This window comes from Huaxiibacter chinensis (assembly GCF_022171985.1).
Taxonomy (GTDB): domain Bacteria; phylum Pseudomonadota; class Gammaproteobacteria; order Enterobacterales; family Enterobacteriaceae; genus Enterobacter; species Enterobacter chinensis_A.
This window is the reverse complement of sequence record NZ_JAJVHF010000002.1, coordinates 576,715-620,206: the sequence shown is the minus strand read 5'-3', so window position 1 is coordinate 620,206 and position 43,492 is coordinate 576,715. Positions and strand designations below refer to the sequence as shown.

The 43,492-nt window shown below is 53.1% G+C and carries 41 protein-coding genes (1 of these 41 cut by a window edge); 13 read left to right on the top strand and 28 right to left on the bottom strand.

Features of this window, described 5'->3' with window-relative positions:
• Nucleotides 1–294: 294 nt before the first annotated feature.
• On the bottom strand, nt 295–855 hold the full coding sequence (gmhB, locus tag LZP96_RS08695) for a D-glycero-beta-D-manno-heptose 1,7-bisphosphate 7-phosphatase (protein ID WP_064324930.1): 561 nt from the start codon (nt 853–855) through the stop codon (nt 295–297).
• Nucleotides 856–1,041: 186 nt separating this feature from the next.
• Between gmhB and metN the strand changes: the two genes are divergently transcribed.
• From metN to proS, 6 genes are all read left to right on the top strand, one after another.
• Nucleotides 1,042–2,073 carry a methionine ABC transporter ATP-binding protein MetN gene (metN, locus tag LZP96_RS08690; RefSeq protein ID WP_064324929.1) on the top strand — a complete coding sequence of 344 codons (1,032 nt, stop codon included), beginning with the start codon at nt 1,042–1,044 and terminating at the stop codon, nt 2,071–2,073.
• Entirely contained in the window at nt 2,066–2,719 is a 654-nt protein-coding gene (locus tag LZP96_RS08685; RefSeq protein WP_064324928.1) for a methionine ABC transporter permease MetI, read from the top strand. The genes metN and LZP96_RS08685 overlap by 8 nt, the downstream gene beginning before the upstream one ends.
• Before the next feature lie 40 nt (nt 2,720–2,759).
• Entirely contained in the window at nt 2,760–3,575 is an 816-nt protein-coding gene (gene metQ / locus LZP96_RS08680; RefSeq protein WP_064324927.1) for a methionine ABC transporter substrate-binding lipoprotein MetQ, read from the top strand.
• A gap of 107 nt (nt 3,576–3,682) precedes the next feature.
• Nucleotides 3,683–4,087 carry an envelope stress sensor lipoprotein RcsF gene (gene rcsF / locus LZP96_RS08675; protein ID WP_064324926.1) on the top strand — a complete coding sequence of 135 codons (405 nt, stop codon included), beginning with the start codon at nt 3,683–3,685 and terminating at the stop codon, nt 4,085–4,087.
• Nucleotides 4,084–4,791, top strand: coding sequence for a tRNA (N6-threonylcarbamoyladenosine(37)-N6)-methyltransferase TrmO (gene tsaA, locus LZP96_RS08670; protein WP_064324925.1), 708 nt, complete (start codon nt 4,084–4,086; stop codon nt 4,789–4,791). Before rcsF ends, tsaA begins: the two co-directional genes overlap by 4 nt.
• Before the next feature lie 112 nt (nt 4,792–4,903).
• The gene (gene proS / locus LZP96_RS08665) at nt 4,904–6,622 is read left to right on the top strand and encodes a proline--tRNA ligase (protein ID WP_064324924.1); all 1,719 of its coding nucleotides are present in this window, start codon (nt 4,904–4,906) and stop codon (nt 6,620–6,622) included.
• A gap of 109 nt (nt 6,623–6,731) precedes the next feature.
• On the opposite strand, the gene LZP96_RS08660 is transcribed toward proS, so the two are convergent.
• The 4 genes from LZP96_RS08660 to LZP96_RS08645 form a co-directional block, all read right to left on the bottom strand.
• Nucleotides 6,732–7,634, bottom strand: coding sequence for a hypothetical protein (locus LZP96_RS08660; protein ID WP_064324923.1), 903 nt, complete (start codon nt 7,632–7,634; stop codon nt 6,732–6,734).
• A gap of 215 nt (nt 7,635–7,849) precedes the next feature.
• Nucleotides 7,850–8,548 carry an envelope stress response activation lipoprotein NlpE gene (gene nlpE / locus LZP96_RS08655; RefSeq protein ID WP_064324922.1) on the bottom strand — a complete coding sequence of 233 codons (699 nt, stop codon included), beginning with the start codon at nt 8,546–8,548 and terminating at the stop codon, nt 7,850–7,852.
• Nucleotides 8,549–8,581: 33 nt separating this feature from the next.
• Complete coding sequence (gene arfB, locus LZP96_RS08650; RefSeq protein WP_064324921.1) at nt 8,582–9,004, bottom strand: alternative ribosome rescue aminoacyl-tRNA hydrolase ArfB; 423 nt, start codon at nt 9,002–9,004, stop codon at nt 8,582–8,584.
• Nucleotides 9,001–9,546 (bottom strand): YaeQ family protein, encoded by a 546-nt coding sequence (locus LZP96_RS08645; protein WP_064324920.1) that lies wholly within the window; start codon nt 9,544–9,546, stop codon nt 9,001–9,003. The genes arfB and LZP96_RS08645 overlap by 4 nt, the downstream gene beginning before the upstream one ends.
• A gap of 199 nt (nt 9,547–9,745) precedes the next feature.
• Between LZP96_RS08645 and LZP96_RS08640 the strand changes: the two genes are divergently transcribed.
• Nucleotides 9,746–9,946 carry a YaeP family protein gene (locus LZP96_RS08640; RefSeq protein WP_087892564.1) on the top strand — a complete coding sequence of 67 codons (201 nt, stop codon included), beginning with the start codon at nt 9,746–9,748 and terminating at the stop codon, nt 9,944–9,946.
• Complete coding sequence (rof, locus tag LZP96_RS08635; protein WP_064324918.1) at nt 9,933–10,193, top strand: Rho-binding antiterminator; 261 nt, start codon at nt 9,933–9,935, stop codon at nt 10,191–10,193. The genes LZP96_RS08640 and rof overlap by 14 nt, the downstream gene beginning before the upstream one ends.
• A 28-nt stretch (nt 10,194–10,221) precedes the next feature.
• On the opposite strand, the gene tilS is transcribed toward rof, so the two are convergent.
• The 20 genes from tilS to rpsB all read right to left on the bottom strand — a co-directional run bounded on the left by tilS (nt 10,222) and on the right by rpsB (nt 33,700).
• A complete protein-coding gene (gene tilS / locus LZP96_RS08630) occupies nt 10,222–11,508 on the bottom strand; it encodes a tRNA lysidine(34) synthetase TilS (RefSeq protein WP_064328070.1) in 1,287 nt (428 codons plus the stop codon).
• Nucleotides 11,509–11,562: 54 nt separating this feature from the next.
• Nucleotides 11,563–11,952, bottom strand: coding sequence for a VOC family protein (locus LZP96_RS08625; RefSeq protein ID WP_064324917.1), 390 nt, complete (start codon nt 11,950–11,952; stop codon nt 11,563–11,565).
• Nucleotides 11,953–12,011: 59 nt separating this feature from the next.
• On the bottom strand, nt 12,012–14,150 hold the full coding sequence (locus tag LZP96_RS08620; protein WP_064324916.1) for a lysine decarboxylase LdcC: 2,139 nt from the start codon (nt 14,148–14,150) through the stop codon (nt 12,012–12,014).
• A gap of 99 nt (nt 14,151–14,249) precedes the next feature.
• The gene (accA, locus tag LZP96_RS08615; RefSeq protein WP_064324915.1) at nt 14,250–15,209 is read right to left on the bottom strand and encodes an acetyl-CoA carboxylase carboxyl transferase subunit alpha; all 960 of its coding nucleotides are present in this window, start codon (nt 15,207–15,209) and stop codon (nt 14,250–14,252) included.
• A gap of 12 nt (nt 15,210–15,221) precedes the next feature.
• Nucleotides 15,222–18,704: a DNA polymerase III subunit alpha gene (gene dnaE, locus LZP96_RS08610; RefSeq protein ID WP_064324914.1), complete on the bottom strand. Its 3,483-nt coding sequence runs from the start codon at nt 18,702–18,704 to the stop codon at nt 15,222–15,224.
• 38 nt (nt 18,705–18,742) lie between these two features.
• On the bottom strand, nt 18,743–19,339 hold the full coding sequence (gene rnhB / locus LZP96_RS08605) for a ribonuclease HII (RefSeq protein WP_064324913.1): 597 nt from the start codon (nt 19,337–19,339) through the stop codon (nt 18,743–18,745).
• Nucleotides 19,336–20,484 (bottom strand): lipid-A-disaccharide synthase, encoded by a 1,149-nt coding sequence (gene lpxB / locus LZP96_RS08600; RefSeq protein WP_064324912.1) that lies wholly within the window; start codon nt 20,482–20,484, stop codon nt 19,336–19,338. Before lpxB ends, rnhB begins: the two co-directional genes overlap by 4 nt.
• Nucleotides 20,484–21,272 carry an acyl-ACP--UDP-N-acetylglucosamine O-acyltransferase gene (lpxA, locus tag LZP96_RS08595; protein ID WP_064324911.1) on the bottom strand — a complete coding sequence of 263 codons (789 nt, stop codon included), beginning with the start codon at nt 21,270–21,272 and terminating at the stop codon, nt 20,484–20,486. Before lpxA ends, lpxB begins: the two co-directional genes overlap by 1 nt.
• 3 nt (nt 21,273–21,275) lie before the next feature.
• On the bottom strand, nt 21,276–21,731 hold the full coding sequence (fabZ, locus tag LZP96_RS08590) for a 3-hydroxyacyl-ACP dehydratase FabZ (protein WP_064324910.1): 456 nt from the start codon (nt 21,729–21,731) through the stop codon (nt 21,276–21,278).
• Nucleotides 21,732–21,833: 102 nt separating this feature from the next.
• A complete protein-coding gene (gene lpxD, locus LZP96_RS08585) occupies nt 21,834–22,859 on the bottom strand; it encodes a UDP-3-O-(3-hydroxymyristoyl)glucosamine N-acyltransferase (RefSeq protein WP_064324909.1) in 1,026 nt (341 codons plus the stop codon).
• A 3-nt stretch (nt 22,860–22,862) separates the two neighbouring features.
• Entirely contained in the window at nt 22,863–23,357 is a 495-nt protein-coding gene (gene skp, locus LZP96_RS08580) for a molecular chaperone Skp (RefSeq protein WP_064324908.1), read from the bottom strand.
• Between the two features lie 122 nt (nt 23,358–23,479).
• A complete protein-coding gene (bamA, locus tag LZP96_RS08575; protein WP_064324907.1) occupies nt 23,480–25,897 on the bottom strand; it encodes an outer membrane protein assembly factor BamA in 2,418 nt (805 codons plus the stop codon).
• 31 nt (nt 25,898–25,928) lie between these two features.
• Nucleotides 25,929–27,284: a sigma E protease regulator RseP gene (rseP, locus tag LZP96_RS08570; protein WP_258925822.1), complete on the bottom strand. Its 1,356-nt coding sequence runs from the start codon at nt 27,282–27,284 to the stop codon at nt 25,929–25,931.
• 11 nt (nt 27,285–27,295) lie between these two features.
• Entirely contained in the window at nt 27,296–28,153 is an 858-nt protein-coding gene (cdsA, locus tag LZP96_RS08565; protein ID WP_064324905.1) for a phosphatidate cytidylyltransferase, read from the bottom strand.
• An 18-nt stretch (nt 28,154–28,171) separates the two neighbouring features.
• Nucleotides 28,172–28,924 carry a (2E,6E)-farnesyl-diphosphate-specific ditrans,polycis-undecaprenyl-diphosphate synthase gene (gene ispU, locus LZP96_RS08560; RefSeq protein WP_064324904.1) on the bottom strand — a complete coding sequence of 251 codons (753 nt, stop codon included), beginning with the start codon at nt 28,922–28,924 and terminating at the stop codon, nt 28,172–28,174.
• Between the two features lie 186 nt (nt 28,925–29,110).
• On the bottom strand, nt 29,111–30,310 hold the full coding sequence (gene ispC / locus LZP96_RS08555; protein ID WP_064324903.1) for a 1-deoxy-D-xylulose-5-phosphate reductoisomerase: 1,200 nt from the start codon (nt 30,308–30,310) through the stop codon (nt 29,111–29,113).
• A 96-nt stretch (nt 30,311–30,406) separates the two neighbouring features.
• A complete protein-coding gene (gene frr / locus LZP96_RS08550) occupies nt 30,407–30,964 on the bottom strand; it encodes a ribosome recycling factor (RefSeq protein WP_064324902.1) in 558 nt (185 codons plus the stop codon).
• A gap of 167 nt (nt 30,965–31,131) precedes the next feature.
• The gene (gene pyrH, locus LZP96_RS08545; protein ID WP_064324901.1) at nt 31,132–31,857 is read right to left on the bottom strand and encodes a UMP kinase; all 726 of its coding nucleotides are present in this window, start codon (nt 31,855–31,857) and stop codon (nt 31,132–31,134) included.
• 148 nt (nt 31,858–32,005) lie between these two features.
• Nucleotides 32,006–32,857 carry a translation elongation factor Ts gene (gene tsf, locus LZP96_RS08540; protein ID WP_064324900.1) on the bottom strand — a complete coding sequence of 284 codons (852 nt, stop codon included), beginning with the start codon at nt 32,855–32,857 and terminating at the stop codon, nt 32,006–32,008.
• Nucleotides 32,858–32,974: 117 nt separating this feature from the next.
• Nucleotides 32,975–33,700: a 30S ribosomal protein S2 gene (gene rpsB / locus LZP96_RS08535; protein WP_064324899.1), complete on the bottom strand. Its 726-nt coding sequence runs from the start codon at nt 33,698–33,700 to the stop codon at nt 32,975–32,977.
• A gap of 322 nt (nt 33,701–34,022) precedes the next feature.
• Here rpsB and map point away from each other — a divergent pair, with 322 nt between their 5' ends.
• From map to LZP96_RS08515, 4 genes are all read left to right on the top strand, one after another.
• Nucleotides 34,023–34,817, top strand: a complete 795-nt coding sequence (map, locus tag LZP96_RS08530) for a type I methionyl aminopeptidase (RefSeq protein ID WP_064324898.1) — start codon at nt 34,023–34,025, stop codon at nt 34,815–34,817.
• A 62-nt stretch (nt 34,818–34,879) separates the two neighbouring features.
• Complete coding sequence (gene glnD / locus LZP96_RS08525) at nt 34,880–37,555, top strand: bifunctional uridylyltransferase/uridylyl-removing protein GlnD (RefSeq protein WP_064328069.1); 2,676 nt, start codon at nt 34,880–34,882, stop codon at nt 37,553–37,555.
• Between the two features lie 34 nt (nt 37,556–37,589).
• Nucleotides 37,590–38,414 (top strand): 2,3,4,5-tetrahydropyridine-2,6-dicarboxylate N-succinyltransferase, encoded by an 825-nt coding sequence (gene dapD, locus LZP96_RS08520; protein WP_064324897.1) that lies wholly within the window; start codon nt 37,590–37,592, stop codon nt 38,412–38,414.
• Between the two features lie 112 nt (nt 38,415–38,526).
• Nucleotides 38,527–38,913: a DUF3461 family protein gene (locus tag LZP96_RS08515; RefSeq protein ID WP_064324896.1), complete on the top strand. Its 387-nt coding sequence runs from the start codon at nt 38,527–38,529 to the stop codon at nt 38,911–38,913.
• Between the two features lie 71 nt (nt 38,914–38,984).
• Here the strand turns inward: LZP96_RS08515 and cdaR are convergent, their stop codons facing one another.
• The 3 genes from cdaR to dgt form a co-directional block, all read right to left on the bottom strand.
• A complete protein-coding gene (cdaR, locus tag LZP96_RS08510) occupies nt 38,985–40,142 on the bottom strand; it encodes a DNA-binding transcriptional regulator CdaR (protein ID WP_064324895.1) in 1,158 nt (385 codons plus the stop codon).
• 153 nt (nt 40,143–40,295) lie between these two features.
• Nucleotides 40,296–41,732, bottom strand: a complete 1,437-nt coding sequence (gene degP / locus LZP96_RS08505; protein ID WP_064324894.1) for a serine endoprotease DegP — start codon at nt 41,730–41,732, stop codon at nt 40,296–40,298.
• A gap of 130 nt (nt 41,733–41,862) precedes the next feature.
• Nucleotides 41,863–43,377: a dGTPase gene (dgt, locus tag LZP96_RS08500; protein ID WP_064324893.1), complete on the bottom strand. Its 1,515-nt coding sequence runs from the start codon at nt 43,375–43,377 to the stop codon at nt 41,863–41,865.
• Between the two features lie 82 nt (nt 43,378–43,459).
• Between dgt and mtnN the strand changes: the two genes are divergently transcribed.
• A protein-coding gene (mtnN, locus tag LZP96_RS08495) for a 5'-methylthioadenosine/S-adenosylhomocysteine nucleosidase (RefSeq protein ID WP_064324892.1) crosses the window boundary here: on the top strand, nt 43,460–43,492 show its 5' end (the start). The gene runs 666 nt beyond the window's last position; only the first 33 of its 699 coding nucleotides appear in the window; the start codon lies at nt 43,460–43,462; its stop codon lies off the right edge, out of view.

The following is a 43,492-nucleotide window of genomic DNA, read 5'->3' as shown; positions in this document are numbered from 1 at the left end:
ACGTTAGAATCCATGTCACTTTGAGTGCCCACACAGATTGTCTGATAAATTGTTAAAGAGCAGTGCAACGCGGCTTTCGCTCAGCGTTGCGAGGTGGCGTATATTACGCTTTCCTCTTTCAGAGTCAACCCTGAATTTCAGGATTTTTTCTCTTCAACCGAACCGGCTGTTTGTGTGAAGTGATTCACATCCGCCGTGTCGATGGAGGCGCATTATAGGGAGCTCTCCGGGAATGACAAGCGGAAAAATACATTTTTATTTCAACCGCTCATAATTTCGACATAACGCCTATTTTTACTGCTTTTTAAGTGCTTTTGGTAACTCAGCAAGGCTATTTATCACCCAATCCGCGGCATTCTCCGCTTCAGGCGTGACTGCTTTACCTGTACGCACCAGAACTTTAGTCCCCACACCTGCCGCTGCTGCGGCCTGCATATCTTCCAGTTTGTCGCCAACCATATAAGAAGAAGCCATATCAATGTCCAGGAACTCTTGCGCTGAGATAAACATTCCCGGGTGCGGTTTGCGGCAATCGCAGGTCTGGCGATACTCTTCTACGGTTCCTTGTGGATGGTGCGGACAATAATAGATACCATCCAGCTCAACACCACGGTCGGCCAACGACCAGTCCATCCATTCGGTGAGCGTCTCAAACTGCGCTTCGGTAAATTTACCCCGCGCGATGCCAGACTGATTCGTCACGACCACCAGGGCGTAGCCCATCTCTTTTAGTTCGCGCATGGCGTCAATAACACCCTCGATAAACTCGAACTCGTCTATCTCATGCACATAACCATGATCGACATTAATCGTGCCGTCACGATCGAGAAAAATTGCCGGTACTGACTTTGCCACTGGTTTACTCCTGAAAAAGGCTTGTCCTGTTAGTATCTCATGAAACGCAGTACAAGAAAGTGCTCATCGCGCAGAGTTGCATTGATTTAGACGTCTGGATGCCTTAACATCCATTTTGTTTACGGCAGACACCGTATCTGGCAGAACAAAATGCCACGGCTAACTAACATACGATAAAAATAATCAATGATTAAACTTTCGAATATCACCAAAGTGTTCCAGCAAGGGAACCGAACCATCCAGGCACTGAATAATGTCAGCCTGCATGTTCCGGCTGGACAAATTTATGGCGTGATTGGCGCGTCCGGTGCAGGGAAAAGTACCCTCATCCGCTGCGTTAATCTTCTTGAGCGCCCAACAGAAGGTACCGTTCAGGTTGGCGGCCAGGAACTGACTCAGCTTTCCGAATCTGCTCTGACCAAAGCGCGTCGTCAGATTGGCATGATTTTCCAGCATTTCAACCTGCTGGCTTCCCGCACCGTGTTTGGTAACGTCGCCCTTCCCTTAGAGCTGGATAACACGCCAAAAGAAGAGATAAAGCGTCGCGTGACCGAGCTGCTGGATCTGGTAGGCCTGGCCGATAAACATGACAGCTATCCGGCAAATCTGTCCGGGGGCCAGAAACAGCGCGTCGCCATCGCCCGCGCCCTGGCCAGCAATCCAAACGTTCTGCTTTGTGACGAAGCCACCAGCGCCCTCGACCCGGCCACGACACGCTCCATTCTGGAACTGTTGAAAGACATTAACCGCCGCCTGGGGTTAACCATTCTTCTTATTACCCATGAAATGGATGTCGTGAAACGCATCTGCGACTGTGTCGCCGTGATCAGCAACGGTGAGTTAATCGAGCAGGACACGGTAAGCGAAGTGTTCTCACACCCTAAGACACCGCTGGCACAACAGTTTATCCAGTCCACTTTGCATCTGGATATTCCCGAAGATTATCTGGCGCGCCTGAAAACAGCATCGACGCCGGAAAGCGTGCCGATGTTACGTATGGAGTTCACCGGGCAATCCGTGGATGCTCCGCTGCTTTCGGAAACGGCGCGTCGCTTCAACGTAAACAACAACATTATCAGCGCGCAGATGGATTACGCCGGTGGCGTGAAGTTCGGCATCATGCTGACTGAAATGCACGGCACTCAAGAAGAAACGCAGGCGGCTATTGCCTGGCTGCAGGAACACCACGTAAAAGTAGAGGTACTGGGTTATGTCTGAGCCAATGATGTGGCTACTGGTTCGCGGCGTATGGGAAACGCTGGCAATGACCTTCGTATCGGGCTTTTTTGGCTTTGTGATCGGTTTACCCGTTGGCGTTCTGCTTTATGTCACGCGCCCAGGGCAAATCATCGCCAATCCAAAGCTGTACCGCACGCTCTCAGCGCTGGTTAACATCTTCCGCTCGATTCCTTTCATTATACTGCTGGTATGGATGATTCCCTTTACGCGAGTGATTGTAGGAACATCTATTGGTCTGCAGGCAGCTATCGTGCCTTTGACCGTCGGTGCCGCCCCCTTTATCGCGCGTATGGTGGAGAACGCCTTACTGGAAATTCCAACCGGGCTGATTGAAGCCTCCCGAGCGATGGGCGCAACACCGATGCAGATCGTTCGCAAAGTGCTGTTGCCAGAAGCCTTACCGGGTCTGGTCAATGCGGCAACCATCACGCTTATCACACTGGTTGGCTATTCCGCTATGGGCGGTGCAGTCGGTGCAGGCGGTTTAGGTCAGATCGGCTACCAGTACGGCTATATTGGCTATAACGCTACCGTAATGAATACGGTTCTGGTATTGCTGGTTGTGCTGGTTTACCTCATTCAATTCTCAGGCGATCGTATCGTCCGGGCTGTGACTCACAAATAACGTTACACACAACACAAACTCGACGAGTTAAGGATAAAACATGGCGTTTAAATTAAAGACCTTTGCAGCGGTAGGCGCGCTGATCGGCTCTCTGGCTTTGGTGGGTTGCGGTCAGGACGAAAAAGATCCAAACCATATTAAAGTGGGCGTCATTGTGGGTGCAGAACAGCAAGTTGCTGAAGTGGCCCAGAAAGTGGCGAAAGAGAAGTATGGCCTGGACGTTGAGTTAGTCACTTTCAACGATTACGTGCTGCCAAACGAAGCGTTGAGCAAAGGCGATATTGACGCGAATGCCTTCCAGCATAAACCTTACCTGGATCAGCAGATCAAAGATCGCGGGTATAAGCTGGTTGCAGCCGGTAACACCTTCGTTTACCCAATCGCGGGCTACTCGAAAAAAATCAAATCACTCGAAGATTTGCAGCCAGGATCGCAGGTCGCTATCCCTAACGATCCAACCAACCTGGGTCGTTCCCTGCTGCTGCTGCAAAAAGTGGGTCTGATCAAACTGAAAGACGGTGTTGGCCTACTGCCGACCGTTCTTGATGTCACCGAAAACCCTAAAAACCTGAAACTGGTTGAGCTGGAAGCACCCCAGCTGCCACGTTCACTGGACGACGCGCAGATTGCCCTGGCGGTTATCAACACCACTTACGCCAGCCAGATCGGCCTGACCCCAGCGAAAGACGGTATCTTCGTTGAAGACAAAGACTCTCCTTACGTAAACCTGATCGTGACTCGCGAAGACAATAAAGACGCGGAAAACGTGAAGAAATTCGTGCAGGCTTATCAGTCTGACGAAGTTTTCCAGGAAGCCAATAAAGTGTTTAACGGCGGTGCGGTTAAAGGCTGGTAATCTAACCTTAACGCGATATCATTTAAGACGGGCAAACGCCCGTCTTGTCATTTGTGCGGGCAACTGATTCAATAGATGACAATTTGATTATTCATTGAGGAAATATTATGCGTGCTTTACCGATCTGTCTTGTAGCACTCATGCTGAGTGGCTGTTCAATGCTAAGCAGATCTCCTGTTGAACCTGTCAAAAGCACTGCAACGCCACCCAAGGTCGAGCCAGCAAAACCGAAAGCCCCGCGCCCTGCTCCGGTAAAAATTTATACCAATGCAGAGGATTTACTGGGTAAGACTTTCCGCGACTTGGGTGAAGTGTCTGGCGAATCGTGCCAGGCATCCAATCAGGACTCGCCACCGAATATTCCTACTGCACGTAAACGCCTGCAGATTAATGCCGCTAAAATGAAAGCGAATGCCGTCCTGCTGCACAGCTGTGAAGTCACCAGCGGTACGCCAGGCTGCTATCGTCAGGCCGTCTGTACAGGTAATGCCCTTAACGTCTCGGCAAAATGAGTGGCTTTCAGTTCGAGCAAATAGGTGTCATTCATTCGCCTTATAAAGAGAAGTTTGCCGTTCCGCGCCAGCCCGGGCTGGTGAAATGCGCAGGCGGTGAACTTCACTTAATTGCCCCTTACAATCAGGCCGATGCCGTTCGCGGTTTAGAGGCCTTTAGCCATCTTTGGGTAATTTTCGTGTTTCACCAAACGATGGAAGGCGGCTGGCGTCCCACCGTTCGCCCTCCCCGTCTTGGCGGAAATGCCAGAATGGGCGTCTTTGCCACCCGCTCCACCTTTCGTCCCAATCCGGTGGGAATGTCCCTTGTCGAACTCAAGGGAATACGTTGCCAGAAGGATCAGGTGATTCTGGAGCTGGGCGGCCTGGATCTGGTGCACGGCACGCCGGTGATTGATATCAAACCTTATTTACCCTTTGCCGAAGCGCTGCCGGATGCCCACGCCAGCTATGCCCAGCAGGCACCGCAGGCCGACATGCCCGTCTATTTTACTGACGGACTGTCTGGTGAGCTTCTTGAGCATGAAAAACGTTATCCTCATCTTCGGGCTTTTATCCGCGAGGTGCTGGCACAGGATCCGCGCCCGGCGTATCGGAAAGAGGAAGAAGCGGGTAAAACCTATGCCGTCTGGCTGCTGGATTTTAACGTTCGCTGGCGTGTCACCGAAGCGGGCTTTGAAGTGTTTGCGCTGGAAGTGCGCTAATTTTATTTTCCTCTCTTTTGGCATCTTTGCCACACTGGTAAACTAAACCACTTTTTTTGTGTCAGTCTGACGTTTCAGCCTGGTCCAATCGTCGAAATGGAACCGTAACAACATGCGTACTAGCCAATATCTGCTCTCCACTCTGAAGGAGACACCTGCCGACGCCGAAGTCATTAGCCACCAGCTAATGCTCCGCGCCGGGATGATCCGCAAGCTGGCCTCCGGGTTGTATACCTGGCTGCCGACCGGTTTGCGCGTCCTGAAAAAAGTCGAAAACATCGTGCGTGAAGAGATGAACAACGCCGGTGCCATCGAGGTGTCCATGCCTGTGGTTCAGCCTGCTGACCTGTGGATGGAAAGCGGTCGCTGGGAGCAGTACGGCCCGGAACTGCTGCGATTTGTCGATCGCGGCGAGCGTCCATTTGTTCTTGGCCCAACGCATGAAGAAGTCATCACCGACCTGATTCGTAACGAGCTGAACTCGTACAAGCAGTTACCGCTGAACTTCTTCCAGATCCAGACCAAGTTCCGTGATGAAGTGCGCCCGCGTTTCGGTGTCATGCGCTCGCGTGAATTCCTGATGAAAGATGCCTACTCCTTCCATACTTCTCAGGAGTCGCTGCAAGAGACGTACGACAAGATGTACGAGGCTTACAGCAAAATCTTCTCCCGCATGGGGCTGGATTTCCGCGCCGTGCAGGCTGACACCGGTTCTATCGGTGGTAGCGCGTCACATGAGTTCCAGGTACTGGCTCAGAGCGGTGAAGACGATGTGATCTTCTCCGATACCTCTGACTATGCTGCCAACATCGAGTTCGCTGAAGCCCTGGCGCCAAAAGCCCCTCGCGCCGCGGCGACCGAAGAGATGAAGCTGGTCGATACACCTAACGCGAAAACCATCGCCGAGCTGGTTGAGCAGTTCAACCTACCGGTTGAAAAAACGGTTAAAACCCTGCTGGTAAAATCCACCGAAGGCAGCGCATATCCCCTGGTTGCCCTGCTGGTGCGTGGCGATCATGAGCTAAACGAAGTGAAAGCAGAAAAGCTGCCGCAGGTGGCCAGCCCGCTGACATTTGCGACCGAGGCCGAAATTCGCGCCGTGGTGAATGCAGGTCCTGGCTCTCTGGGTCCAGTGAATCTGCCGGTGCCGGTAGTCGTTGACCGTACCGTTGCCGCAATGAGCGACTTCTCCGCGGGCGCGAATATCGAGGGTAAACACTACTTCGGCATTAACTGGGATCGCGATGTAGCGACCCCAGAAGTGGCTGACATTCGTAACGTGGTGGCAGGCGACCCAAGCCCGGATGGTCAGGGTACCCTGATGATCAAACGCGGTATCGAAGTGGGCCACATCTTCCAGTTGGGCGATAAGTACTCCCGCGCGCTGAACGCAGCCGTTCAGGGCGAAGATGGGCGCAACCAGACCCTGACCATGGGTTGCTACGGTATTGGTGTGACGCGTGTTGTTGCGGCGGCCATTGAGCAGAACCACGACGAGCGCGGCATCGTCTGGCCTGACAATATCGCACCGTTCCAGGTTGCGATCCTGCCGATGAACATGCACAAGTCTTACCGTGTGCAGGAATTAGCAGAGAAGCTTTACAGCGAACTGCGCGCGCAAGGTATTGAAGTGCTGATGGACGACCGTAAAGAACGTCCAGGCGTGATGTTTGCCGATATGGAATTGATCGGTATTCCACACACCGTGGTGATTGGCGATCGTAACCTCGACAGCGACGACATTGAGTATAAATACCGTCGCAGCGGCGAGAAGCAGATGATCAAGACCGGTGACATTCTCAATTACCTGGTTTCTGCTATCAAAGGTTAATAGTACAAAAGGCTCTGCTCCGGCAGAGCCTTTTTAATATGAAGAGTTACGAATAAATAAAACCAGCCTGCTACATCAACGTCCCGTCGTTAACCGCCCTTCACATCACTCACGAACCGCAGTTATTCAGAATCGCTTTCTGTTCGTCGTTAAAGTAATAAAACTTCACGCCGCTGTAAGTGTCACCCAAAGAGTCATTTGAAAAGGACACCCTGAAATCCATTGACTGAATAGCCGAACGGTCGAGGCGCGTCGGAAACTCAGTCATGGCGCTGTCGCTCCGGGGACGCGCTATTCTGCCATAACTGAGATAATACTGTGTTTTATCACTTGAATTTGAAGGAGTTGTGTATTCCATCACAACCGGTTGCGAACCCGTATTCTGCATCCAGTCGATACTGTCACCGGGCGAAAAGCCGTTCGTCACCGGCATAATCTCGACGCGTAATAATTTAAAGTTTCGGGTCGGCAAAAAAAGCGTGGTTCTAAGATCATCATTACTCAGGGTGGGGAACATGCCTGAATGGACGATAATATTATCGTTTGGATAAAATGATCGAATATCGTCATAGGCAGACATCCCATGGTTTACCGTAGGTTTCCAGCCGGAAGGGGCGTTTTGACACGGGTTTTTAGCTGTGCATACGGCTGGTGAAATATAGCTGGTCATGGCTCCGGAGGCGTCATTATCACGGAATGTGGGATCTTTGAATGTGCTGACATCCCGGCCAATTTCTTGCTTTTGCGTGGTGTAGTCGTAGCCATCGCTATTTTTATACAGTTTGGCGATATCTGCCCGCCCCGCCTGGTCTTCTGGAATATATATGACGTTATAGGCCATACCGGCAAAGTTAGACATTTCATCATCAATGGTGAATGAAATGGGGAAGAGAGCGTCAGTCTTTTTACATTTGCTCGCAAAGCTATATTTTGGCTCTGCATTCGCTGTATTGGTTAAAACCACGAGCGCGGATAAGAATATAACCGTGGTTTTTTTTAATGAAAACATCATTGTAAATGATTACATCCTTGCAATAGTCAATTTTACTCATGCAGGATAGCCAGGGTGTGGATTATTGAATATTGATATCTTCTTAAAAATGAATTCACTATTTTGCCAGGCTGCCGTTGCCAGCGGCGAGACAGGTCAGAGGGACAGTAAGACCGCGCCCAACCCTCAAGAATGGAGAGAGTTGGGCGCGACCCTTCAGGGAACTTGCACAAGAGCTATTTGCTGGTGCAATCTTTCCCGGCATGGAACGTCGGACTCTTATCCGCCACGAGGGTTTTTACGGCCTCCCCGCTGTCCGGATTGGGTTCAAGCGTGAAATGCCCGTCTACCGTCAGCAACACCGGTTTGCTGTCCGTGCCACGCGCAACCGCATAGTCACGCTCCAGCTGCGCATTGTTGGCTACACTCACCTTCTGGCCCGTGGCACAGTCGGTGAAGGTCGCGGCGTCCGCCATATAGAAATACATGCCCCGCATCGCCATTGGTGTGGCTGGCAACGCCGCGTTTACCGGGGCCAGGGTGTAGTTGAACTGCGACTCAATGGGGTTCCCTTCACGATCGAGCATTTCCATCCCCTCGCCTTTCGCGCGGAAATAGGTTTTCTCACCCTCGGTGTCGGTCAGCACCAGCTTCTCCGCCGTGCGCGCCCACTTTCCGTAGGTGGCAAAGGAAGAAGGCTCTTTTGCGCCCTGGTAACGCTGGTTCATGACCCAGGTGCCGTCTTTTTCAAGATACAGCGTTGTTTCAATACCTTCGCAATCGGCACAGGGCAAAACGCCGCGCCAGCTTTGCTGCATGGGTTTTAACGCTTCGGTTTGCGTGGGTTGCAGGATCTGCGTTTCGGTGCGGTTGTTACACCCAATCAGGACAAAAAGCGTACTCGCTGCCATGAGGGACAATATCGCTGTTTTCACTATAAATTCCTTATGAGATGGATTTCCTGCACGTCAGTCATGAGACTGACGCACTTTTCCGCGAAGTGCTTTCACTGACGATTTTTGCGACTTTGAAGACAACCGGCGCTCTTTCGAGGCACGCGTAGGCCGGGTTGCCCGTCGGCTTTTCTGCACGGCGGTTAATTCCTGAATCATCGCGACAAGCCTTGAAATTGCGGCCTCCCGGTTTAATTCCTGGCTGCGGTACTCCTGCGCCTTAATCACGATCGTGCCGTCGCTGGTGATCAGGTGATGGCTGGCGGCCAGCAGCGTTTCTTTATAATACTCTGGCAGGCTGGAGGCCCGGATGTCAAAGCGCAAATGGATCGCGGTTGAGGCCTTGTTGACATGCTGCCCACCCGCGCCCTGCGCCCGGATGGCCGTAATCTCCAGCTCATTGTCCGGAATGCTGACGGTTCGGGACAGGACAATCATGAACGCGATTGCCAGGCAGTCAGATGGATTTCCAGATTATTCTGGGAATCCGATAACCAGATTGCTCCGTCCTGGATAGTTGCCTGCAGCACCATCGTACGGCCGGCAAAGGCACTGAGCTGTGCCAGCTGTTCGTCATCCAGATACCAGACAGACAGGTTAGCGTACTGCGCACATTTATTCTTCGACTGCTGCCACCAGATTTCGGCCGCGCGCTGGTTATACGTAAAGAGGGCCACTTCAGCGGACTGCGTACAGGCTTTTTTGATACGACGTTCATCCGGCAGGCCTAATTCAATCCATAAATCGATGCCCATATGATCGTTATGCAGCCAGGCTTCCGGCTCGTCCTCCGCGCTCAGACCGCGGGAGAACTGGAGGCGTTCATTAGCATATTTTATCCATGCCAGCAGACGCAGCATCATCCGTTCCTGCGTCTCAGAGGGGTGCCGCGCCAGCGTCAATGACGTGTCGAGAAACTGGTTACGGTCAAGGTCAGCGACGTTGACGACCGCTTTGTAAATTGTCGCTTTCAGCGCCATGGTAAAACTCCATTCGAATAATGGCGCTCATTGTAGCGAAATAATGGACAAAAGGCTGTCGTAAGGTGCGGAATCGCCTCATCATCAAGGCGCTGATATTGCTCGAATGACTATGGTATAGTCACCTTGCTAAACCGAGTTTATCTTCGTAGGCTTAATGTTATCTCACAGTAACGTCAGTGCGCTGGCAGGAGGGGATGTGAATAATTATTGTGAGCTCATTCGCAAACGATATGCGGAAATTGCCAGCGGAGACCTGGGTTATATCCCGGATGCGTTGGGCTGTGTATTAAAAGTACTTAATGAAATGGCTTCGGATGATAGCCTTTCAGAATCGGTCAGGGAAAAAGCAGCGTATGCTGCTGCGAATTTACTGGTGAGCGATTATGTCAATGAATGATACCTATCAACCCATCAACTGTGATGACTATGACAACCTCGAACTTGCGTGTCAGAACCATCTGGTCCTGGCGCTGACGTTGAAAGACGGCGAGGTGCTGAAGGCAAAAGCCAGCGATCTGGTCTCGCGTAAGAACGTTGAATACCTGGTCGTTGACGATGCCGGCGCGACGCGAGAACTTCGCCTGGATAAAATCGCCAGCTTTAGCCATCCTGACATCGGCACCGTTGTGGTGAGCGAGTCCTGAGGATTACTACGGGCAGCCTGGCTGCCCGTTAAGTGCGCCACGCAAATTTCACCCCGTCTTCTGTCCATCCTTCCTGCGTGATAAACACGTCAGCCGCCGCAATCAGCGTCTCGCCATAGAACAGCAGTGGAGTCGTATCACGCCGCCAGGGTGGGATATCCAGCTCCTGCCAGATTTTCTTCAGTTTGCGGCCCCCCTGACGCCCCACAATATGCAGCATTCCCCGGGCAATAAACCGCACCGTCACCTCTTCATTCTTGCGCGGTAAACGCACGTGCCCCTTCCCTGCCAGGGAAACCATGCCCGCCCCCGCAGGTAACGGCAAAGGCTCATCCGGCATTGTCCAGGCAAGCGTCACATCTGCAAGGGAAGGCTGAGATTTGATCCACCACAGCTGGCTTTTATATCGTCTGACCTCAAAGCCATTCAGATGCAGACACGGCGTAGCATCCTCGCGAGCCTGAGCCACCTCCTCCCAGATCCGGTGCAACATGGCACGGGATGGCATCACCGCATTCTGCTGTGCCAGCCAGCGCCGGAGTAACGCCGCACGTCGGACCGGACTCATTCCCTGAAGCGGGTGGATAGACAGCGCGCCCTCTGCCGACGTCAGCCCGGCAAGCTCTTCACTGAGCAATTCATCGAGCAGGCTCTCCTGCTCGGCGCAGAGCAAGGCGCTTCTTGCCGTGGCTTCGGTAAAGTGGGGCCAGCGCGCAGAAAGGACGGGCAAGACGCGCAAACGCAAAAAGTTGCGGTCAAAACGATCGTCCCGATTACTTTCATCCTCGATCCAGCGTAGGCCGTGTGTCTGCGCCCAGGCCTCCAGGGACGCACGCGTTTGAGAAAGCAGGGGACGAATAAGCTGTGTGCCGGCAAACTCCGCCCGCGCGGGCATGGCGGATAATCCTGCCGGGCCGCTGCCTCGCTTGAGCGCCAGCAAAAACGTTTCACATTGATCGTCAAGATGCTGCGCGGTCACCATAGCCTCATTGGGCTGAAGCGCGTTTGCAAAAGCAGCATAGCGAGCACGGCGAGCCTGCGCTTCCGTTCCTGAACCATCGTCAATCAGCACGACGCGCTCCACCACCAGCGGGATATGCCATTCGGCGCAAAGCGCTTCACAATGGCGCACCCAGTCGTCGGCAAAGGGGCTTAAACCATGATGTACATGAATGGCCCGCAGCTGAACGTCAGGTTCGGTCTGCCGCCATAACATCAGGCGATGGAGGAGGACCGTTGAATCCAGCCCACCACTCAATCCCACCAGCAAGTGGCGGTAAGGAGAAACAGCTTGAGCAAGGTTCTGTGAAGTCATGAGAAAAGTGAAAAAATGCCCGAAACAGGCGGGCATTATCACACAGGATGAAGATTACTGCTGGTAAAGCTCCAGCGGCAATCCGTCCGGATCGCTGAAAAAGGTAAAGCGCTTGCCGGTAAAGGGATCGATACGAATCTCTTCGCACGTCACGCCGTTCGCTTCCAGATGAGCCACCGCGTTGTCGAGATCGTCCACGCTAAAGGCAAGATGGCGCAGGCCGCAGGCTTCAGGACGAGAAGGACGCGCAGGCGGGAAAGGAAAAGAAAACAGCTCAATGACATACTGCCCGTTCAGCGCGAGATCGCCCTTCCAGGAGTCGCGCTCGGCGCGATAGGCCTCACTCATTAAGGTGAAGCCAAGAATGTCGCAATAGAACGCCTTGCTCCTGGCATAGTCGGTCGCAATGATCGCAATATGATGAACCTGTTTTAAACCCAGCATAGCTTCTCCTTTTTATGATCCCTGAACGTTACAACCGAAAACCGCGGCCTTGCAAGCGGTCAACCTGATTTTAGGACTCGCACCCAATAGACCCCGTTATCATCCCGCTTCGCGCCGTGAATATCGGTTTCAAAGCCAGGATAGTGGCGACCGACGGAGCAGAGCATCAGAAGAAAATCGAGAACGGCTCTGCTGCGCTCGGTGATCATTTCCCCCGGCATCAGTAACGGAACGCCGGGCGGGTAAGGCAGGATCATGTTGGCAGAGATACGCCCGACCAGGCTTTCCAGTTCCACCGTCTCCACCTCGCCTTTTACCTGACGCTGCCAGGCCTTGTGCGGCGTGAGCTTCATTTCTGGCAATACATCAAACGCCTGTAACATCAGGCGCGGCAGATCGTGCTGGCGGATCAGTTTATGGATCCCCTGCGCCAGATCCTGAATGCGCATATTGCGATAAAAATCCGGATCCTCGGCGTAGAGATCCGGGAGCATATTCTTCACCCGCAGATTAAGATCGTACGCACGCTTAAATTCCATCAACCCGCGCAGCAACCCCATCGCCCGCGTTTTATCTATGCCGATACTGAATAAGAAAAGCAGGTTATAGGGACCGGTTTTTTCGACCACGATCCCGCGCTCGTCGAGGAATTTCGCCACCAGCGCGGCGGGGATCCCGTCGTCGCTCATTTTGCCCTGCTCATCCATGCCCGGCGTCAGGATCGTAACTTTGACCGGATCGAGGAACATATGGTCGGCATCCGCATCCCGGAAACCATGCCACGCTTCACCTGGCGCAACGGGCCAGCATTCTGCCTCAGCAATTTCCTCCGGCTGCCAGATATCGAAGAACCAGCCGTCAGCCTCCTCCTTCAGGCGCTGCACCTCCTTACGAAAATGGAGCGCCCGCTCGACCGAGCGATTGATCAGCCGTTTGCCCGGATTGCCGCGCAGCATCGCCGCAGCGGTTTCAATCGAGGCGACTAACGGATAGCTGGGTGAGGTGGTGGTGTGCATCATAAAGGCTTCGTTGAAAGTATCTTCATCGTATTCACCTTTAATATGAATCAGCGAGGCCTGGGAAAATGCGGCCAGCATCTTGTGCGTCGACTGGGTTTCAAAGAAAACCTTGCCCGGCACACGCTCGCCGCTCATGCCGCTCTTACCGGCATAAATCGGATGGAAGTTAGTATAAGGAACCCACGCGGAATCAAAATGAATGGAGGGGACATCCAGCGTCTGCTTGATCCAGTTTGTGTTGTACAACAGGCCGTCGTACGTCGAGTTGGTAATAACGGCGTGGATAGGCCAGCTTGCCCCGGCGACGGACGCCACTTTGTTCTCAATCGTTGTCCGATCAAATTCACGACGCGGTATTCCACCTAATATCCCCAGCGCGTTCCGCGTGGGCGATAGCCAGAGGGGGACGATGTCGCTCATCATCAACAAATGCGCCAGCGACTTATGGCAGTTACGATCGATTAGCACCGTACTTCCGGCGTGCGCTGCATACATTCCGACGATTTTATTCGAGGTCGAGGTGCCGTTAGTCACCATATAGCTTTGCTCAGCCCCGAAGGTACGGGCAATGTACTCCTCGGCCTCCAGGTGCGGGCCGGTGTGGTCGAGCAGCGATCCCAGTTCCGTCACGGAAATCGATACATCGGCCTTAAGCGTATTGCCGCCAAAGAAATCGTAAAACAGACACCCGACAGGGCTTTTTTGATACGCCGTCCCGGCCATATGCCCCGGGGTACAAAACGTGTATTTCCCCTCTTTCACATAGGTGAACAGTGCCCGGGTAAAGGGAGGCGTGATGTTATCGAGATATTCCTGAGTGTACTGCTCAATTCGCGTCGCAATATCGTCCGCAACGCCAAGGGAGTATTCAAAGAACCACAACGCCATACGCATATCATGCGCGCTGACGTCCATAGTGGAATGGGTGTTAATAAAGGCATACAGCGGAAGATATTCGTTAAGCTGGTTGATATCGCTGCACAGGTCGAGATCGTACTCGTCCCAGTCAAAAATCACGCCGCAGATACGCGGGTTGTGCTCAATAAACTTCAGCAGGTCAGCACTGTTTTGCGGCCAAATCAGCTGATAGCCACGGGCCTGCAACGATCGCTCAAGCTCCTTGATGGGCTCATCTTTATAAAAGACGCCGTGTGGCCCCATAATGGCAATAATGTTCACGGGCTACCTCCTTGAAAATAATCATTAAGCATAGCCAGGGTAAATCGCAGGCATAAAAAAAGCCGCAACAAAGTGCGGCTTTTCAGATAAAGGTGCAGCTTACGCGTAACCGTAGTTCATCAGACGCTGATAACGACGGTTAAGCAGATCTTCAGTACTCAGCACATCAAGGTCGGCTAAATCAGCCAGCAGCTGTGCTTTCAGGGAAGCGGCCATCACTTCTGGTTTACGGTGCGCGCCACCCAGCGGCTCCGGGATCACCGTGTCGATCAGCTTCAGCTCTTTCAGACGCGGGGCAATGATCCCCATCGCTTCGGCAGCCAGCGGCGCTTTATCGGCACTCTTCCACAGAATAGATGCACAGCCTTCCGGAGAGATAACGGAATAGGTGCTGTACTGCAGCATATTCACTTTATCACCCACGCCAATGGCCAGTGCGCCACCTGAACCGCCTTCACCGATAACGGTACAGATGACCGGCACTTTCAGGCGAGACATTTCACGCAGATTGCGTGCGATGGCTTCTGACTGGCCGCGCTCTTCCGCGCCCACGCCCGGATATGCACCCGGCGTGTCGATAAAGGTCACGATAGGCATCTTGAAACGCTCGGCCATTTCCATCAGGCGCAGCGCCTTACGGTAACCTTCTGGCGCGGGCATACCAAAGTTACGACGAATCTTCTCTTTGGTTTCACGGCCTTTCTGATGACCAATAATCATCACCGGACGACCGTCCAGGCGAGCGATCCCACCGACAATCGCTTTGTCGTCAGCATAGGCACGATCGCCTGCCAGCTCGTCAAACTCATCAAACGCCAGGCGGACATAATCCAGGGTGTACGGGCGCTGAGGATGTCGTGCCAGCTGGGCAATCTGCCATGCGCCGAGATCGGCAAAGATTTTGCGCGTCAGTTCTACGCTTTTTTCACGCAGACGATGCACTTCTTCGTCGATGTTAATATCCAGTTTTTCATCCTGACGGCTTACCGCTGTCAAAGAATCGATTTTCGCTTCCAGCTCTGCAATCGGCTGTTCGAAATCAAGGAAATTCAGACTCATAGTATTCCTGTATTAGTCAAACTCCAGTTCCACCTGCTCCGAACCAATAAGGCCACGGAGATCGTTTAGCAAACGATCGCTCGGAGAGACACGCCACGTTGCGCCAAAGCGCAATCGCGCACGTGCATCCGCCCTCTGATAGTAGAGATGTACTGGAATGGTCCCCGAGCGATGGGGTTCCAGAGACTGACGGAGTCGGTTTAAAAGCTGGTCATCAATTTGCCTGTCCGTCAGCGAGATAGCAAGCCCGCGAGCATATTTTTCCCGGGCTTCGTCAATATCCATCACTTCACGGGCCATCATTTTAAGCCCACCACTGAAGTCATCAAAGCTGACCTGTCCGCTGACGATAAGTATGCGGTCGTTTTCCAGCAAATGCTGGTATTTTTCCAGCGCTTCGGTGAATAACATCACCTCCAGCCGTCCGGAACGGTCATCCAGGGTACAGATGCCGATACGATTGCCGCGCTTGGTGACCATAACCCGCGCAGCAATGACGAGCCCCGCCGCCGTGGTGATTTTACCACGTTCAGTCGGATGCATGTCTTTAAGCCGATAGCCGCCGACATAGCGCTCAATTTCTTTCAGGTACTGGTTGATAGGGTGGCCCGTCAGATATAACCCTAACGTTTCACGCTCCCCTTCCAGCACGGTATGTTCCGGCCATGGCAGACAGTTAGCGTAGGACTGTTCTATTTGCTCTGGCTCCTCCGCCAGAACACCGAACATATCTGCCTGCCCTATCGCTTCTGCTTTCGCGTGCTGATCTGCCGCCTTCAGCGCATCGCCCAGGGAGTTCATCAGCGCGGCGCGGTGCGGCCCCAGCCTGTCGAATGCCCCGGACATGATCAGTTTTTCCAGCACGCGACGGTTCAGCTTTTTGGTGTCGGTACGCGCACAAAGATCGAATAACTCGCGGAAATAGCCGCCGTTATTACGCGCCTCGATGATCGCTTCGATCGGACCTTCTCCGACCCCTTTGATCGCGCCGATCCCATAGACAATCTCCCCGTCATCATTCACATGGAAATGATACTGACCGGAGTTGATATCGGGCGGCAGGATTTTGAGCCCCATTCGCCAGCATTCATCGACCAGGCCTACCACCTTCTCGGTGTTATCCATATCGGCGGTCATTACCGCCGCCATAAATTCTGCCGGATAGTGCGCCTTAAGCCACAGCGTCTGGTAAGAGACCAGCGCATAGGCTGCGGAGTGCGATTTGTTAAATCCGTATCCGGCAAATTTCTCTACCAGATCGAAGATTTTAACCGCCAGTTCGCCATCAATGCCGTTCTTTTTCGCGCCCTCTTCAAAGGCCCCGCGCTGCTTCGCCATCTCTTCCGGTTTTTTCTTACCCATCGCACGACGCAGCATATCTGCACCGCCAAGGGTATAGCCGGAGAGCTCCTGGGCAATCTGCATGACCTGTTCCTGATACAGGATAATACCGTAGGTTGGCTCCAGTACCGGTTTCAGACATTCATGCTGCCACTGCACATCAGGATAAGAGATCTCTTCGCGCCCGTGCTTACGGTCGATAAAGTTATCCACCATGCCCGACTGTAAGGGCCCCGGACGGAACAGGGCCACCAGGGCGATCATATCTTCGAAGCAGTCAGGCTGAAGACGTTTGATCAGATCTTTCATGCCGCGGGATTCAAGCTGGAAGACCGCGGTGGTTTCCGAGCGCTGCAGCATATCAAAGCTTTTCTTGTCATCCAGCGGAATCGCGGCGATATCAATCGGCTCCAGGCCCTGCTTCGCCCGACGCGGGTTGATCATCTTCAACGCCCAGTCGATGATGGTGAGCGTGCGCAAGCCAAGGAAGTCAAACTTCACCAGACCCGCGTATTCAACGTCATTTTTATCAAACTGGGTGACCGGATGCTGGCCCGCTTCATCGCAATACAGCGGGGCAAAATCGGTAATTTTAGTGGGCGCAATAACCACACCACCGGCGTGTTTACCGGCATTGCGCGTAACGCCTTCCAGCTTACGCGCCATGTCGATCAGCGCCCTGACCTCTTCATCCGCTTCGTAGATTTCAGGTAACTGCGGCTCGGCTTCAAAGGCTTTTGCCAGCGTCATGCCCGGATCGGGCGGCACCAGTTTTGAGATACGATCGACGAAACCGTACGGATGACCCAGCACGCGGCCCACGTCGCGGATAACCGCTTTCGCCGCCATCGTACCGAAAGTGATAATCTGTGAAACCGCATCACGGCCGTACATCTCGGCCACGTGATCGATAACCTGGTCGCGTTTCTCCATGCAGAAGTCGACGTCAAAGTCAGGCATGGAAACACGTTCCGGGTTCAGGAAGCGTTCGAACAGCAGATCGAATTCCAGCGGATCGAGATCGGTGATTTTCAGCGCATACGCCACCAGCGATCCTGCACCGGAACCACGGCCTGGACCTACCGGTACGCCGTTATCTTTCGACCACTGGATAAATTCCATTACGATCAAGAAGTAGCCCGGGAAGCCCATCTGGTTAATCACCTTGAGCTCCACGTCCAGACGTTCGTCGTAAGGCGGACGTTTCTCTTTGCGGACCGCTTCATCAGGGAACAAGAACGCCAGACGATCTTCCAGACCTTCTTTCGATTTCACAACCAGGAAATCTTCGGTGGTCATATCGCCTGTCGGGAACTGCGGCAGGAAATATTCGCCCAGTCGCACCGTTACGTTGCAGCGTTTGGCAATCTCAACGCTGTTTTCCAGCGCTTCCGGAATATCGGCGAACAGCTCGCACATCTCATCTTCGCTGCGCATGTATTGCTGCGATGAGTACAAGCGTGGGCGTTTCGGATCGTCGAGCGTAAAACCATCGTGGATGGCCACGCGAATTTCATGGGCATCAAAGTCATCAGCGTCAATGAAGCGCACATCGTTGGTTGCCACAACGGGCACGCCGCGCGCTTCTGCCAGCGCAACGGCGGCATGGAGATAGTTTTCTTCATCCGCACGACCGGTGCGAATCAGCTCCAGATAAAAACGATCGGCAAAATGCTGCTGATAAAAATCAAGACACTGGTCAACGAGTACGCTATTGCCGCGCAGCAAACTCCTGCCGACGTCACCCATGCGGCCACCAGAGATTAACAGCAGCCCTTCGTTTAACTCCGCCAGCCATTCCCGGTCGATCCACGGCCCTTGCGCCCCATAGCCGCGCTGATAGGCTTTAGAGATCAACAGAGTGAGATTCTGATAACCCGTGTTGTTCATGGCCAGCACGGAGAGTTGCGTCATTTCATCGCCGAACAGCTCGCTCTGGACATGAAAATCGGCACCAATAATTGGCTTTAAGCCCGCGCCATGCGCCGTTCCGTAGAACTTAACCAAACCGCACAGGTTAGTGAAATCGGTGATCGCCAGCGCAGGCATGCCAAGCGAGGCCGCCTTTTTAACCAGCGGCCCGGTCTTCGCCAGCCCATCAATCATGGAGTAGTCGCTATGCACCCGCAGGTGTACGAAACGTGGTTCAGCCATCTTCAGATTCCGCGTTACTTAATTGCTTGCGTATTGATTCAGGACACCCGTCCCAGTGCGCGTTTCACCGGACCAAAACTGCGTCGGTGATGTTCCGTTGCGCCATGTTCAGCCAGCCTTTCCAGATGGAAAGGGGTTGGATATCCCTTGTGCTGAGCAAATCCATACAAAGGATAAGAGAGATCCAGCGCGGCCATTTCGGCATCGCGTGTCACTTTAGCCAGAATTGAGGCCGCGCTAATTTCAGGTACGCGGCTGTCGCCTTTGACGACCGCCAGCGAAGGTACAGGCAGCGCCGGACAGCGATTACCATCAATCAGGACGTATTCAGGCGCGACGCTCAGCCCGGCGACCGCACGCTGCATCGCCAGCATAGTAGCGTGCAGGATATTCAGTTCGTCGATTTCATGCGGCTCCGCGCGTCCCAGACTCCAGGACAGAGCTTTGTCGATAATCTCATCGTACAGCGCCAGTCGGCGTTTTTCAGAAAGCTTTTTTGAATCATTAAGCCCAACAATAGGGCGAGCGGGATCGAGGATCACCGCAGCGGTCACGACTGCGCCAACTAAGGGCCCGCGACCCACTTCATCCACACCCGCAACAAGATGGGTATGTGGATAAACAAATTCCATCATTTTGCTAACTCCATCACGGCGTCTGCTGCCTGCTCATCGGCATTACAGCGGATCTGCTGATGCAGTTCCCGGAACGTATCATGCATCTGGTGACTGGTCTTTCCGTCAGCCAGCAGCGGAAGTAAAGCGTCGGCCAGCGCCTGCGGCTGACAGGCTTCCTGGAGCAACTCTTTTACCAGCTCGCGACCGGCAAGCAGGTTTGGCAGCGAAACATAATCCGTTTTTACCAGCCGCTTCGCCAGCCAGAAGGTAAAGGGCTTCATGCGATAACCCACAACCATCGGGCATTTCGCCAGCATACACTCCAGCGCAGCGGTACCCGACGCAAGGAGTGCGGCATCGCTTGCAACCATCGCCTCACGTCCTTTTCCGTCCAGCAGATGGACATGAAGATCGGGAGCGACCTCGGCTTTGATGCGCTCAAACTGTTCACGCCGTTTGGCATTGACCAGCGGAACGACTACTTCGAGATCGGGGTAAGTCTGGCGAAGGATTTGCGCGGTTTTGAGGAAGTCAGCGCTTAGCATCTCGACTTCGGCGCCGCGACTCCCGGGCAGCAACGCCAGGCAATGTGCCCCATGCGGAATACCCAGCACGTCACGCGCCGCATTTTTATCCGGGTCAAGCGGCATGGCATCCGCCATCGTATGCCCGATAAACCGACACGGGACGTTGAATCTGTCATAAAACGCTTTTTCGAAAGGCAGGAAGGCCAACACCAGATTCGTCGATCTGCCTATTTTGAAAACGCGTTTCTGTCGCCACGCCCAGACGGACGGACTGACATAATGAATAGTTTTAATGCCCTGCTTTTTGAGGTTACCCTCAAGCGTGATATTGAAATCAGGCGCATCAATACCGACAAACACATCGGGTTTCAGATCGGTAAAACGTCGGGTAAGGTCGGCGCGAATATGCAGGAGTCGACGAAGACGACCCAACACTTCAACGATGCCCATGACCGCGAGTTCTTCCATTTCGTACCAGGCTTCACAGCCTTCCGCCTGCATCAGCGGGCCCGCGACGCCAACAAAGCGAGCATTGGGTACGCGACGCTTCAGGGCGCGAATGAGACCGGCACCAAGAATATCGCCGGAGGTTTCTCCGGCGACCAGGGCTATCGTTAGCGGGCGGTGTTCAACCATTAACGAATCAGACCACGCGTTGAACGTTCAAAAAACTCGGTGAACGCTTTCACTTCCGGGTACTGTTCCGCCAGTTGAGCCACTTCCGGCTTGGCTTCTTCCAGCGTTTTCCCGCTACGGTACAAGAGCTTGTACGTATTGCGGATCGCCGTAATCGCTTCACGGCTAAAGCCGCGACGCTTGAGGCCTTCGATATTGACGCCAAACGGCGTTGCGTGGTTACCCTGCGCAATCACATACGGTGGGACATCTTGCGCCACACCAGAGCAACCGCCGACCATCACGTGTGCACCAATGATGCAGAACTGATGGATTGCGGTCATGCCGCCAATGATTGCGAAATCATCAACCGATACGTGTCCCGCCAGCGTGGCATTGTTGGCGAGAATACAACGACTGCCTACCGTACAATCGTGCGCAATATGCGCATTAATCATAAAGAGGTTGTCACTGCCCACCTTCGTCAAACCACCACCCTGTACTGTGCCACGATGAATGGTGACGCTTTCGCGAATGCGGTTACGATCGCCGATTTCCACACGGGTCGGTTCGCCAGCATATTTCAGATCCTGGTTAACTTCGCCGATGGAGGCGAACTGATAGACCTCATTATCGCTGCCCATGGTCGTATGACCATTCACAACAACATGAGATTTCAGTACGGTACCCTCACCAATTACGACATGGGGTCCAACAATACAAAAAGGACCAATATGGACGTTAGCACCAATAACGGCGCCCTCTTCCACAATGGCGGTTGGATGAATAAAGGCGGATTTATCAATCACGTATCAGGCCTCCCGGCTACGCGCACACATCATGGTAGCTTCACAAACAACTTTGCCGTCAACCAGCGCAACGCCTTTGAAGCGCGTCACACCACGGCGCGTTTTTTCGAAAGTCACTTCCATGACCATCTGATCGCCTGGCACGACGGGACGCTTGAAGCGTGCATCGTCGATACCAGCGAAGTAATACAGTTCACCCGGCTCCAGTTTACCAACGCTTTTAAACGCCAGAATACCCGTAGCCTGTGCCATGGCTTCCAGGATCAACACGCCCGGGAAGATTGGCTTGCCAGGGAAATGCCCCTGGAAGAATGGCTCATTTACGGAAACATTTTTCACTGCGCGCAGAAAACGACCTTCTTCAAAATCCAGCACACGGTCTACCAGCAAAAACGGGTAGCGGTGCGGCAGAAGTTCTAAAATCTCTTCAATATGCAGAGTATGAGTGTCAGTAGTCAAAATACTCTTCCTGTCAAATGTACTAAATAGCAATAATAACACGGCCTGCCGGATTTATAGAAAGCCGACAGGCCGGGAAAGAAGCGTTAAAAGGATGAACGCTTAGTCTTGTTGATCGATCTTACGCTCAATGGCCTTGAGTCGCTTGCTCATATCATCAATATTCATCACCAGGGCTGCGGTCTTGCGCCAAACTTTATTCGGCTGAAGCGGAATGCCAGAGGAATAGACACCAGGTTCCGTGATTGGACGCATCACCATACCCATGCCTGTCACCGTGACTTTGTCGCAGATTTCCATATGCCCATTGATGACGCTGGCACCGCCAATCATGCAGTAACGGCCAATTTTCAGGCTGCCTGCCATGATAACGCCACCTGCAACCGCTGTATTGTCGCCAATCACAACGTTATGCGCAATCTGACACTGATTATCAATGATGACGCCGTTACCAATCAGGGTATCGTCGAGCGCACCACGATCGATGGTGGTACATGCGCCGATCTCAACGCGATCGCCGATAATCACGCGACCCAGTTGCGGGATCTTAACCCAGTTGCCGCGATCGTTAGCGTAGCCAAAACCATCTGAACCGATGACGGTGCTGGACTGGATCAGGCAATTCTCGCCGATCTCAATCTCATGGTAAATGGTCACGTTGGCCCACAAACGGGAACCTGCGCCAATTTTTGTATTTTTGCCAACGAAGCAGCCCGGGCCAATCACCACGTTATCGCCCAGCACGACGCCGGATTCGATCACGGCGTTTGCGCCGATTGCTACGTTGTTACCCAGCGTCGCCGACGGATCGATAGCTGCGCTTGCCGCGATGTTCTGTGCCGGCTGCGGCGTGGTATCAAGAATCTGAGCCATACGTGCATAGGTCAGGTAGGGATTTTTCACTACCAGTGCCGCACAGGTGGCAAAAGGAAGATCGTCCTGCGTCAGAACGACAGCAGACGCCTGGCATTGAGCCAGGTGTTCACGGTACTTAGGGCTTACCATAAACGTAATAGTGCCTGCTTTAGCAGATTGCATGGACGCAACATCGGTGATGACGAGATCGCCATCACCGTGTAATTCTGCATCCAACTGCTGAGCTAAATCAGCCAGTCGAATTGAAGGCATTACTTATTTAACCTGTTTCAGTACATCAGCAGTGATGTCTTTCACATCTTTGCTATTGTAGGCAACAGCATTCGCATCAACAACCAGATCGATGCTCTGATCGGCTGCGACTGCTTTCACCGCGCTCTGGATGCGGGTCACCAGTTTGCCGCGTTCTTCATTAGAACGACGCTGACGATCCTGCTCGAAGGCTTGTGCTTTCTGAGAGAAAGTCTGGCGCTGAGCCATTACGTCTTTCTCCATTTTGCTGCGCTCGCTCGCTTTCATGGTAGAACCATCACGCTGCAGACGCTGCATTTTAGCCTGAAGGTCATTTTCCATACCTTGCAGCTCGCCAGCACGGCCTTTAAATTCATTTTCCAGCGTGGCAGAAACACCCGTTTTCTGTGCAACCTGCTGGAACAAATTACCCATGTTGACGATAGCAATTTTGTCTGCTGCCTGAGCAGAAGTAACCATCGCTAAACCGAGACCTGCAGCTAATAACCACTTTTTCACAATTAACTCCTTACCATCCCATTGGCACCCGAAGGTACCGTTCTTTGCGTGGCAAGGCGATCGTCTGCGCGATCGCCGGTTGTCAGCGCTACACTGCCAACGCATTCCATTGCAACGGACAATTACCAGGTTTTACCAATGTTAAACTGGAATTGCTCCGCTTTGTCTCCTTCGTATTTCTTGAACGGCTGGGCGTAGGAGAAGACCAACGGTCCCAGCGGTGACATCCATTGTAATGCGAGACCCGCTGACATGCGAATATTGCTCGGATCGCTGTAGTCTGGCACGCCAGCTGCACGCGTCTGTGCCGTATCCTTCCAGTTGGTATCCCATACGGTACCTGCATCCAGGAAGAACGACGTACGGACAGAGTTCGCATACTTATCGCTGATAAACGGCGTAGGCGTGATGAACTCCAGGCTGGCGACAGCCATAGCGTTACCGCCGACCGCATCATCAGAACTACAGACTTCTGAAGAAGAGGACTTATCGCAGTTGTCGTCGTCGTTTCCACCGTAATACACCGCTTTAGGACCGATGTTATTCGACTGGAAACCACGCACGGTGCTTGAACCACCTGCGTAGAAGTTCTCATAGAACGGCAATTCTTTGCTGCCAATACCATCGCCGTAACCCCAGCGCGTACGACCCAGAACGACCCATTTGTGATCGTCATCAATCGGGAAGTAAGAAGCGGTATCCAGCGTCACTTTGTAGAACTCGTTATCCGAGCCCGGAATGGTCACTTTACCGTTCAGGTTGACACGCGAACCATCAGTCGGGAAGAAACCACGGTCAAGACGGTTATACGTCCAGCCATAGTTAAAGGTGAAGTCATCCGCCGCGAAACCATTGTTGTCGCTGGAGGTGCTCGCCGACTGACCGATAGAATCCAGATAACGCCACATCGCCACCTGCGGTTGCATGTTGGACAGGTCATTATGTACATAACCTAAGCCCGCACGCAGGGTGTTGTATTCGTTGATCGGGAAGCCAAGCGTACCGTCTAAACCATAACTTTTGTTGGTGTAAGAGGACAGATCTGCATCGTCCGCTTTAAAGTCGTTATAGAAGATACGACCGCCCAGACTCACACCATCGACGGTGAAGTACGGGTTGGTGACGGAGAATTCAGAGTAGGTCTGGTAGTCATTCTTGGTACCGTTGATACCGACGGAATAACCTGTACCTAACCAGTTGTCCTGCTGAACGCCGACCTGGAAGCTCACGCCACTTTCTGTGCCGTAACCGACACCAAAGTTGAAGCTACCGGTGTTACGCTCTTTCACCTTGTAAACGACATCGACCTGATCGGGTTTACCTGGCACGCGCTGCGTGTCGGTATCCACGGTTTCGAAGTAGCCCAGACGGTTCAGACGCTCTTTACCCTGATCGACCAGGTCGCTTCCGAGCCATGCCCCTTCCATCTGGCGCATTTCGCGACGCAGAACGGAGTCTTTGGAGGTATCGTTACCTTCAAAGCGAATTTTACGCACGTAGAAGCGGTTGCCCGCATCCACGTTTACGTGGAGCTTAACGGTCTTATCCGTGTCGTTGATTTCTGGCTGGGTCTGCACGCGTGGGTAAGCATAACCGTAACGGCCGAGCAGCTTTTTAATGCCGTCTTCCATTTTGGTTACTTTCGCACCGCTGTACAGTTCACCCGGCTGAAGTTTGGTCAGGCTTTCGATCTCAGCAGAGTGCCCCGCCAGGTTTCCACTGACTTCAACACCAGAAAGCTTGTACTGATCGCCTTCAGTGATGTTAACCGTAATGTAGATCCCTTTCTTGTCCGGAGTCAGACTGACCTGGGTCGAATCAATATTGAAACGTGCGTAGCCGCGATCCAGATAGTAGCTGCGCAGGGTTTCGAGGTCGCCCGCCAGTTTCTGTTTCTGGTATTTACGATCTCCAACCACGTTCCACCACGGCACTTCATCACGCAGCTGGAACGTCGAAATCAGCTCATCAGTACTGAAGGCGTGGTTGCCCACGATATTGATCTGCTGAATTTTCGCGGAGACGCCTTCCTGGAAGACAAGCTTCAGGTCGACACGGTTACGCGGCAGCGGGGTCACGACAGCTTTGACGCTGGCGCTGTACTTCCCGACGCTATAGTAGAAGTCTTCCAGTCCTTTTTCGATGTCGGACAGGGTTGTGCGGTCCAGTGATTCCCCCACACGCACGCCAGAAGCCTCAAGGTTTTGCTTGAGCATATCGTCTTTCACCGACTTGTTGCCGGAGAAAGTGATACTGGCGATTGTCGGGCGTTCTTTCACCTGAACCAGCAGCGTATCACCATCACGCAGGACGCGAACGTCCTCAAAGTTGCCAGTGGCAAACAGCGCGCGGATGGTATTACTGATATCTTCATCATTAACCGTGTCACCTTGGCGCACGGGCATACTGAGGAGGGCCGCACCAACGGCGACACGCTGAAGGCCTTCGAAATGAATATCCTTCACGACGAACCCTTCAGCACCGTATACGGTCGCGCTGCTAAACAGCAGCGACGCTATGAGCAACTTTTTCATCGCCATCGTTATTATGCGTTCTTCCTAACTATCTCTCTTACAACCGAGAGAAATCATTGAAAAGTGCAAGCCCCATTAACAGCACCAGCAGAATTGTGCCAATGCGATAACTAAAGTCTTGAACTCGCTCGGATACCGGTCCGCCCTTCAGCTTTTCAATCGCTAAAAACAGCAGATGCCCCCCGTCTAACACAGGAAGCGGGAACAGGTTGATTATCCCGAGGTTCACGCTAATCAGCGCGAGGAACATGAGATAGTAAATCACCCCGAATTCCGCTGACATCCCAGCCCCCTGAGCGATAGAAATCGGCCCACTGAGGTTGTTCAGTTTTACGTCACCGGTAATCAATTTCCCCAACATGTTGACCGTTAGCTTCATCAGTTGCCAGGTTTTATCCGTGGCCTCCACGATGGCACTAAACGGCCCATACTGGCGTATTGTCTTATACTCATCTGGCAGCGGGATCACTTTGGGCACCACGCCCGCAAACCCTTCAGCCTTACCACCGCCCGATTTAGTATCCGGGATAAGCGTTAAGGAGAGAGAACTCCCCTGCCGTTCGACTTCCAGCGCCAGCGGCGTGCCTGGATTATCGCGCACCAGATTAACAAAGGTCATCCATTGTGTTAATGGCTGACCATCGACTTTAACGATCCTGTCGCCCGCTTGCAAACCTGCTTTACGTGCCGCTGACCCTGCCTGAACTTCTGCTAACACGGGTTCAATCTGCGCTCCACGGGGACGTATGCCCAATGCAGCGACCGGATCTTCTTTGTCAGGTTCAAAAGCCCAGTGCTGAAGATTTAGCACTTTTTCTTGCTGCTGACCGCTGGCACCGAATGGCGAAACGCTGATTGTCGTCCGATCGTCACCGATTTTAGACACCAGCTGTAACCTTACGGCATCCCAGTCAGGGGTTTCGATACCGTCGATCGCTTTAAGTTCCATGCCCGGCGTAATTTGCGCGCTGGCAGCAATCGAATTGGGGGTAATTTCACCCACAACCGGACGCACACCCGGGACACCGATGATAAACACCAGCCAGTAGGCGAAAATAGCGAAGATGAAGTTAGCTACCGGACCGGCAGCAATGATGGCGGCGCGTTGACCCACCGTTTTGTTGTTGAACGCAAAGTGGCGCATTTCTGGCGCAACGGGTTCGACGCGCTCATCGAGCATTTTGACATAACCGCCAAGAGGAATGAGGGCAATGACAAACTCAGTCCCCTGGCGATCGGTGCGGCGCCAGAGTGATTTCCCAAAACCGATGGAAAAACGCTCAACCCGGACGCCACAGCGCCGTGCAACCCAGAAATGGCCAAATTCATGCACGGTGATCAGCACACCAAGTGCAACTATGAACGCCGCCAGATTCCAGAGAATGCTCAGCATAAAACCTTCCGTTAAATCGTCCCAAATACCAGCAACAACAGGCATGCAAACACAGGAACCGCAGCCGTCAGGCTGTCAATGCGGTCCAGTATGCCGCCATGTCCTGGAATAAGATGACCACTGTCTTTAATCCCTGCTTCACGCTTGAACATGCTTTCGGTCAAATCACCTAATACAGAAGCCAGAGCGGCAAAGATAGAACATATCAGCAACGTGCCCGGCGCAACGTCCAGGTTGGCCCAAACGCCATAGCCCCACGAGATAATTGCTGCAGTAAACAAGCCGCCGAAGAAACCTTGCCAGGTTTTTCCTGGAGAGACTTTGGGTGCCAGCTTATGTTTGCCAAACAGTTTACCAAACATATAGGCGCCAGAGTCAGCCCCCCAGACGAGAATCATGACATAAAGCAGCCACAATGCCCCGCTGTAATGGTTGTCGTCATAGTGCCAGGCACGCAGCGCGAGCATACCCCAGAAAAAGGGAATAATGGTCAGCATGCCAAAAATCAGGCGCAGCGTTTTAGAATGACGCCAGATGGCCGCCGATCCCGGGTAGAAAAGCACCAGTAACAACGCAGCAATCCACCAGCCCAGCGACGCCCAAAGCGACCCCGCCACCACCGGTTGATGAATGTCCCGATGATATTCGGGCAGCATAATCAGCATCACTGCCAGCAACAGACCACAGAGTACCGCCAGCCATACCCGCTCAGTGCGCGAAGTAAAGCCACTCAGTTGTCCCCATTCCCACGCAGCGAGCATACACACCACCAGCGTGACAATAGCAAATCCCATCGGGGGCAGTAAAAACAGCGCCGCGATAACGATGGGTATTAATACAAAAGCGGAAATCAGGCGATACTTCAGCAAAAGCTACCCCCATCAGACTCAGTCGGTGCCCGACTCCGTGCCGCCGAAACGACGCTCTCGAGTGGCAAACGCATGCAGCGCACCTTCAAAGTCTTGTTCATCAAAATCGGGCCAAAGAACATCAGTAAAGTAAAGTTCGGCATAGGCAATTTGCCAAAGCAAAAAGTTACTAATGCGATGTTCTCCCCCTGTCCTAATTACCAAATCCACGGGTGCCAGCTCATTCATGCAGATTTGCTGACCCAGCGCCTCTTCATCAATTTGGTCGGGTCTTAATAGCCCTTCCTGAACCTGTTCGGCCAAGTGCCGAACGCCCTGGATAATATCCCAGCGCCCGCCGTAATTCGCCGCAACATTGAGCGTCAGACCCGTGTTATCACCCGTCAGCGCTTCTGCTTTGCGAATACGTTCCTGCAAGCGTGAGTTAAAACGACTGGTATCGCCAATAATACGCAGACGGACGTTGTGGCGGTGCAGGCTTTTTACTTCGCTATCGAGCGCCCACACGAACAGTTCCATCAACGCAGTGACTTCCTGCGGAGGTCGATTCCAGTTTTCACTGCTAAAAGCATAGAGCGTTAACGCCTCAATGCCGTTATTGGCGGCAAAAGAGACGGCACGGCGAACAGATTTCGCCCCGGCTTTATGCCCAAAGGCTCGTATCTTCCCTTGTCTTTTCGCCCAGCGGCCATTGCCATCCATAATGATTGCTACATGGCGACAGCCATGAGCTGGCAAGTTTTCGCTTATTGGTTGATTCGCAGACAACATAACGCGTTTTTAGTCCCTGAAAAGGATTTAACGGTACTCAGGAATACTGAAGCCTAAACATAAAAAAGCCGTGTCACACCACGGCTTACCTGACCACACAAAGTCAAATACCTGCGATCAGGTGGCGCAGACTATATCACCGAAGCCCAACGCTAACAAATAGCACAACCACGAGTGGCTGGATTATCACCAGCTTGCGAGGCGTGTCACCTGTTTGCGCGCAACAATACGCGCTTGTGCATCCACCGCCAGCACCTCTTCCACACTCTGAGGTTCACGCAAATCCATCGTTTCCAGCACCGACAGATTCAGCGCGGCGATGTCGGTGAAACGGATTTGCTGATTCAGAAATGCCTCAACGGTAATCTCATTGGCGGCATTCAGCGCTGTCGTTGCGGCCTGTCCCCGATCAAAGGCATTCATCGCCAGTTTCAGACATGGGTAACGGTCATAATCAGGTTCACTAAAAGTGAGTGAACTGAGCTTACAGAAATCGAGCGGTTTTGCGCCAGAGATCACACGATTCGGCCATGCCATCGTATGGGCAATTGGCGTGCGCATATCCGGTTCGCCCAACTGTGCAAGCACGCTGCCATCCTGATAACGCACCATAGAATGAATCACCGACTGCGGGTGGATCAGCACTTCCATTTGTTTCGCTGAGGCATTAAAGAGCCAGCGAGCTTCAATGTATTCCAGACCTTTATTCATCATGGTGGCAGAGTCAACGGAGATTTTACGTCCCATCGACCAGTTCGGATGACGGCATGCCTGATCCGGCGTCATTGCGGCCAGTTCAGACAGTGGCGTTTCACGGAATGGGCCACCAGACCCGGTAAGCAAAATAGACACAACGCCATTCTGCTCAAGGTCAGCGTACCCCAGGTTCTGTTGAAAGGGTTGCGGTAAACTCTGAAAAATCGCGTTATGTTCGCTATCGACGGGTAAAAGTTGCGCCTTGCAGCGTTTTACCGCATCCATGAACAGGCGACCGCAGGTCACCAGCGCCTCTTTATTGGCTAACAGAACCGTTTTACCTGCATCGATGGCGGCAAGCGTAGGCAGGAGACCCGCCGCGCCAACAATGGCCGCCATGACCTGATCGACGTCATCCAGCGCGGCCATATCACACGCGGCTTGTTGCCCGCTCAGTACGTCCGTTCGGCTGCCTTGTTCAGCAAGCAATGCCTTCACCTGGCGAGCGCTTTCCTCGTCATCCATCACCGCATAGCGGGGAGAAAACTCCAGACACTGTTCGACCATTCGCTGCACGTTTTTTCCTGCCACCAGGGCAGTCACCGTGTAGTGTTCAGGATTGTGGCGAACGACATCGAGAGTGCTGCAACCAATTGAGCCGGTCGAGCCGAGGAGAGTTAAATGCTTCATGAGATGCCCGAAGAAAGTTAAACCAGATAAAAGCAAAACGCCGCCAGCAAAGTCTCAACGACTTTCTGAACGGCGTTTTTCAGATCATGTCAGAAATCAGAACTGCATCAGTTCCGCTTCTTTATCTGCCAGCGCCGCATCCAGCTTTTTGATGGCAGCGTCAGTCAGTTTCTGCACGTCGTCCTGAGAGCGACGATCGTCATCTTCACTGATCTCTTTTTCTTTCAGCAGCGCTTTCACTTTATCGTTCGCGTCACGACGTACGTTACGGACGGCAACACGTGCACCTTCTGCTTCACCACGGACCACTTTAATCAGCTCTTTACGACGCTCTTCCGTCAGGGCTGGCAGAGGAACGCGAATATCAGTGCCCGCTGAGCTTGGGTTCAGACCCAGATCAGACGCCATGATCGCTTTTTCTACCGCCGGGCTCATCGAACGATCGAATACGTTGATTTTCAGGGTGCGGGTATCTTCAACGGTGACGCTGGCGAGCTGACGCAGTGGCGTTGGGGTACCGTAGTACTCGACAACGATGCCATCCAGCAGGCTCGGGGAAGCGCGGCCGGTGCGCACTTTGCTGATTTGGTTTTTGAAAGCTTCTACGCATTTTTCCATGCGCACTTCAGCATCTTTTCTGATATCGCTAATCACGTTACGAATCCTTGAAAGCTTGTTTCAGGCAGACTATCCGCCAGCACAGCCGCTATGGGTGTGCTAAGTATAGTCGCGTTTAATTCATGACAACGCCTGAGGCGCGTCGAGGTAAGATTCACTGCACAGTAAAGCGGAATCTTACCTGTATTTATCGTCGACGGAAATTATTCCGTGATCAAAGTGCCTTCTTTTTCGCCCATTACCACACGGCGCAATGCGCCAGGCTTATTCATATTGAAGACACGGATCGGCAATTTGTGGTCACGAGCCAGCGTGAAGGCAGCAAGATCCATGACTTTCAGCTCTTGATCCAGCACTTCGCTGTAGGTCAGCTGTTCGTACATGGTCGCCGCGGGATCTTTTGCGGGATCGGCCGTGAAAACGCCATCCACTTTGGTGGCTTTCAGCACGACGTCAGCTTCGATTTCAATACCACGCAGGCACGCTGCGGAATCGGTGGTAAAGAACGGGTTACCCGTACCCGCAGACAGGATAACGACGCGGTTGTTACGCAGCAGGCTGATAGCCTCTGCCCAGCTGTAGTTATCGCACACGCCATTCAAAGGAATCGCGGACATCAGGCGGGCGTTCACATAGGCGCGATGGAGCGCATCACGCATTGCCAGGCCGTTCATTACCGTAGCCAGCATGCCCATGTGGTCGCCCACAACACGGTTCATCCCTGCTTTCGCCAGACCAGCGCCACGGAAAAGGTTGCCACCGCCAATCACCACGCCAACCTGGATACCCAGTTCAACCAGTTCTTTGATTTCCTGTGCCATGCGGTCAAGAATGCTTGCGTCAATACCGAAGCCTTCCGTTCCCTGCAGCGCTTCGCCACTCAGCTTAAGCAGAATGCGTTTGTACACGGGTTTTGCATTGGTAGCCATGTTTCTTTCCTGAGACTGTCAACGATTAAGATGGGGGTTAATTCTGGCGACATTTTATGTCGCTTTTCAGCACAGCCGCTATAGGAGCCAGGCTGAATTTACATGACGGGCAAAAAGAAGCCGCCCTCAGGCGGCTCCTTCGCAATCATTAAGACTGCTTGGACATTGCAGCAACTTCTGCTGCGAAGTCAGTTTCAACTTTCTCGATGCCTTCGCCCACTTCGAAGCGGATGAAACCAGTCACATCTGCGTTGTGCTCTTTCAGCAGCTGAGCAACAGATTTGGTTGGATCCATAACGAAAGGCTGACCAGTCAGAGAAACTTCGCCGGTGAATTTCTTCATGCGGCCTTCAACCATTTTCTCTGCGATTTCTTTTGGCTTGCCAGACTGCATGGCGATGTCCAGCTGAACCTGGTACTCTTTTTCTACTACTTCAGCAGACACGTCTTCTGGTTTAACGAATTCTGGTTTGCTTGCAGCGATGTGCATAGCCAGCTGTTTAACCAGCTCTTCATCAGCGCCTTTAGCCGCAACCAGAACACCGATACGTGCACCGTGCTGGTAAGAACCCAGTACGTCACCTTCCAGAGAAGAAATACGACGGATGTTGATGTTCTCACCGATTTTAGCAACCAGCGCAACACGCTCTTCTTCGAACTGTGCTTTCAGAACGTCAACGTCAGTGATTTTGCCGGCAATAGCTGCGTCCAGAACTTTGTTAGCAAATGCCTGGAAACCACCGTCTTTAGCAACGAAGTCAGTCTGGCAGTTAACTTCCAGAATGATACCGTAGGTGCCGTCGATCTTGGTCAGGATCACGCCGTCAGCAGCAACGTTGCCTGCTTTCTTAGCTGCTTTGATCGCACCAGATTTACGCATGTTTTCGATTGCCAGCTCGATGTCGCCGTTAGCTTCAACCAGTGCTTTTTTGCAATCCATCATGCCTGCGCCAGTACGTTCACGCAGCTCTTTTACCAGGGATGCGGTAATTTCAGCCATTCTTAAATCCTCGGGAGATGTGAACTGCCCGGCCATGGGCCAAACAGTGTAAATTGAAAAAAGGGGCCTGTAATTGGCCCCTATTCATACACGGTACTAATAAGGGCTAGAACCTTATTATTCAGCTTCTACGAAGCTTTCTTCCGCCTGAGAAGCCAGATCCTGGGAACGGCCTTCACGAACGGTAGTAGCAACAGCGCTCAGGTACAGGCTAACAGCACGGATTGCATCGTCGTTACCCGGGATAACGAAGTCAACACCGTCCGGATCGGAGTTGGTATCAACGATAGCGAATACCGGGATACCCAGGTTGTTAGCTTCTTTGATTGCGATGTGCTCGTGGTCAGCGTCGACAACAAACAGTGCGTCTGGCAGACCGCCCATGTCTTTGATGCCGCCCAGGCTGTTTTCCAGCTTGTCCAGCTCACGAGTGCGCATCAGCGCTTCTTTTTTGGTCAGCTTATCGAAAGTACCGTCCTGAGACTGAGTTTCCAGATCTTTCAGGCGCTTGATTGACTGACGAACGGTTTTCCAGTTAGTCAGCATGCCGCCCAACCAGCGATGGTTCACGAAGAACTGATCGCAGCTGTTAGCAGCATCTTTCACCGCTTCGCTTGCAGCGCGCTTAGTACCAACAAACAGAATCTTACCTTTACGGGAAGAGATCTTGTTCAGCTCAGCCAGGGCTTCGTTGAACATTGGTACAGTTTTCTCAAGGTTGATGATGTGAACTTTGTTACGCGCGCCGAAGATGAAAGGCTTCATTTTCGGGTTCCAGTAACGGGTCTGGTGACCGAAGTGAACACCAGCCTTGAGCATGTCGCGCATGGAAACAGTTGCCATGTTTAAAACCTCTATTTAAAAGTTGGGGTTATGCCTCCACGTATCCCATATTACCGACCCCAAAGGGCACCCCGGAATATGTGCCGATACGTGTGTGTTATTTACACAAAGTGAGATTTGTCGCCTCCGTCCATTCTGTGTAGTTGAAAATGGATCGGAAGTCCGGCGCGCTTTATACCATAAAACACGGGCAGAAACCAATTAATGTTGGCTCTCTGTGCTGTTAACGATTCTCAATTTGGCAGGGAGTGCGCCTGACTGTTACCATTGACAACACTTAGACTAGTATTGTCGAAAAAATCGACACCGACGGACAGATTACATGGCTATCTCTATTAAGACACCTGAAGAAATTGAAAAGATGCGCGTCGCCGGTCGTCTGGCCGCTGAAGTGCTGGAGATGATCGAACCGCATATCAAGCCTGGCGTGAGCACCGGTGAGCTGGATCGTATCTGTAATGACTATATTGTGAACGAGCAGCACGCGGTTTCCGCCTGCCTCGGTTACCACGGCTTCCCAAAATCCGTCTGCATCTCAATTAATGAAGTGGTGTGTCACGGTATCCCCGATGACGAAAAACTGCTGAAAGACGGCGATATCGTTAACATCGATGTGACCGTCATTAAAGATGACTACCACGGCGACACCTCAAAAATGTTTATCGTTGGCAAACCAACGATTCTCGGCGAACGTCTGTGCAAAGTGACGCAAGAGAGCCTCTACCTGGCGCTGAAAATGGTGAAACCAGGCATCCGTCTGCGGACTCTCGGCGCGGCTATTCAGAAATTCGTTGAAGCGGAAGGTTTCTCCGTAGTGCGCGAATACTGTGGCCACGGCATTGGGCGCGTCTTCCATGAAGAGCCGCAGGTTCTGCACTATGATGCGGATGACGGCGGTGTGGTCCTGCAAAAAGGGATGACCTTTACCATCGAGCCGATGGTCAACGCGGGGGATTACCGCATCCGCACCATGAAAGATGGCTGGACGGTGAAAACCAAAGACAGAAGCTTGTCAGCACAGTACGAGCATACTATTGTGGTGACTGACAACGGCTGTGAAATAATGACGTTGCGAAAGGATGACACCATCCCGGCGATACTCTCGCACAACGAATAATAAGAAGCCGGCAAATGCCGGCTTTTTTAATGGCTATAGCTTTTACTTATGGGTGGCGCACGATGAGTAATCTTTTACCCGAACAGTATGCCAATACGGCTCTCCCCACCCTACCCGATCAACCGGACAACCCTGGCGTCTGGCCGCAGCGCGAGCTGACCTGCGCGGATATCAAAGCGCACCTGGATGTTTTCCAGCGCTGGCTGGGCACCGCCTTCGACGCCGGCATCTCTGCCGAGCAGCTAATAGAAGCCCGCACTGAATTTATTGACCAGCTGCTCCAGCGTCTGTGGATTGATTATGGCTTTGGCCAGATCAGCGACGTCGCGCTGGTCGCCGTCGGCGGTTACGGACGCGGCGAGTTGCATCCACTCTCGGATATCGATCTGCTTATCCTCAGCCGCAAAAAGCTGCCCGATGAACAGGCGCAAAAGATTGGCGAACTGCTGACGCTGCTCTGGGACGTTAAGCTGGAAGTGGGCCACAGCGTTCGTACGCTTGAAGAGTGCCTGCTTGAAGGCTTATCCGATCTTACCGTCGCCACCAACCTGATTGAGACTCGTCTGCTGATAGGCGATGTCGCCCTCTTCCTCGAACTGCAAAAACATGTCTTTAGCGACGGTTTCTGGCCGTCGGAAAAGTTCTTTGCGGCAAAAGTCGAAGAGCAAAACCAGCGCCACCAGCGCTATCACGGCACCAGTTATAATCTGGAGCCGGACATTAAAAGTAGCCCCGGCGGTTTGCGCGATATCCACACCCTGCAATGGGTCGCGCGTCGCCATTTTGGCGCAACGTCGCTGGATGAGATGGTGGGCTTCGGCTTTTTGACGGAAGCGGAACGTAATGAACTGAACGAGTGTCTGCACCTGCTCTGGCGCATTCGTTTTGCCCTGCATCTTGAGGTCAGCCGCTATGACAACCGCCTGCTGTTTGACCGCCAGCTCAGCGTCGCGCAACGCCTGAACTACTGCGGCGAGGGCAATGAGCCGGTCGAGCACATGATGAAGGATTTTTTCCGCGTCACGCGCCGCGTCTCTGAACTGAACCATATGCTGCTGCAACTTTTCGATGAAGCGATTCTGGCGCTCACGGCCGATGAGAAACCCCGTCCCATTGACGATGAATTCCAGCTTCGCGGAACATTGATCGATTTGCGCGATGAGACCCTGTTTATCCGCGAGCCGGAAGCGATCCTGCGTATGTTCTATACCATGGTACGCAACAGCGCGATCACGGGGATCTATTCAACCACATTACGCCATCTGCGCCATGCCCGCCGCCACCTGAACCAGCCGCTGTGCTATATCCCGGAAGCCCGTTCGCTCTTTCTGAGCATGCTGCGCCATCCGGGCGCGGTCAGCCGCGGCCTGCTGCCGATGCACCGCCACAGCGTGCTATGGGCTTATATGCCGCAGTGGTCGCACATCGTCGGCCAGATGCAGTTCGATCTGTTCCATGCTTATACCGTGGATGAACACACCATCCGCGTCATGCTCAAGCTGGAAAGCTTCGCTAAAGAGGAGACGCGAGCCAAACATCCGCTTTGCGTCGATTTATGGCCGCGCCTTGCCCATCCGGAGCTGATCCTGATTGCGGCCCTGTTCCATGATATTGCCAAAGGACGCGGCGGCGATCACTCGATCCTGGGTGCGCAGGACGTCCTGAAGTTTGCTGAACTTCACGGGCTTAACTCACGAGAAACACAGCTGGTCGCCTGGCTGGTACGCAACCATCTGTTAATGTCCGTTACTGCCCAGCGTCGTGATATCCAGGACCCGGAAGTCATCAAACAGTTTGCCGAGATCGTGCAGACCGAAAATCGCCTGCGCTTTCTGGTCTGCCTCACGGTCGCGGATATTTGCGCCACCAACGAAACGCTGTGGAACAGCTGGAAGCAAAGCCTGTTGCGCGAGCTCTATTTTGCCACCGAAAAACAGCTTCGCCGGGGAATGCAAAACACGCCGGATATGCGCGAGCGGGTTCGCCATCACCAGCTTCAGGCGCTGGCGCTGCTGCGAATGGACAATATTGACGAAGAGGTGTTACATCAGATTTGGGCACGCTGCCGCGCCAACTATTTTGTGCGCCACAGCCCAAACCAGCTTGCCTGGCATGCGCGGCATCTGCTGACGCACGATCTGACGAAACCGCTGATTTTACTCAGCCCGCAGGCGACGCGCGGCGGAACAGAGATCTTTATCTGGAGTCCGGACAGGGCGTATCTCTTTGCAGCCGTCTGCGCCGAGCTTGACAGGCGCAACCTGAGCGTCCACGACGCCCAAATTTTCACCACTCGCGACGGTATGGCAATGGACACCTTTATTGTTCTGGAGCCAGACGGCAGTCCCCTGTCGCCCGATCGTCACGAGAGTATTCGTTTTGGTCTGGAGCAGGCCATCACTCAGCACAGCTGGCAGCCGCCTCATCCCCGTCGTCAGCCGGCCAAATTACGCCACTTTACCGTCGAGACCGAGGTCAATTTCCTGCCCACCCATACGGATCGTAAATCCTTCCTGGAGCTTATTGCCCTCGACCAGCCGGGGCTGCTCGCCCGGGTTGGCCAGGTGTTTGCCGATCTGGGAATTTCGCTTCACGGCGCCAGAATTACAACCATTGGCGAGCGAGTAGAAGATTTATTTATAATCGCCACCGCCGACCGGCGTGCACTTAATAATGCCCTGCAACTTGAGGTGCAACAACGGTTGACAGCAGCCCTCAATCCAAACGATAAAGGGTGACGTGTTTTTTTAGAGAAATGGAAAGAGTAAAACGATGCAGCAGTTACAGAACGTTATTGAGTCCGCTTTTGAGCGCCGCGCCGAAATCACCCCGGCAAATGCAGATACCGTTACCCGCGAAGCGGTGAATCAGGTTATTTCTCTGCTTGATTCCGGCGCACTGCGTGTTGCAGAAAAAATTGACGGCCAGTGGGTAACTCACCAGTGGCTGAAGAAGGCCGTGCTGCTCTCCTTCCGCATTAACGATAACCATGTTATCGATGGCGCAGAAAGCCGCTACTTCGATAAAGTCCCAATGAAATTCGCCGACTATGACGAAGCGCGCTTTCAGAAAGAAGGTTTCCGCGTCGTGCCGCCTGCGGCCGTTCGTCAGGGCGCATACATTGCACGTAATACCGTACTGATGCCTTCCTATGTCAACATTGGTGCCTACGTCGACGAAGGCACCATGGTTGATACCTGGGCAACGGTCGGTTCTTGCGCGCAAATCGGTAAAAACGTTCACCTGTCCGGCGGCGTAGGTATCGGTGGCGTTCTGGAACCTCTTCAGGCGAATCCAACCATCATCGAAGATAACTGCTTCATCGGCGCACGCTCCGAAGTGGTAGAGGGTGTGATTGTTGAAGAAGGCTCCGTGATTTCAATGGGCGTTTACATCGGTCAGAGCACCCGCATTTACGATCGTGAAACCGGCGAAGTGCATTATGGTCGCGTACCGGCAGGTTCGGTGGTCGTTTCCGGCAACCTGCCTTCGAAGGATGGCAAATACAGCCTGTACTGTGCGGTCATTGTGAAGAAAGTCGATGCCAAAACCCGCGGTAAAGTCGGTATTAACGAACTGCTGCGTACCATCGATTAATCGGGAATAACAAAAAGCGGGGGCTACCCCGCTTTTTTTATATCCGGGGCTAGCGAAATTAGATTTTTTCGTTAATTATTCAAAGGTTATGTTGAGCTCAAAGGGTACCGCTATGTACGATAATCTGAAAAGTCTGGGCATTACCAATCCTGATGAAATTGATCGTTATAGCCTCCGCCAGGAAGCGAACAACGATATCCTGAAGATCTATTTTCACAAGGACAAAGGGGAATTCTTCGCCAAAAGCGTGAAGTTTAAATACCCGCGTCAACGCAAGACCGTCGTCGCTGATGGCGTCGGCCAGGGGTACAAAGAGGTTCAGGAGATCAGCCCGAATCTGCGCTATGTGATCGACGAGCTCGATCAGATTTGCCAGCGCGATCGCACCGAAGTCGATCTCAAACGTAAGATCCTTGACGACCTTCGTCACCTTGAAAGCGTGGTGACCCACAAAATCAGCGAGATCGAAGCCGATCTTGAAAAGCTCACCCGCAAATAAACGCAAAACGGCAATCACAGATTGCCGTTTTTAGTCTTTGCCCTCTCTCACATGGCAGGGCGTCGTGCCGCTTATCTCTGCTCATCTAACTGAAGCGCCACATACAGCAGTAATCGGTCGTCGAAATTACCCAGATCCAGCCCGGTCAGTTCTGAGATGCGGTTAAGCCGATACTCCAGCGTGTTGCGATGAATAAAGAGCGCTTTGGATGTCGCCAGCGGCTGCACGTTATGGCGAAACCATGCCTGCAACGTTCTTCGCAACAGGCCATTGTTGTCCATCGCCTTCAGCCGCACCAGCGGACGCGCCAGCTCGTTAGCCTGCCAGCCTCCGCGCAGGCTGTCGAGCAGCACGGGAAGCATCAAATCCTGATAAAAATAGGCCCGACTTTCCGGCATGCGCTGCTTACCCACCATCATCGTGGTGCGCGCCGTACGCCACGAGCGGGCAATGCTGCCAGGGCCGGTGAAGTAATTGCCCAGTGCGACGCGAAAGCGCAGCTGACCGTTCTCTTTCATGCGGGCAATGAGCTGTTCGACACGACGACGGTGATCTTCAGCATCCCAGCGACCAAACGGGTTTAACGCGGGTTTCAGCACCACCATTTCGGTTAACGACACTATCGCCACCAGGTTATTGCGCTCTGGCGTCGCCAGCGCATTTTGCAACTGCTGTAATTCCGCCATCGCGCTGTCCACCCCGAGCTGCCCGCTGTCCACCTCGATCATTGCCACCACGCGCGGCTGATTAAGATCGATGCCCAGACGTTGCGCCCATTCCGTTAAGGCGGGCGTATGCTCCTCGGCCTGGATCAGGTTCATCACCAGCTCTTCACGCAGGCGACTGTCCTGTGCCAGCAAATGCATCAGACGCGACTGCTCAAGCATCATTTCGGCCGTCATGCAGACCAGCTCACCATATTTACGCAGGGACTCGGGCTCACCAGTCAGGCCGATTACGCCGACTATCTCCCCCTCCAGCCGCAACGGTAAATTGATCCCCTGACGCACGCCGTGAAGGTGTTTCGCCACCGCATCATCGATATCCACCACGCGCCCCTGAGAGAGCACCAGCAACGCCCCTTCGTGCAATTCCCCAATGCGTTCCCGATCGCCACTGCCAATTATGCGCCCACGGGCGTCCATGACGTTGATATTGGTATCGATAATGCGCATGGTTCGCGCCACGATATCCTGTGCCATGTTGGTATCAAGATGCCAGCCAGCCATGCAACCCTCCTCTAAGCAGAGCTAAAATATAGGGGAGTTCGATCGGGGCTGCATTGTGCATCTGCACAAAGACGGGGGAAGAAGTATGGACTTGTGGGAAGGGTCACAGAAAAGGAAAACGCCCCTGCTCGCAGAAAGCAGGGGCGAAGGAGATTACTGCATCAGGAGATAAAGCGACGTATCACCACGCTGGATATTCAGCGCAAGCACGGCCGGTTTACTGTCGAGAATTTTACGCAGCTCAGCAATGTTTTTCACCGGCTGCTGGTTCGCTCCGATAATCACATCGCCTTTTTTCAGACCGATTCGGGCTGCCGGAGAGTTTGCTTTCACTTCGCTCACCACCACACCTTTATCGGCCCCTTTGTTGCTCAAGTCTGCACCTTCGATGCCGGTGAAGATGGTGCTGGAGTCAACCTGGGTCTGGCTGCTCTGCTGCAGTTCAAGGCTGACGTTCACCGGTTTGCCGTCACGCAGCAGGCCAAGCGACACTTTGCTGCCCACAGGCATAGAGCCGACTTCAGCACGCAGGGCGGCGAAGCTGCTGATCGGTTTACCGTTCAGTGTGGTAATTACATCACCCGCTTTAATACCCGCTTTAGCGGCAGACGAGTTCGGCATAACCTGGCTGACGAACGCCCCGCGCTGGGCATCGACCTTCATCGCTTTGGCCAGCTCGGAGTTCAGTTCGGTTCCCATGATACCCAGCTCACCGCGTTTCACCTGGCCAAACTCGACCATCTGACCCGTCAGGTTTTTCACCATGTTGCTTGGGATCGCAAAGCCGATACCTATGTTACCGCCGTCTGGCGCCAGGATCGCCGTGTTGATACCAATCAGTTCGCCGTTCAGGTTGACCAGCGCACCGCCGGAGTTACCCCGGTTAATTGCCGCATCGGTCTGGATAAAGTTTTCGTAGTTCTCCGCATTCAGGCCGCTACGACCCAGTGCAGAGACGATCCCCGAGGTGACCGTTTCGCCCAGACCAAATGGGTTACCGATGGCGACCGTATAATCCCCCACGCGCAGGGCATCGGAATCGGCCAGCTTAATCGCCGTCAGGTTTTTCGGATCCTGAATCTGGATCAGCGCAATGTCAGAGCGCGGGTCTTTGCCGACCACTTTGGCATCGAATTTACGCCCGTCGCTCAACTGGACTTTAATGGTGCTCGCATTGTCGACCACGTGGTTGTTGGTGACGACATAGCCTTTCGCCGCGTCAATGATCACGCCGGAGCCAAGCGCCATGAATTTTTGCTGCTGGCCGCCGCCCTGGCCACCGTCACCCGGGCCGCCGCCCTGGCAGAATGGTGAGCTCTGGAACGGAGAACCGTCCTGGCAGAACGGTGAATTGTCACCGAAGAACTGCTGGAAATTACGCGGCATACGCGGCGTATTCACCGCGGTACTGCCTTCAACGTTGATACTCACCACCGATGGCATCACTTTTTCGAGCATCGGGGCCAGGCTCGGCATCTGCTGCGCGGTTGTGGCCGAAGATGCGGTCTCAGCTGCGTTTGCAGCCAGAGGAGACAGCGCCAAACCTAAACTCAGAGCCAGTGCACTCATTGCTAATGTGGTTTTTTTCATGTTTTCAATCTCGATTTACAGATGACGCAAAATTGCTGTGTAACTCAGATTCGTTTTATACCGCTTAGTTCCAGGCTTAACTTTATAGAAAAAGTAAAAATTTATTGGCCGTCTTTACAAAACTCAGGAATTATTCAACGGCCATCAGTTTGCGGTATTCATCCCAGGCATACAGGTCTGTCATTCCGCTGATATAGTCCTGAATAAGCCGACAGCGATAGTAATATTCCAGAACCGGCCACTGGGTGGCGTTTTTATCAATTTTACTTACCGCTTCGATGTAGGCAAGACGATGTCGGGTTGACAATTTTTGAAATAACCGCGAGGCAATCGGCAAACGTCTCACTCTCTCGTGCTCAACGATATCAGTAAATTCTTCAACGGATAATTGCAGCAGGGGCTGGTAAATATCCAGCAACCCGGAAATGACGCGATAGCCCTGCAATTCCAGCTGTTCAACATCCGGATGGCTGAAGACATGTTGAACAGCTACGTTCTTATATAACTCAAGCAGTTGGCTGTAACTACTGTCATCTTCCAGCAGCGCATGGTTAAACTCACCGCTAAACACCATCGGCAGATTTTCAATAAAACGTGACGCGGCATAAGGCACCAGTTTATTGAGCGTATTGACGCGCAAATACATAAAGAACTGATCTTCGGTACTGCGGCTTAACGTATTTGACCGAGATTTATCCCAGGCATTTTCCACGACCTGCGAAAACAGCGATCCTTTTTCATGGGTGCCCCAGGCGTCGTAAAGATGCTGATACAGCTCCTCTACGCTGAATATTCTTTTTTCAACGGCATCTTCCAGGTCGGCCACGCAATAGGAAATATCATCCGCTGCTTCCATTATCCAGGTGAGCGGAAAACGTCCGTGCGGCGTCAACGACAGTTCCTGACGCAGCCTTTCGATATAACGTTCTTCTGAAAGATAATAGCCCGGTTTTTTCATTAAATAGCTGTGTGATTCAGGCGGATCGCCTGCCCACCATGCCGGACGGGTATATTTTAAAATGCAGCCGACCTGCGCCCACGTGAGGTTCATTCTCATCAGAGAGTGTACCAGGCGGATGCCCTGTGCATTGCCCTCGAAATGACAGAGATCCTGACGCACCTTGCGCCGCAGGTCATTAAGCGCCTCTTCCCCTTCCCGCAGCCGCAAATCTCTGACCACGCAGCGATCGTCACTCAATGGCTGACTGGCCGCATCGGAGGGAAACAGCCGCTGTTTAAACCAGTCGTTAATCGCCGCCTCACCAAAATGGCCAAAAGGGGGATTGCCGATGTCGTGCATCAGGCAGGCCATCTCGACAATGCTCTCAAACGGCCCGGTTAATTCATCCAGCCCGTAGGTTTCCAGCAGACGCTGCTCTTTGAGACGGCTTAAAATCTCTTTCGCGATATAGCGCCCGACCTGCTGAACTTCCAGGGAGTGCGTTAAACGCGTTCGCACGGCGGCGTTTCGCTCCAGCGGAAAAACCTGCGTTTTTTGCTGCAGCCGACGGATCGCCGGAGAGTTAATGATGCGCCCGCGGTCGCTTTCAAAAATGCGCAGGATCTCATGCTCACTCTTCTCTCCTTGCGGAGAACGGAATCGACGATGCCAGTTAATTTTTTTGCGAAAATCGATTGGTGCCATGTGCTCCCCCGCGTGAGAATGCGTTTCCCCTTAAGCGCATGATAGACTATGCATCTTAACAAGGCACATCGCGAGTAAATCTATGAAAATCGGCATTATTGGTGCAATGGAAGAA

Bases quoted from the DNA above. Each gene is read 5' to 3' on its own strand.
- lpxD (WP_064324909.1), bottom strand. From the start codon at position 22,859: ATGCCTTCAATTCGACTGGCTGATTTAGCTCAGCAGTTGGATGCAGAA.
- ispU (WP_064324904.1), bottom strand. From the start codon at position 28,924: ATGTTGTCTGCGAATCAACCAATAAGCGAAAACTTGCCAGCTCATGGC.
- rnhB (WP_064324913.1), bottom strand. From the start codon at position 19,339: ATGATGGAATTTGTTTATCCACATACCCATCTTGTTGCGGGTGTGGAT.
- metN (WP_064324929.1), top strand. From the start codon at position 1,042: ATGATTAAACTTTCGAATATCACCAAAGTGTTCCAGCAAGGGAACCGA.
- dgt (WP_064324893.1), bottom strand. From the start codon at position 43,377: ATGGCACCAATCGATTTTCGCAAAAAAATTAACTGGCATCGTCGATTC.
- rseP (WP_258925822.1), bottom strand. From the start codon at position 27,284: ATGCTGAGCATTCTCTGGAATCTGGCGGCGTTCATAGTTGCACTTGGT.
- map (WP_064324898.1), top strand. From the start codon at position 34,023: ATGGCTATCTCTATTAAGACACCTGAAGAAATTGAAAAGATGCGCGTC.
- dapD (WP_064324897.1), top strand. From the start codon at position 37,590: ATGCAGCAGTTACAGAACGTTATTGAGTCCGCTTTTGAGCGCCGCGCC.
- bamA (WP_064324907.1), bottom strand. From the start codon at position 25,897: ATGGCGATGAAAAAGTTGCTCATAGCGTCGCTGCTGTTTAGCAGCGCG.
- pyrH (WP_064324901.1), bottom strand. From the start codon at position 31,857: ATGGCTACCAATGCAAAACCCGTGTACAAACGCATTCTGCTTAAGCTG.
- LZP96_RS08685 (WP_064324928.1), top strand. From the start codon at position 2,066: ATGTCTGAGCCAATGATGTGGCTACTGGTTCGCGGCGTATGGGAAACG.
- degP (WP_064324894.1), bottom strand. From the start codon at position 41,732: ATGAAAAAAACCACATTAGCAATGAGTGCACTGGCTCTGAGTTTAGGT.
- accA (WP_064324915.1), bottom strand. From the start codon at position 15,209: ATGAGTCTGAATTTCCTTGATTTCGAACAGCCGATTGCAGAGCTGGAA.
- dnaE (WP_064324914.1), bottom strand. From the start codon at position 18,704: ATGGCTGAACCACGTTTCGTACACCTGCGGGTGCATAGCGACTACTCC.
- lpxB (WP_064324912.1), bottom strand. From the start codon at position 20,484: ATGGTTGAACACCGCCCGCTAACGATAGCCCTGGTCGCCGGAGAAACC.
- arfB (WP_064324921.1), bottom strand. From the start codon at position 9,004: ATGATTGTCCTGTCCCGAACCGTCAGCATTCCGGACAATGAGCTGGAG.
- rof (WP_064324918.1), top strand. From the start codon at position 9,933: ATGTCAATGAATGATACCTATCAACCCATCAACTGTGATGACTATGAC.
- ispC (WP_064324903.1), bottom strand. From the start codon at position 30,310: ATGAAGCATTTAACTCTCCTCGGCTCGACCGGCTCAATTGGTTGCAGC.
- metQ (WP_064324927.1), top strand. From the start codon at position 2,760: ATGGCGTTTAAATTAAAGACCTTTGCAGCGGTAGGCGCGCTGATCGGC.
- LZP96_RS08645 (WP_064324920.1), bottom strand. From the start codon at position 9,546: ATGGCGCTGAAAGCGACAATTTACAAAGCGGTCGTCAACGTCGCTGAC.
- LZP96_RS08660 (WP_064324923.1), bottom strand. From the start codon at position 7,634: ATGATGTTTTCATTAAAAAAAACCACGGTTATATTCTTATCCGCGCTC.
- tsaA (WP_064324925.1), top strand. From the start codon at position 4,084: ATGAGTGGCTTTCAGTTCGAGCAAATAGGTGTCATTCATTCGCCTTAT.
- tilS (WP_064328070.1), bottom strand. From the start codon at position 11,508: ATGACTTCACAGAACCTTGCTCAAGCTGTTTCTCCTTACCGCCACTTG.
- rpsB (WP_064324899.1), bottom strand. From the start codon at position 33,700: ATGGCAACTGTTTCCATGCGCGACATGCTCAAGGCTGGTGTTCACTTC.
- rcsF (WP_064324926.1), top strand. From the start codon at position 3,683: ATGCGTGCTTTACCGATCTGTCTTGTAGCACTCATGCTGAGTGGCTGT.
- LZP96_RS08625 (WP_064324917.1), bottom strand. From the start codon at position 11,952: ATGCTGGGTTTAAAACAGGTTCATCATATTGCGATCATTGCGACCGAC.
- proS (WP_064324924.1), top strand. From the start codon at position 4,904: ATGCGTACTAGCCAATATCTGCTCTCCACTCTGAAGGAGACACCTGCC.
- LZP96_RS08515 (WP_064324896.1), top strand. From the start codon at position 38,527: ATGTACGATAATCTGAAAAGTCTGGGCATTACCAATCCTGATGAAATT.
- cdaR (WP_064324895.1), bottom strand. From the start codon at position 40,142: ATGGCTGGCTGGCATCTTGATACCAACATGGCACAGGATATCGTGGCG.
- tsf (WP_064324900.1), bottom strand. From the start codon at position 32,857: ATGGCTGAAATTACCGCATCCCTGGTAAAAGAGCTGCGTGAACGTACT.
- glnD (WP_064328069.1), top strand. From the start codon at position 34,880: ATGAGTAATCTTTTACCCGAACAGTATGCCAATACGGCTCTCCCCACC.